This window comes from Streptomyces rubellus, assembly GCF_036323805.1.
Classification (GTDB): Bacteria; Actinomycetota; Actinomycetes; order Streptomycetales; family Streptomycetaceae; genus Streptomyces.
The window spans coordinates 1-47938 of record NZ_JAZDCX010000034.1 but is presented as its reverse complement, the minus strand read 5'-3'; the positions used below and the strand labels follow the sequence as shown (position 1 = coordinate 47938).

The 47938-nt window shown below is 70.8% G+C and carries 36 protein-coding genes and 3 pseudogenes; 22 read left to right on the top strand and 17 right to left on the bottom strand.

Annotated features, from left to right (window positions below; genetic code table 11):
* Positions 1 to 14: 14 nt before the first annotated feature.
* On the bottom strand, positions 15 to 656 hold the full coding sequence (locus V1L54_RS27670) for a TetR/AcrR family transcriptional regulator (RefSeq protein WP_330120888.1): 642 nt from the start codon (positions 654 to 656) through the stop codon (positions 15 to 17).
* Positions 657 to 771: 115 nt separating this feature from the next.
* Between V1L54_RS27670 and V1L54_RS27665 the strand changes: the two genes are divergently transcribed.
* Positions 772 to 1188, top strand: coding sequence for a Dabb family protein (locus V1L54_RS27665; RefSeq protein ID WP_330120887.1), 417 nt, complete (start codon positions 772 to 774; stop codon positions 1186 to 1188).
* Positions 1189 to 1845: 657 nt separating this feature from the next.
* Positions 1846 to 2328, top strand: a complete 483-nt coding sequence (locus V1L54_RS27660) for an IS3 family transposase (protein WP_330120886.1) — start codon at positions 1846 to 1848, stop codon at positions 2326 to 2328.
* Positions 2329 to 2339: 11 nt separating this feature from the next.
* Here the strand turns inward: V1L54_RS27660 and V1L54_RS27655 are convergent, their stop codons facing one another.
* Positions 2340 to 2918: a Type 1 glutamine amidotransferase-like domain-containing protein gene (locus V1L54_RS27655; protein ID WP_330120885.1), complete on the bottom strand. Its 579-nt coding sequence runs from the start codon at positions 2916 to 2918 to the stop codon at positions 2340 to 2342.
* Between the two features lie 572 nt (positions 2919 to 3490).
* On the opposite strand from V1L54_RS27655, the gene V1L54_RS27650 reads away from it, so the two are divergent.
* Together V1L54_RS27650 and V1L54_RS27645 are read left to right on the top strand one after the other, a co-directional pair.
* Positions 3491 to 3814: a peptidase inhibitor family I36 protein gene (locus tag V1L54_RS27650; RefSeq protein WP_330120884.1), complete on the top strand. Its 324-nt coding sequence runs from the start codon at positions 3491 to 3493 to the stop codon at positions 3812 to 3814.
* A 59-nt stretch (positions 3815 to 3873) separates the two neighbouring features.
* Positions 3874 to 4185 carry a transposase gene (locus tag V1L54_RS27645; RefSeq protein ID WP_330120890.1) on the top strand — a complete coding sequence of 104 codons (312 nt, stop codon included), beginning with the start codon at positions 3874 to 3876 and terminating at the stop codon, positions 4183 to 4185.
* Here the strand turns inward: V1L54_RS27645 and V1L54_RS27640 are convergent.
* From V1L54_RS27640 to V1L54_RS27625, 4 genes are all read right to left on the bottom strand, one after another.
* The gene (locus V1L54_RS27640) at positions 4172 to 5014 is read right to left on the bottom strand and encodes an alpha/beta fold hydrolase (protein ID WP_330120883.1); all 843 of its coding nucleotides are present in this window, start codon (positions 5012 to 5014) and stop codon (positions 4172 to 4174) included. The genes V1L54_RS27645 and V1L54_RS27640 overlap by 14 nt on opposite strands.
* A gap of 4 nt (positions 5015 to 5018) precedes the next feature.
* On the bottom strand, positions 5019 to 5636 hold the full coding sequence (locus V1L54_RS27635; protein ID WP_330120882.1) for a dihydrofolate reductase family protein: 618 nt from the start codon (positions 5634 to 5636) through the stop codon (positions 5019 to 5021).
* Between the two features lie 844 nt (positions 5637 to 6480).
* Positions 6481 to 7767: an RNA polymerase sigma factor gene (locus tag V1L54_RS27630; protein ID WP_330120881.1), complete on the bottom strand. Its 1287-nt coding sequence runs from the start codon at positions 7765 to 7767 to the stop codon at positions 6481 to 6483.
* 16 nt (positions 7768 to 7783) lie between these two features.
* Positions 7784 to 8194, bottom strand: a complete 411-nt coding sequence (locus tag V1L54_RS27625; RefSeq protein WP_330120889.1) for a YciI family protein — start codon at positions 8192 to 8194, stop codon at positions 7784 to 7786.
* Positions 8195 to 8517: 323 nt separating this feature from the next.
* Between V1L54_RS27625 and V1L54_RS27620 the strand changes: the two genes are divergently transcribed.
* On the top strand, positions 8518 to 8958 hold the full coding sequence (locus V1L54_RS27620) for a hypothetical protein (protein ID WP_330120880.1): 441 nt from the start codon (positions 8518 to 8520) through the stop codon (positions 8956 to 8958).
* A gap of 198 nt (positions 8959 to 9156) precedes the next feature.
* Here V1L54_RS27620 and V1L54_RS27615 read toward each other — a convergent pair whose 3' ends face one another.
* Positions 9157 to 9510, bottom strand: coding sequence for a hypothetical protein (locus V1L54_RS27615; protein ID WP_330120879.1), 354 nt, complete (start codon positions 9508 to 9510; stop codon positions 9157 to 9159).
* A gap of 642 nt (positions 9511 to 10152) precedes the next feature.
* Here V1L54_RS27615 and V1L54_RS27605 point away from each other — a divergent pair.
* On the top strand, positions 10153 to 10926 hold the full coding sequence (locus V1L54_RS27605) for a hypothetical protein (RefSeq protein WP_330120878.1): 774 nt from the start codon (positions 10153 to 10155) through the stop codon (positions 10924 to 10926).
* A gap of 431 nt (positions 10927 to 11357) precedes the next feature.
* Here the strand turns inward: V1L54_RS27605 and V1L54_RS27600 are convergent, their stop codons facing one another.
* The gene (locus V1L54_RS27600; RefSeq protein ID WP_330120877.1) at positions 11358 to 12368 is read right to left on the bottom strand and encodes a LacI family DNA-binding transcriptional regulator; all 1011 of its coding nucleotides are present in this window, start codon (positions 12366 to 12368) and stop codon (positions 11358 to 11360) included.
* A 368-nt stretch (positions 12369 to 12736) separates the two neighbouring features.
* Between V1L54_RS27600 and V1L54_RS27595 the strand changes: the two genes are divergently transcribed.
* The 4 genes from V1L54_RS27595 to V1L54_RS27580 all read left to right on the top strand — a co-directional run bounded on the left by V1L54_RS27595 (position 12737) and on the right by V1L54_RS27580 (position 18338).
* A complete protein-coding gene (locus tag V1L54_RS27595) occupies positions 12737 to 14053 on the top strand; it encodes an extracellular solute-binding protein (RefSeq protein WP_330120876.1) in 1317 nt (438 codons plus the stop codon).
* Entirely contained in the window at positions 14050 to 14952 is a 903-nt protein-coding gene (locus V1L54_RS27590) for a carbohydrate ABC transporter permease (RefSeq protein WP_330120875.1), read from the top strand. Before V1L54_RS27595 ends, V1L54_RS27590 begins: the two co-directional genes overlap by 4 nt.
* Position 14953: 1 nt before the next feature.
* Positions 14954 to 15850, top strand: coding sequence for a carbohydrate ABC transporter permease (locus tag V1L54_RS27585; RefSeq protein ID WP_330120874.1), 897 nt, complete (start codon positions 14954 to 14956; stop codon positions 15848 to 15850).
* A 115-nt stretch (positions 15851 to 15965) separates the two neighbouring features.
* On the top strand, positions 15966 to 18338 hold the full coding sequence (locus V1L54_RS27580) for a beta-xylosidase/alpha-l-arabinosidase (RefSeq protein ID WP_330120873.1): 2373 nt from the start codon (positions 15966 to 15968) through the stop codon (positions 18336 to 18338).
* A 342-nt stretch (positions 18339 to 18680) separates the two neighbouring features.
* On the opposite strand, the gene V1L54_RS27575 is transcribed toward V1L54_RS27580, so the two are convergent.
* Positions 18681 to 19394 (bottom strand): FadR/GntR family transcriptional regulator, encoded by a 714-nt coding sequence (locus tag V1L54_RS27575; protein ID WP_330120872.1) that lies wholly within the window; start codon positions 19392 to 19394, stop codon positions 18681 to 18683.
* A 132-nt stretch (positions 19395 to 19526) separates the two neighbouring features.
* Here V1L54_RS27575 and V1L54_RS27570 point away from each other — a divergent pair, with 132 nt between their 5' ends.
* The 3 genes from V1L54_RS27570 to V1L54_RS29600 all read left to right on the top strand — a co-directional run bounded on the left by V1L54_RS27570 (position 19527) and on the right by V1L54_RS29600 (position 23182).
* Positions 19527 to 21263: an IlvD/Edd family dehydratase gene (locus V1L54_RS27570; protein ID WP_330120871.1), complete on the top strand. Its 1737-nt coding sequence runs from the start codon at positions 19527 to 19529 to the stop codon at positions 21261 to 21263.
* A gap of 117 nt (positions 21264 to 21380) precedes the next feature.
* Positions 21381 to 22571 carry a fumarylacetoacetate hydrolase family protein gene (locus V1L54_RS27565; protein ID WP_330120870.1) on the top strand — a complete coding sequence of 397 codons (1191 nt, stop codon included), beginning with the start codon at positions 21381 to 21383 and terminating at the stop codon, positions 22569 to 22571.
* Positions 22514 to 23182 carry a DUF6417 family protein gene (locus V1L54_RS29600; protein WP_443076811.1) on the top strand — a complete coding sequence of 223 codons (669 nt, stop codon included), beginning with the start codon at positions 22514 to 22516 and terminating at the stop codon, positions 23180 to 23182. The genes V1L54_RS27565 and V1L54_RS29600 overlap by 58 nt, the downstream gene beginning before the upstream one ends.
* Here V1L54_RS29600 and V1L54_RS27560 read toward each other — a convergent pair.
* Positions 23101 to 24350: pseudogene (locus V1L54_RS27560) on the bottom strand (ISAzo13 family transposase); the annotation flags it as partial. The gene V1L54_RS29600 and the pseudogene V1L54_RS27560 overlap by 82 nt on opposite strands.
* 286 nt (positions 24351 to 24636) lie before the next feature.
* On the opposite strand from V1L54_RS27560, the gene V1L54_RS27555 reads away from it, so the two are divergent.
* Entirely contained in the window at positions 24637 to 25017 is a 381-nt protein-coding gene (locus V1L54_RS27555; RefSeq protein WP_330120869.1) for an Imm21 family immunity protein, read from the top strand.
* On the opposite strand, the pseudogene V1L54_RS27550 reads toward V1L54_RS27555, so the two are convergent.
* Positions 24992 to 25924 (bottom strand): annotated as a pseudogene (locus V1L54_RS27550) (IS256 family transposase); the annotation flags it as partial. The gene V1L54_RS27555 and the pseudogene V1L54_RS27550 sit on opposite strands and share 26 nt — an antisense overlap.
* 654 nt (positions 25925 to 26578) lie before the next feature.
* Between V1L54_RS27550 and rfbA the strand changes: the two are divergent.
* On the top strand, positions 26579 to 27451 hold the full coding sequence (gene rfbA / locus V1L54_RS27545) for a glucose-1-phosphate thymidylyltransferase RfbA (protein ID WP_330120868.1): 873 nt from the start codon (positions 26579 to 26581) through the stop codon (positions 27449 to 27451).
* A gap of 9 nt (positions 27452 to 27460) precedes the next feature.
* Positions 27461 to 28450, top strand: a complete 990-nt coding sequence (rfbB, locus tag V1L54_RS27540) for a dTDP-glucose 4,6-dehydratase (protein WP_330120867.1) — start codon at positions 27461 to 27463, stop codon at positions 28448 to 28450.
* 312 nt (positions 28451 to 28762) lie between these two features.
* On the opposite strand, the gene V1L54_RS27535 is transcribed toward rfbB, so the two are convergent.
* The 3 genes from V1L54_RS27535 to V1L54_RS27525 all read right to left on the bottom strand — a co-directional run bounded on the left by V1L54_RS27535 (position 28763) and on the right by V1L54_RS27525 (position 33827).
* Complete coding sequence (locus V1L54_RS27535) at positions 28763 to 29530, bottom strand: thioesterase II family protein (RefSeq protein WP_330120866.1); 768 nt, start codon at positions 29528 to 29530, stop codon at positions 28763 to 28765.
* A gap of 630 nt (positions 29531 to 30160) precedes the next feature.
* The gene (locus tag V1L54_RS27530; protein ID WP_330120865.1) at positions 30161 to 33025 is read right to left on the bottom strand and encodes a helix-turn-helix transcriptional regulator; all 2865 of its coding nucleotides are present in this window, start codon (positions 33023 to 33025) and stop codon (positions 30161 to 30163) included.
* A gap of 538 nt (positions 33026 to 33563) precedes the next feature.
* A complete protein-coding gene (locus V1L54_RS27525; RefSeq protein WP_330120891.1) occupies positions 33564 to 33827 on the bottom strand; it encodes a hypothetical protein in 264 nt (87 codons plus the stop codon).
* A 281-nt stretch (positions 33828 to 34108) separates the two neighbouring features.
* On the opposite strand from V1L54_RS27525, the gene V1L54_RS27520 reads away from it, so the two are divergent.
* Positions 34109 to 35707: an acyl-CoA carboxylase subunit beta gene (locus tag V1L54_RS27520; protein ID WP_330120864.1), complete on the top strand. Its 1599-nt coding sequence runs from the start codon at positions 34109 to 34111 to the stop codon at positions 35705 to 35707.
* A 329-nt stretch (positions 35708 to 36036) separates the two neighbouring features.
* Here V1L54_RS27520 and V1L54_RS27515 read toward each other — a convergent pair.
* Positions 36037 to 36495, bottom strand: a pseudogene (locus V1L54_RS27515) (transposase); the annotation flags it as partial.
* A 50-nt stretch (positions 36496 to 36545) separates the two neighbouring features.
* Positions 36546 to 38333, bottom strand: a complete 1788-nt coding sequence (locus tag V1L54_RS27510) for a fatty acyl-AMP ligase (protein WP_330120863.1) — start codon at positions 38331 to 38333, stop codon at positions 36546 to 36548.
* Positions 38334 to 39804: 1471 nt separating this feature from the next.
* Here V1L54_RS27510 and V1L54_RS27505 point away from each other — a divergent pair.
* Positions 39805 to 41061 (top strand): activator-dependent family glycosyltransferase, encoded by a 1257-nt coding sequence (locus V1L54_RS27505; RefSeq protein ID WP_330120862.1) that lies wholly within the window; start codon positions 39805 to 39807, stop codon positions 41059 to 41061.
* A gap of 574 nt (positions 41062 to 41635) precedes the next feature.
* A complete protein-coding gene (locus V1L54_RS27500) occupies positions 41636 to 42745 on the top strand; it encodes a DegT/DnrJ/EryC1/StrS family aminotransferase (RefSeq protein ID WP_330120861.1) in 1110 nt (369 codons plus the stop codon).
* Positions 42746 to 42829: 84 nt separating this feature from the next.
* On the opposite strand, the gene V1L54_RS27495 is transcribed toward V1L54_RS27500, so the two are convergent.
* On the bottom strand, positions 42830 to 44026 hold the full coding sequence (locus V1L54_RS27495) for a cytochrome P450 (RefSeq protein ID WP_330120860.1): 1197 nt from the start codon (positions 44024 to 44026) through the stop codon (positions 42830 to 42832).
* 402 nt (positions 44027 to 44428) lie between these two features.
* Here V1L54_RS27495 and V1L54_RS27490 point away from each other — a divergent pair, with 402 nt between their 5' ends.
* The 3 genes from V1L54_RS27490 to V1L54_RS27480 form a co-directional block, all read left to right on the top strand.
* Complete coding sequence (locus V1L54_RS27490) at positions 44429 to 44776, top strand: transposase (RefSeq protein ID WP_330120859.1); 348 nt, start codon at positions 44429 to 44431, stop codon at positions 44774 to 44776.
* Between the two features lie 79 nt (positions 44777 to 44855).
* Positions 44856 to 46100: a cytochrome P450 gene (locus V1L54_RS27485; protein ID WP_330120858.1), complete on the top strand. Its 1245-nt coding sequence runs from the start codon at positions 44856 to 44858 to the stop codon at positions 46098 to 46100.
* A gap of 178 nt (positions 46101 to 46278) precedes the next feature.
* Positions 46279 to 47938: type I polyketide synthase (locus V1L54_RS27480; protein ID WP_330120857.1), on the top strand; the 1660-nt coding region annotated here is incomplete at its 3' end.

The following is a 47938-nucleotide window of genomic DNA, read 5'->3' as shown; positions in this document are numbered from 1 at the left end:
CCAAACGAAACTGCCTAGCGCGGGTTTCTCGGCTTCGGTGAGGAGCCTGCGCGCAGACCGCTCGCGGACCCCGCGGCGCGCCAGCCGAGAAGGATCGTGCTGCACGCTTGTTCGGCGAGCCGTTGCGCCCGCTCGGTCCCCACGGTGCCGAGATATCCAAGTGCGGCCATGCCGTGCAGGGTGCCCCAGAGGATCTCGCAGGCATCCGATTGGTCAGGCAGGGTCACGCCGTGCGCGCGGGACCACAAATCCAGCAGTTCGGTGAGCAGATCGACGGCAGGCGCCGCAGCGCGCCGACGCTCATCCGCGTCGGTCACGGTGCCGTTCATGGCCTGGTAGAGGTGGGGGTGCTCGCCGGCGAAGCGAACGTACTGAGCGGCGACCCGCACTATGCGTCCGTCGATGTCGGACGCCTCGGCGGCCCGCCTCAGCTCGGCCACCATCAGGTCGTAACCGCGTACGACCAGCTCCAGCACGAGCGCGTCCTTGTTGGCGAAGTGCTGGTAGACGATCGGCGCTGTGTACTCCACGTCGGCGGCGATACGCCGGATCGTCAGTGCCGCGGCGCCCTCGGACTCGAGAAGGCGCATGGCGGTCTCGACGATGCTGGCGCGGATGTTCGCCCGCTCGCGAGCGCGTCGTGTACTGCTCGGCATGTCCCGTCACTTCGCTTCGGTGTCGCACCGCACAGTAACGCCCCCCTTGACGGGCGGACCACCACGCCTCTAATCTAACGGCGTTAGAATTTATAACGACGTTAAGGAGCGTGTGATGATCTATCACGTCAATCGCATCAAGATCAAGGCGGATGCTCCATCGGCGCAGGTGGAGGAGGCGCTGGAGAGCCTGCGCAACCAGGGTCGGCAGGTGTCCTCGGTGAAGTCGTTCGTCGTCGGCCGCGACCACGGCGGCGACTTCGACTGGGGCGCCACATACGTCGTCGAGGACCTCGACGGCCTCTGGGAATACCTGACGCATCCCGCGACGCTGAACTCCGACAAGATCGGCCTGCCTGTGGTCGAGCGACTCGACATCTTCGACATCAGTGACGACGAGGATCCCGAGCTGGCCGCGAAGATCGAGGAGCTGCACCGGCGTCGTAACGAACTGAGCCCCGAAACGCACGAGATGCTGGCCGGCGTACCCGCCTATCTTGGCGCGGGCCTCGAGGACGATCCCAAGGGCTGATCACCGGCCGGCTCCGGCGGCTCGCACCCGCTGCCGGGGCCGCCGCCGCAGGTTCGTCGAAGTGGTCCGGCCGCAGCGACGGGCGCCTGGGCCGTGACGCCCAGGGCCGGTCGTCTGGATCGCTGAGCCGTCTTCCTGCTGTCTCTGTGAGGGCGAAGCGGCAGGTCGACGGGGGCGGGCAACGAGACGAGGCCCCGGTCGCTGCGGCGGTGTTCTCCGCGCACCACGCTTCGTTCGAGGAGCCCCGCCTGGTCCCGTAACGCGCCACGGCCGATATCCCGTGTGAGCTGGTTGAGCACGTTTCTCCTGGCTCGGCTACGCACGAAGGTGTGAACGCCGTACACGGCGGAATCGGCGGTCCACCGCCGGGCAGCGGAGCTCATGGGCAAGGTGGTGCCCCAGAAGACGGTTCGAGGCCGTCGCGGTGGTGGCCGGCGAGGGCATGTCCGTCCAGACGGCGACGAGAGTCCTCAACGTCTCCGAGTCCGGTTACTGCGCCTGGCGGTCTCGCCCACCCTCTGCGCGGCCCCTCTGGCACTCGTGGCTGACCGAAGCCAACACCGGCATCCACACCGCCTCACACGGTTCCATGGCATCCGGCGCGTTCACGCCGAACTCAGACTCGGGCATGGCGTCTCCGTCAGTCACGGCACTGTCATGCTCCTCATGCAGCGCGCCGGCCTCAAGGGGCTGCCCGGCGACCGCCGACGACGCCCCGAGCACGACACACCCACAGCCGCCGACCTGGTCGACCGGAAGTTCGCCACGGCCGCCCCGGGCAAGCTCTGGGCCACCGGTGTCACCGAGCACCCCACCCGGGAGGGAAAGGTGTACTGCGCGGTCGTCCTGGGCCTTCACCGAACGGGCCCGGGCCCCGGACCTGGTTCCCCCGATGGGCACGATCGGCGACTGCTACGACAACGCAGTGATCGAATCGTCCGGGGCCGAATGCAGACCGAACTGCTCAACCGCCGTAGGTGGCGCACCCGCCTGGAATCGGCCGACGCGATCTTCGAGTACCTCGAGATCTTCCACAACCGACAACGTCGGCACTCCGCACTCGGCATGTTCACACCGATCGAGTTCGAGCTCAGGGCAGCCCCTCGATCGCCCGGGCTTCAGCAATCCGACTCCGCATAAGCCGTGGCACATCAAAGCCTCCACCAGACCCGGAGCGGTTCGACCGGGTGGCTCCAGGTCCGCCTGCGTCGCGGCCGCGTTGCGTCACCTGGCCCGGGCGCGGGCTCGCCGGGGCAGGGGCGCGGTCGCGGTTTGGGTGACGGCCACTCGACGAAGTACGTTCTGATCCGGGGCGCCATCACCATGCTTCCGGCACTCACTCCCACCCAGACCTTGTCGGGCAGTGACGGCAGCAGGTCGGCCAGCCCGGACTCCCGCATCCAGTGGCACAGGTACGTCGCGTCGCCGCCGTCCACCAACAGCAGGTCGGCCTCCCGGACCCACGGCACCCACCGCTCCGCGCCGATGGTGGGCAGCGCCGTGAGCCCGAGGACGCCGACCGACGCCCAGCCCAGGCCGGACAGGCGCTGCCACACGGGCTCACCGGCGATGAAGCCCCGTACCGACGCCGGTCCGCACATCGGGTGACCCCACTGTGCTGTCGGGACGCAGAGGGCGTGGCACTCGGCGATCGGCTTGCCGAGGAGCTGCACGAGCGCCGAGTGGATGCTCGGGTTGCTGACGCCGCCTGAGGTGAGCAAGAGCTTCAAGTCGCCCAAGTTCGCGCGATGGGTGGATGTGATTGAGGGCCCGGGACCGTGCTGGAACTCATCGTGGTTCGGGCGACTTCTTCGGAATCCCCAACTCGCCGGGCGCGATTGCCCGCTGCCCCCGACCCGTTCCCACCCCGCACAACTCGTGCACCCGGCCGGCGCACGCAGAGCGCGCCTGCCGAGGCCCTACGCCCGGCTCCGCGGGCGGGCCGTTTCCGCTGAGTCAACCTGGGCGATCAGCCCCGTCTGAACGGGCGTTCTGGGTACCGGGGCGGGGCCCGGGCGCCCGCGTCAGGATATCCGGAGTGATTCCTTCCTTTTTTGAGGAGTGACATCTTCTCGGGGTGTTCCTGGGGAACAAGTCCGCAACATCTGGTCAGCGATCAGGTCATCTGCCTATCATGTTAAGGGAGTTACGGAATGGATTCGCTGGGACTCACCTGCTGAGAAGGAGCTGAAGTCAGGTCGTGTTCGAAGAAAAGAACAATTCCACCAGTCCGGCCGTTGCTCGTCCCCGCCGGGCATGGCGCGTGCTCGTCGGTGCCGCGCTAACGGCGCCGCTCGTTCTCATGGCCGGTCCGGCCACCGCCGACTCCTCCGAGGCGAGCGCCGCGGAGTGTCCCCCCGGCGGCTCTCTGTGCCTCTACGAGGGCACGAACTTCACCGGGGAGCAGTTCGCAGTCAGCTCGCTCGGTCCGGGTGGCGTCTGCGTCAGCCTGGTGGACCACGGCTGGGGTGACCGCGCACGCTCGGCGATCAACACCCACAGCGGTCACGCGGCCATGTTCCTCAACGACGACTGCCTCGGCGGCCCCTATCCGGTGCCCGGCAACTCCAGTCTGGCCGACTTCGGTTCCTTCATTCCCAAGAGCGTCTGGGTACCCGCCGACTAGGGTCTGTTGCGAAGGTTGACCTTGCTCGTTGGTGATCGCTTCTTGCGGGGCGTGGGGGTCTGACGAGCGGGCAGTGGGCCCGGCTTGAGCCGTTGCTGCCACGGGGCATCAAGCCGGGCCGTCCGCCGGCGTGGACGCGGCGGCAGTGGGTGGACGGCATACGGTGGCGGTCCCGGACCACGGCCCGGCCTGACGGTCTCGTCCAGGCCGGCGCGGTGTCATACCGGGGCGTGGTTGCCGTGGCTGTCGGGCCGTTTTCGAGGGTTTCGCGGGCGCCGATCGCGGGTGCGTGGCCGGGTCGGGCTTCCGGCGGCCGCTGCCGCGCGGGTGCCGTGCCCGCGCAGCGCACGGCGTCCTCTACCCGAGCGTGAGCATCGCCTCGGCGACCTCGCCGACCGCCGTGTCGGGGATCGCGGTGGCGGCCTCCTCGAGGACGAGCAGCCGCGCCCCGGGGATCTCGCGCGCGATCGCCTCGCCGTTGCCGACGGGGAAGAACCGGTCGCGGCGGCCGTGGACGACGAGCGTGGGCACCTCGATCTCGGGCAGGCGCTCGCGCCAGCGGGGTGTGCAGTCGAGCCGGGAGAACACCAAGCCCATCTGGTTGGCCATCTGGACCGGGGGCGCGGTGCCGGGCGTGCGACCCCATACGCGTGCGGCGGTCGCGCGCGCGGCGACGGGGTCGTCGCCGAGGATCTCCGCGCTGCCGGCGGCGAACTCCGCCACCGCCTCGCGGTCGGTCCAGTCGGGCATCGGGCGCGCGAACAGGCGGCTCATCGTCGCCTGGTCATGGTCGGGGAGGTCGTCGTCGGGCGGGCCGGGCGCGACCGCTCGGGTGCCGACCAGGGTGAGCGCCGAGAACGCGCCCGGATGGTCGAGCGCGGCAACCTGGGCGACCATCCCGCCGACGCCGATCCCTGCGAGGTGCGCGGGCCCCTCGCCGAGCGCGTCGGCAAGGGCCGCCGCGTCGGCGGCGAGGTCGCGCAGTGTGTAGGCGGGCGCCTGCGGGTCCGCTGTGGTCGACTCCCCGCTGTCGCGCAGGTCGTAGCGCACCACGCGGCGCCCGCCGGCGGCGAGGCGCTCGCAGAGCGGGTCGGGCCAGGACAGCAGCGTCGTTCCGCCCGCGAGCAGGACGAGTGGTGCGTCCTGGTCACCGAAGGACTCGATGCCCAAGGTGACCCCGTTGGCGTTGACGGTGGTCATCGGATCACCTCAGGACGTCGTAGGTCAGGTGCGTCGCGGCCGGTGTCGGGGTCACGTTCCGCCGCACCAGCGTGCCCGGCGCCTTGCCGGTGAACAGCGGTGTTCCGGTGCCCAGCACGACGGGCGCGAGGTGCAGCGTCAGCACATCGACCAGCCCGGCCTCGAGAGCCGAGCCGATCGTGGTGCCGCCGCCCATGAGGACGACGTCGAGATCCTTGCCGCTGCCGGAGGCGGCCGCTTCGGCGCGTTCGCGCGCGGCGGCGAGGGCGCCGGGGAGGCCGGTGGTGACGAACGTCCAGTCGAGGTCGGTGAGCCGTACCGCCTTCGGTGGCGAGCTCGTCACGACGACGAAGGCGGGCTTGCCGACTTCGCCGGCGCCGTAGCCGGAGGTGTCGTCCCAGCCGTTCGGCCCGTCGACGACGTCGAACAGCTGGCGGCCCAGGACGACGGCGCCGGAGCGGGCGGTCGCCTCGCGCAGGATCCGGCGGTCTTCGGGGTCGTCGGAGAACGCCCAGGTGTGCAGGGCTTCGCCGCCGGTGCCCAGACCGTTGTCCGGGCCGGGGCCGGGCCCGGTGACGAAGCCGTCCAGGGAGACCGAGATGTCGGCGATGGTGCGTGTCATACCGGGGCAGACCCGTTCCGCCGTCCGAACTCATCGCTCATGAGCGAAGTGTGTGCCGGACGTACCCCCTGTGGCACGGCCCCCGCACGTACCCGATCCGTCGTCGGCACGGCCCCTGCGCAGACGGGCGCAGCGCGGGGCTCGGAACCGTCAGCCGGCAGTTCTCGGGCCTGCAAGCACCGCCAGCGGTCCTCAGCAGGCTCCGGCCAGGAAGGAACGGGCCGGGGTGGACATCGGTGGGCCGCGCCGGCGAACCGCACGCCGAGGCGTCAACGGTTTTCGCCGGTTCCGGCTCGGCGAAGGGCCGCCCGGCTGCCCGTCAAGGGACCGGCCCTCCCGCAGAGGCGCCAGGGGAACGCCGCGGCGCTGCGTGACCTGCTGCTCGCTCCCGCCTGCACTGCCGCCGGCATCGCCCGACTGCTGCGTTCCCGGCCCACCGTCGCCTGACCCGGTCCGGTTCCGCGTGCCCGGCCTGCTAGGCCGGTTCCGGTGGTGCTACGGGCACCCGGACCGGCAGCCCTTCGCCGGTGTCCTGGCCCCCGGAGTAACCGCCCGCACGCCCTGGGACGGCCGGTCCTCGGGGCGCGGGGTACTACCGGCGGGGCTGAAGCCGTGGAGTCCGGGTGCAGGAGGAAGCCCCGCGCAAGGCGGGGGGCGGCTGCGTGGCCGTGCCCGATGTACGGCCGCACCGTCCGCCCGCTCCGATCCTGCCCGGGGCCGGGGTCGGGTGTGGAGCCGAGGCGCCGACCAGGGCCGGCGGCTACTGCGTGGTGTGCGTCTGTGGCAGGGAACGCGAGCCCCGCGCTTTGTGGGGATGCCGGCCGCGTACGCGTCTTCGGGCCGGTCAGCCGAGGGCGGCGAGTTTGTCCTCCAGCACCGACCGTTCGCTTTTGTTGCCGCACCGGCGTACGGCGAGCTTCAGCTCGGTGCGCGCCTCGTCGGTGCGTCCCAGGCGGGCGAGCAACTCCCCGCGGACGCTGGGCAGCAGGTGGGAGTTCGACAGCGCCTTGGCGGCCTTCAGCCCGTCCACGATGGGCAGGGCCGCGGCCGGCCCCTGCGCCATGCAGACCGCCACCGCCCGGTTGAGGTCGACCACCGGTGAGGGCGCGAGCCGGCCGAGCGCCTCGTAGAGGAGCACGACGCGCCCCCAGTCCGTCGCCTCGACCGACGGGGCGACGGCGTGGCACTCGGCGATCGCCGCCTGCAGGCCGTAGGCGCCCAGGCCCCGGCCGACCCGCTCGGCGCGGGCCAGGGCGGCTCGCCCGCGGCGGATCGCGGCGCGGTCCCAGCGGCGGCGGTCCTGGTGCTCCAGCAGCACCGGCCGGCCGTCCGGCCCGGTGCGGGCGGGGAAACGCGCCGCGGTCAGCTCCAGCAGCCCCAGCAGGCCGTGGACCTCGGGCTCGCCCGGCATCAGCCGGCTGAGCACCCGCGCCAGGCGCTGCGCCTCGCCGGCGAGGTCGAACCGGATCAGCTCCTCACCCGAGCCGGCCGAGGATCCCTCGGTGAAGATCAGGTAGAGCACGCTGAGCACCGAGCCGAGCCGCTCGGCCCGCTCCCGGGCCGGCGGCACCCCGAACGGCACCCGGGCCGCCTTGAGGGTCTTCTTCGCCCGGGTGATCCGTGCCTGCACGGTGGCGGTCGGGACGAGCAGCACCTTGGCGATCTCGTCGCTGGTCAGGCCGCCGACCACCCGCAGGGTGAGTGCCACCTGCGCCTCCCGTGACAGTACGGGGTGGCAGGAGACGAACATCAACGCGAGCACGTCGTCGTCGATCCTGTCCGGATCCCACAGCACCTCCTCGGCGTCCCGGACCGGATCGGCCGGCACCCTTCCCGAGACGACGCCGCCCTCACCCAGGCCGTGGGCGAGGGCGGCGTACTTCTCGTCACGGGCGGAGCGCCGGCGGAAGGCGTCGATCGCGCGGCGCCGGCCGACGGTGAGCAGCCACCCCGCCCGGTCCCGCGGCACGCCGTCCCGCGGCCAGGTCACCAGGGCCTCGGCCAGTGCCTCCTGGGCGCAGTCCTCGGCCAGCGCGAAGTCGCCGGTGTACCGGGCGAGGGCGCCGACGATCCGCGCGGACTCGATCCGCCAGACGGCGGCGACGGCCTCACGGCCGCTGTGATCGGTCATCTTCTGCCGACTCCGCTCAGAGCTGGCCGGTGGCCTCGCGCCATGCCCGTTCCTTCTGCACCCACTCGTTGTCCTGGGGGAACTCGTCGATCGTGGTGACCCGGCGGATCTCGGTCTTGAAACCCGGGCCGGTCATCGGTGACCGCTTGGCCCACTCCACGGCCTCCTCCTTCGAGGCCACGTTGAGGATGTAGAACCCGCCGAACAGCTCCTTGGTCTCGCCGTAGGGGCCGTCGGTGACCACCGGCGGTTCCGCGGAGTGGTCGACGACCACGCCCTCGGCGGCGTCGTCGAGTCCCTCGGCGGCGACCAGCACGCCGGCCCGGATCATCTCGTCGTTGTACCTGCCGATGGTCTCGAGCATCTCGGTGAAGTCGGTGTCCGCCATCCCCGCGAAGGCCTCGTCGGTGGCACGCATGATCAGCATGTACTTCACGGCTCTGTCTCCCTGGGTGATCCGGGTCCCTGTCTCGGACCCTCTCACTCCCAGGTCGAACGGGGCATGCCATGGATCGACACGGCCGCCGATTTTTTTCCGGGCACCGTGCGCCGCGGGCACCCCTGCCCGAAGTGGTGGCCTGTCCTGCCCGCTGCCTCCACTCCCGTGCCCCTTCGGCTGTGCCGCTCCCGTCGGATCCACCGACGACCTCCGCCCGCCCGGCAGTCTCACGAGTCCTCCCGCCCCGTTCCGCTCGCGGCCGCACGGGCCCGGCAGGTTCCAGCGCCGGCCCCGGCGCAGGACGGCGGCGTGTGGAATCCTTCCCGCACCGCCGGGCCACCGGCCACCCCGTCGGGGAGCACTGCTGGGCCGCCGCGCTCCTGCCGGTGCTGCTGTGGGTGCACAGCGAGGCCTACCCCTACGCCACGGCCCACGCCGAGGCCCGTGACAACGCCCGCGCCCACGCGCTCGCCGACGGCTTCTCCGCCGAGGACGCCGAGGAGTACGGCCGCCGGTACGCGCGCCTGAGCACCGGCGCGAACGCCGACGCCTTCGCCCAGGCCAACGCGCGCGCCACCACGGCGGCCCTGGCCCGTGCGTTCGCCGCCGGCTGTCCCCGTGCCTGCGCCCGCACCTTCCCCGGCGCGCCGCGGGCCGGCGCGGGCGGGAACGGGGACCGCCGGGCGGCCCGCACGGTGCTGGCGGAGGGATTCGCCGACGCCCTGGCGGCCGAGCGGGACCGGCCCGCGTGACACACCCGCAGGCCTGCGCCCCGCGCACGGCGGACCCGCCGCCGGGGCGGGGCCGCGCCACCGGCGGCCCCCAGCGGACTACCGGCGGCCGGCCGCGGCTTCCCGGACGTCCGCGGCGGGCGGGGGGCACCGTGCCGGTGGGCCGGCGCCGCCCCCTCGTCACCGTGTGCGTCGCGAACGGCCGGCCGCCGTCAGCGGTTACCTGACGTGGAAACCGTAGACGTGGTAGGTGTCGGCGCCGGTGAAGGGGGCCGACGTGTGGGGCGGGAGCACTTCGACGTCCCATCCGAAGTTCGTCCTCCAGAAGACGACCACCTCGTGGGCGCCCGAGGAGAAAGAGGTGACGCCGCCCTGTTCGAGCGGGACGTTGCCGGGTCCGGTCCAGCACCGGGCGTGCTCCGTGCCGTTCTCCAGGTACGTCACCCTCACGGAATCCGTGCCGGCGGCGCAGTCGATCTCGTCGGTGGCGAAGGCGGGGGCTGCCGGGAGCGCGGCGCTCACCGCGACGGCCGCCATGGCGCTCAGCGCCAGTTTCTTGGGTCGGCTCTTCATAGTGCTGCGGTTCCTTCCCGATCAGAGCTCCGGTGGGACGAAGCTTTGACTGAATCTTCAACCATCAACCAGCTTTATTTCAACGTTTCAATGAAATCTCCTCGCGAGCCGGCCGGCGGCGGTGTCCGCGGGCGCCCCGGCCCGGAACCCCGGGCATCCTGGAAGAACAGGGCGCTCCGGACAGGTGGGGGAGGAGCGCACCGGACCCGTCGGAAGGGTGTGTGTGGTGAGGAGTGCCCTGCGGTTCCGGGGGTGGATCGACGCTGCCGGGACCTCGTCCGGGACGAGGTCGGTCCTGGAGTGCTGGCCGCGGTCGCCGTTCGGTCCGTTCGGTGACGTGATGCTGGAGCGGGCCGGCGGACAGCGACCGTTGCTGGCCCCGGCGAGCGGATCGCGGACTTCGTCGCCGCCGTCTACCGCTTCGACCGGGTGCGGGTCGGGTTCGGCTCCGCCCCCGTCCCCCCGCCCTGGTGCGGGTGATCACCACGGTGGGGGTGCCGGGAGGGTGGTACGGGCGGTGAGACGGCCGGGCCCCTCCCCGCCCCGTACGGTGGACACCGGCCGCTCCGGCGGCGCACCGCACAGCGGCGGCCCGGGGGGAGTCCTCGGAGTCCGGGGAGTTCGGGAGAAGGGGCGGCGGAAGTGACCGAGCAGCCGGAGAACGCCGCGGCGCTCACCCCCGCCCAGCGGCGCGAGATCCTGGCATCCGACCCGGAGACGGGCGAGCTGGCGGGCCACCCGGCCGTCCGTGCGGCCCTGGTGGCCAGAGGGCTGGCCGTACGGCACGGCCGGGTGGGCGCGCACTACCTGACCGAGGCGGGCCGCCGGGTGCGCGGGCTGCTGGAGGAGCAGTCGCGCGAAGCGGCGGAGGATGCTCCGGGGCAGGAGGCGGACCGCGGGGAGCGGGCCGTCGGCCGGGCGGCGCGCCCGTCCGCGTTCACCGCGGCGACGGGGGACGAGGTGGACCAGGCACCCGGGGAAGAGGACGCGGCGGCGCGGGCCGCCGCCGTCGCACGGGCCTGGGCGGGGGTGGAGGAGATCCGGCGCGTGACCGGGTCCGGCGGCACCGACTCCCTGCGGACACCCGCCGGCTGGGAGCGGACCGGGATGGTCCGGGCCGTCTCCCTGGCGCTGGAGGCGGCCGGGATGCCGCCCTCCGCGGTGGACGGCGACGGCCGCCGGGTGCGGGCCGGATACCGGGTGGCCGTCTCCGGCGAGCCGGGCACGGTCCGGGTGGAGTGGTGCGGTCCCGTCGCCTCCGGTGCCCGCCAGGAGGCCGGGCCGCGACTGGAACGGTGCGCCTCCCTCCTGGCCGCGCGGGGCTGGGAGGCACTGCTGTACCGGGGGCCGCGCGGCACGCGCTTCCTGCTGGTCTCCCCCCTCGGCCCGCCGCCCGCCGCACGGTCCCGGCCCTGACCCGCCGCTGTCGCCGCCCCGCGGTACGGCGGTGCCGTTCCCGCCCGGGCACCCCGCGGTACCGCCCGGATCGGTCCAGGCACAGGATGAACGGCAGATCTCCGCCGGTGACGTCGTTTCCGGCGCGGCGGCCGGCCGCGAGGACTCCGGGGCCGTGGTCCCACCGGCGGTACCGGGGGCGGGAGAACCTGATGCGGCCGAGGTACCGGCCGGTCCGGGCGCGGATTCCGTGAACCGTCTCACGCAGGGCCCGGCCGGACCCGGTGAGGGCGTGTTCCGGCGCGCGGCGGCACGGCCGAACGCATCATCGGCGTCGGCATACCACAGAGCGCGCCGGCGGCCGGCTCCCGCTGCCTCAAGCTGCGCGACCGGGCCACGTTCGGGTTCGCCGTGGCACCCTCCCCAGGCCCCGCCGTGCCCGACTCCCCGGCTCACCCTCCCGGCGGCGCCGTCGAGGCGCGCACCACGAGTTCGGTGGCGAGTTCGATGTGGTGGGACTCGGCCTTCTCGCCGTTGGCCAGTCGCAGGGCGGTGCGCAGGGCGGCCGCGCCCATCTCCCGTAGTGGCTGGCGCACAGTGGTCAGTGGTGGTGAGGCCATCTGAGCGAGGTGCGTGTCGTCGAAACCGACCACGCTCAGGTCCTCGGGGACGCGCAGGCCCCGTGCGCGGGCGGCCTCGATGACACCGAGGGCGATCTCGTCGTTGCCCGTGAAGACCGCCGTCGGCGGCTCTTCCAGGTCCAGCAGCGCCGCGGTGCCGAGCAAGCCGGTCTCGTACGTGAATTCCCCGGGCCGGACGTAGGCGTCGGGCACCGGCGCTCCTTCCGCCTCCATGGCGGCGCGGTAGCCGTGCATGCGTGCCTGGTTGCACACGGCCATGCCCGGTCCGCCGAGGTAGGCGATCCGGCGGTGGCCGAGAGAGAGCAGGTGCCGGGTCGCGGCCAGGCCGCCGGCGAAGTTGGTCGCCCCGACGCTGTTGACCCGGCTGTCCGGCAGGTGCAGCGGGTCCAGCACGACCAGCGGCAGCCCGGCCCGGGCCAGTTCCCTCAGGTGCGTGGCGGTGTACACGCTGGTGACCGCGATGACGGCGCGGCGCCCGGCCGAGGCCAGGTCCCGGGCCCAGTGCGGGGCGCGGCAGACCTTGCTGATCACCACCGAGGCCCCGGCTTCGGCGGCGGAGTCCATGATGCCTTCCAGTGTCTCGGCCACGTACGACTTGAGGCTGCCCTGGAACTGCACCTCGATCGTCGGGCTCCCCACCGCCTCGGTGTGGCGGAACACGGGCGCGAGGTAGTCGTGCTGCTGCAGCAGTTCCTGCACCCGGGCGCGGGTGCGCGGCGCCACCTCACCGCGACCGTTGACCACTTTGGAAACGGTCGCCACGGAGACCCCGGCCGCCTGGGCGATGTCCGCCAGAGTGGTGCGCCTGCCGTTCGGTGGCATCGGTTCCTCCCCACAGTACGTCCACCGGTGTGGTGAGCCGCCGGTCATGGCCGCCAACGCAGGTGGAACCGGCCAACCCTACGACAACCCTGGCCCGCGCCACCTCCACGTCTTTCTGTCCTTGGCTCGGCATCCGAAAAGTTTCTGCTCTGCCAAGAACTTTCGATACCCGCGCCCGCCCAAGATTACGCAGGTGATCGCCTTGCAGCTATGTGCGCGCACATGTCTTGACAGCGCATCAGACCGAAACCTAGCGTGCACGCACACGCTCCACGAGCAAGCCCGGACGGGCCAAGTCTCGAAACATTTCGAAATGTTTTCACCACGACTCACGAGTAGCCCGAGGCTCTCGAGTGCGGAGAACGAACATGGAGACATCCCTTTCTCGACGTACCCTCCTCGGCATGGCCGCCGCTGTGCCGCTCTCCGCGGCGCTGTCGGCCTGCGGCTCCTCCAGTCCCGGCCAGGGCGGCGGTGGAGCCACGTACTGGTACCTCAGCGGCCAGCCGCAGGAAGGCGTCAGGGCCGGCGCGGTGGACGCGTTCAACAAGGCCAACCCCGAGACGCAGATCAAGGACACCACCTTCCAGAACGACGCGTACAAGACGAAGATCAAGACCGCCCTCGGCGCCGGTCAGGCGCCCACCATCATCTGGGGCTGGGGCGGCGGGACGCTGCGCTCCTACGTGGAGGCGGACCAGGTCGAGGACCTCACCTCGTGGTTCGACGAGCACTCCGAGGTCAAGGACCGGCTGCTCCCGGCCTCGTTCGGCGCGGCGACCGTCGACGGCAGGATCTACGCGATGCCGTGCGAGAACGTGCAGCCGATCGTCCTCTTCTACAACAGGGAGGTCTTCGACCGTGTCGGAGTGGAGCCGCCGGAGTCCTGGGACGACATCATGGCGTTGGTGCCCAGGTTCAACGCGGAGGGCATAGCGCCGTTCTCCCTCGGTGGGCAGTCCCGGTGGACGAACATGATGTGGCTGGAGTTCCTGTTCGACCGCATCGGCGGTCCCGAGGTGTTCCAGGCCGTCATCGAGGGAGAGAAGGACGCCTGGTCCCACCCGGACGCCATCACCGCGCTGACCAGGGTGCAGGACCTGGTCAAGGCCGACGGCTTCATCAAGGGCTTCTCCTCGGTCACCGCGGACTCCAACGCCGACCAGGCACTGCTGTACACCGGCAGGGCCGCCATGATGCTGCACGGCGCCTGGTCGTACGGCATCCAGAAGGCCGAGGGCGGCGACTTCGTCTCCAGCGGCAAGCTGGGCTTCATGAACTTCCCGCCCGTCGAGGGCGGCAAGGGCGATCCGGGGAACGGCGTCGGCAACCCCGCGCAGTACCTGTCCGTCTCCTCCAGGGCCAGTGCCGAGGAGAAGAAGATCGCCAAGGACTTCTTCGCGACCGGTGTCCTCCAGGACGACGAGGTGAAGAAGTGGATCGACAACGGGTCGGTTCCCGTCCGGCTGGGCACGGAGAAGCTGCTGGCCGCCTCTGACAGCGCCGACTTCCTCCAGCTCACCTACGGCATCGCCAGCAACGCCAAGACGTTCGTGCAGTCCTGGGACCAGGCGCTCAGCCCAACGGCCGCCGAGACGCTGCTGGACAACATCGCCAAGCTGTTCCAGCTGTCCATCTCACCGAAGCAGTTCGCCACCAACCTCAACGCGGTCATCGGCAAATGAGCGCGCTCACCAGCCATCCGCCGCGCCGCGAACCGCGCAGCATCCTGCCGTGGCTGGCGATGCCGGCGCTGGTGGTCTTCGTCTGCTTCGCCGTGATCCCGCTCATCGGCGTCTTCGTGCTGAGCTTCACCACGTGGAACGGGATCGGCAGCATCCACGCGTCGGGGCTGACCAGCTGGCGTGCGGTGCTCACCGATCCCGGGTTGCCGCACGCCCTGTGGATCACGTTCCTCGTGATGGCCGTGTCCTGGGCCGTCCAGACTCCGCTGAGCATTCTGCTCGGCACGTTCCTGGCCGGCCGCCAGCGCTACCGCGCGGTGCTGGGCGTGGTGTACTTCGTCCCGCTGCTGCTCAGCTCCGCGGCGATCGCGATCGCGTACAAGGCCCTGCTGGACCCCAATTTCGGGCTCGGTGCCGGGCTGGACATCGAGGTGCTCCGCCAGGACTGGCTGGGGCGGCCGTGGCTGGCGTTCGGGGTCGTCATCTTCGTCGTCTCCTGGCAGTTCGTCCCGTTCCACTCACTCATCTACCAAGGCGGCGTCCAGCAGATCCCGAAGTCCCTGTACGAGGCCGCGCAGCTGGACGGCGCCGGAAGGATCCGGCAGTTCTTCAGCATCACGCTGCCGCAGCTGAAGTACACCGTCATCACCTCGTCCACGCTGATGGTGGTCGGGTCGCTGACCTTCTTCGATCTCATCTTCGTCCTGACCGAGGGCGGCCCCGGGGACGCCACCCGGGTCCTCGCGCTGGACATGTACAAACGGGGCTTCCAGGCCAACCTGATGGGACCGGCCAGCGCCATCGCCGTCATCCTCGTCCTGGTGGGCCTCGCCCTCGCCCTGCTGCTGCGCCGGCTCGGGGGACGGGACGCCGGTGACAGCCAACTCGAGGGGGCCTGACGTGACCACCACGCTGACCAAGCCGCAACAGCCCGGGAAGGTCACCCACCGCGAGTGGCAGCACCACTCCCGTCCGGCGGTCCGCCGGCGCAACTGGGCCGGCGGGCTGGCCGGATGGCTCTGGCTCGTCGTCGTCGCCGTACCCCTGTACTGGACCCTCATCACCAGCCTCAAGGCCCAGAACCGCTACTACGCGAGCAACCCACTGGTGCCTCCGAGCAACCCCACACTGGACAACTACCAGCTGGTCATCGAGTCCGACTTCGCCCGCTACTTCGTGAACACCGTCGTGGTCACCGCCGGCGCCGTGGTACCGGCGGTCGTGTTCTCCTTCATGGCCGCCTACGCGATCGTGCGCGGCTGGCGCATGCGGGCCCTGCGCAGGATGAACGGGCTGTTCCTCATGGGCCTGGCCATACCGCTGCAGGCGACGGTGATCCCGCTCAACCTGATCACCATCAGACTGCACCTGTACGACAGCCTGCTGGCGCTGATCCTCCCGTCGATCGCCTTCGCGATCCCGCTGTCCGTGCTGGTGCTGGCCAACTTCATCCGCGACGTGCCCAAGGAGCTGTTCGACTCGATGCGGGTCGACGGCGCCACCGAATGGACGACACTGTGGCGGCTGGCGGCACCGCTGACCCGGCCGGCCATCCTCACCGTGACCATCTTCAACGCACTGACCATCTGGAACGGATTCCTGCTGCCACTGGTCCTCACCCAGAGCCCCGAGCGCCGGACCCTGCCGCTCGCGCTGTGGACCTTCCAGGGCCAGTACGGAGTCAACGTCCCCGCCATTCTCGCCGCCGTCGTCCTCACCACCCTGCCCGTCCTGGTCCTGTACGCGTTCGGCCGCCGTCAGCTGCTCAGCGGTCTGACCGCCGGGTTCAGCCGGTGACCGTCGTTTCGGGACCGCGCCGACCCCAGGCCTGAAACGGCTTCCTGTTCCCGCTCGTCTACCTGTTCACCCGTCGCCCCCGGCCTGGCCCAGGGGCCATGGGTGTGGGAGGAAAGTGACCGCCAACGTGGCCGTAGAGCCCACCCCCGAAATCCCCCTCTGGAACGACCGTGCCCTTCCCGTCACCACGAGAGTCGACGCCCTGATCGACGCGATGACCCTTCAGGAGAAGACCGCCCAGCTGTACGGAGTGTGGGTGGGCGCCTCCGACGAGGGCGGCGAAGTGGCCCCGCACCAGCACGACATGGAGGAGGCCGTCGATCTCGGGGCGCTGCTGCCCAGCGGACTGGGGCAGCTGACCCGCCCCTTCGGCACCGTCCCCGTCGACCCCGCCGTGGGCGCACTCTCCCTGGCGCGCACCCAGGCGCGCATCGCCGCGGCGAACCGCTTCGGCATTCCCGCCGTCGCGCACGACGAGTGCCTGGCCGGCTTCGCCGCCTGGGGCGCCACCGCCTACCCCGTCCCGCTGTCCTGGGGCGCCGCCTTCGACCCGGACGCGGTGCGCCGCATGGCCGCCGCCATCGGACGCGACATGCGCTCCGTCGGCGTCCACCAGGGTCTCGCGCCCGTCCTCGACGTCGTCCGCGACGCCCGATGGGGCCGCGTGGAGGAGACCATCGGCGAGGACCCGTACCTCGTCGGCACCATCGGCACCGCCTACGTGCAAGGCCTTCAGTCCGCCGGCATCGTCGCCACCCTCAAGCACTTCGCCGGCTACTCCGCCTCCCGCGCCGGACGCAACCTCGCCCCCGCTCCCATGGGGACCCGCGAGCGGGCCGATGTCCTGCTGCCCCCGTTCGAGATGGCCGTCCGCGAGGGCGGTCCCCACTCCGTGATGCACGCCTACACCGACACCGACGGCATACCCGCCGCCGCCGACGGGCAACTGCTGACCGGGCTGCTCCGCGACACCTGGGGTTTCGAGGGCACCGTCGTCGCCGACTACTTCGGCATCGCCTTCCTGAAGACCCTGCACGGCGTCGCGGCCGACTGGGCCGACGCCGCCGGCACCGCACTCGCGGCGGGCGTCGACGTCGAACTGCCCAACGTCAAGACCTTCGGCGCCCCTCTCGTGCAGGCCGTCACCGAGGGCCGCGTACCGGAGGAGCTCATCGACCGCGCCCTGCGCCACGTCCTGCTCCAGAAGGCGATGCTCGGCCTGCTCGACCCCGACTGGAGCGCCGTACCGGCCGCGCTCGACGGCGCCGACCTCGACGACCCGGAAGCCCTGCGCGGCAGGATCGACCTGGACCCGCCCGGGAACCGCCGACTGGCACGCGAGATCGCCGAGAAGGCGGTCGTCCTGCTCACCAACGACGGCACCCTGCCACTTGTCCGGCCGCGCCGCATCGCCCTGCTCGGTCCCAACGCGACCGAGCCGACCGCGGTGCTGGGCTGCTACTCCTTCCCCCAGCACATCGGCGTCCGCCACCCCGGGACCCCGCTCGGCATCGAGCTGCCCACGCTGCGCGACACCCTCGCCGCCGAGTTCCCCGACGCCGAGATCACGGTCGCCCGCGGCACCGGAATCGACGACGGAGACCTGTTGGGCATCCGCGAGGCCGCCCAGGCGGCGAGCGAGGCCGACATCGCCGTGGTGGCGCTCGGCGACCGCGCCGGGCTCTTCGGGCAGGGCACCAGCGGCGAGGGATGCGACGCCGAGACGCTGGTCCTGCCCGGTGCGCAGCAGCAACTGCTCGACACCCTGCTCGACACGGGTACCCCTGTGATCACCGTGCTGCTCGCGGGACGGCCGTACGCCCTGGGCCGGGCCGCGGACGAGTCCGCCGCGATCGTGCAGTCCTTCTTCCCGGGCGAGGAGGGCACGCACGCGATCGCCGGAGTGCTCAGCGGCCGTGTCAATCCCTCCGGACGTCTCCCGGTCAGCGTGCCGCGCTCGCCGGGCTCCCAGCCGGCCACGTACCTCGGCGCGCGGCTCGCGCACGCCAGCGCGGTGTCCAACATCGACCCGACCCCGGCGTTCGCCTTCGGCCACGGCCTGTCCTACACGCGCTTCGACTGGACCGACCTGACCGTGGCCGCCCAGGAGGCTCCGACAGACGGGGAGTTCACCCTCGCCTTCACCGTCCGCAACACCGGCGAACGGCCCGGGGCCGAGGTCGTCCAGCTCTACCTGCACGACCCCGTCGCCTCCGTCGTCCAGCCGGTGCAGCGCCTCGTCGGCTACACCCGGCTCGACCTGGAGCCGGGCGAGGCACGCCGCGTCCGTGTCACGGTCCCGGCCGACCTCGCGTGCTTCACCGGACGCGACGGCCGGCGCGTCGTCGAACCGGGCGAGCTGGAAGTGCGGTTGGCGGCTTCCAGCGCGGATCCGCGCCTGACGGCCAGGGTCACACTGACCGGGACCGAGCGCCACGTGGACCACACGCGGCGCCTGCACGCCACGTTCGAGCAGGACGCCGGCTAGAGGACTGCTGAAGATCCTGGGTTCCGGCCCCGCCGCGTCAGCGGCGGGGCCGGACTCGTGTGGTGGTTCAGTTCGAACGGCTCGGCCATCCGGACGCCGAGAGGACCCGGCAGAGGCTCCAGCGCCCGGCACCACAGCACCAGCATGGCGGGAGCGCTCCCGCGCACTCCGGCCGTCGGAGCATGGGAAACGAGGAGCACGCCGGCCACCGGCGCGCCGGCCCGGCGAGGCGGCGCCGCGTTCGACGACCGGCGGCCCGGTCCGCGGACTGCTCCCGCGCGGGATCCGCGTCAACGCGGTCAGCCCCGGCCCGGACGCTCCGGGAATGAGGGCGGTGACCGTTCAGCCGGGGGCCCGCGGCAGCCCCGGCGACTCGGCGATCTCCTGTTCGGCCGCTTCGATGACCGACAGCACGGCCGACGTCGCTGCTGTGGGATCACCGGCCGCAACGGCCTCCACGATGGCGCGGTGCGCCGGCAGTGAGGCCTCGACGGCGCCGGGGGTCTGGGTGCTGACGTGGAAGCTGTGTTCCAGCGCGATGTCGACCGCGCGGCCCAGGGAGCCGAGCAGGCGGTTGCCGCTCGCGTCCAGCAGAGCGCGGTGGAAGGCGATGTCGGCCTCGACGTAGCCGCCGCGCCCGGGCCTCACCGCCGCGGCCTCCATGGCCGCCAGGGCGTCGTACAGGGCGCGCACGTCATCGGGCCGGGCCCGGCCGGCGGCGAGCCGGGCGGCCTCCGGCTCGACGATCCGGCGCAGTTCGCCCGTGTCGCGCAGCAAGGCCGCGGGATCCCCGGCCTGTTGCCAGCGCAGCACGTCGCGGTCCAGGTGGTTCCAGTGCTCCGGGGCCAGCACGCGCGTACCCGTACGCGGGCGTACCTCCAGCATCCCCTTGGCCGCCAGGGCCTTGACCGCCTCCCGCAGCGCGCCGCGGCTGACGCCGAGCTCGGTGGCGAGCGCGTCCTCGACCGGCAGCGGCCGCCCCGGCTCCCAGGCACCGCAGGCGATCCGCCGCCCCAGTTCGTCGACCACGCGCTGATGCATGGTCCGGAAAGCCATCACGATCTTCGTTCACCCCCTGGACGCCATTCATTGAATCATTTAATGATTGTCCCACGCTACGGGACGGCGCGCCGGTCGGCACACGTGCCACCGGAGCAGACGACACCACGAGCCACAGGAGCGGGCGACATGACGGACGCTGAGACGACGGGCCGCCGCAGCCAGGCGTGGTTCGGCGCGGAAGGCCGCAGCGGGATGCTGTACCGCTCCTGGATGCGCAACCAGGGCTTCGGCCACGAGGTGTTCGACGGGCGCCCCGTCATCGGCATCGCGACCAGCGCCTCCGAACTCGCCCCGTGCAACGCCCATCTGACCCGTGTCGCCGAAGCCGTCAAGCGCGGTGTGTGGCAGGCGGGCGGCTTCCCGCTCCAGTTCCCGACCATGGCCACCGGCGAGACGCTGATGCGCCCCACCGCCATGCTCTACCGCAACCTCATGGCCATGGAGGTCGAGGAGCTGATCCGGGCCAACCCGCTCGACGGCGTCGTCCTGCTCTCCGGCTGCGACAAGACGACGCCCGCCATGCTCATGGGCGCCGCCAGCGTCGACCTGCCCGCGGTCATGGTCACCGGCGGGCCGATGCTCAACGGCAAGTACCGCGGTCAGGACGTGGGGTCCGGCACCCACGTGTGGAAGTTCGAGGAAGACCTCAAGACCGGGCGGATGACGCAGGAGGAGTGCTTCTTCGCCGAAGGCTGCATGGCCCGTTCCAACGGCCACTGCATGACGATGGGCACCGCCTCGACCATGGCGTGCATGGCCGAGGCACTGGGCATGCAGCTCCCCGGCTCGGCGGCCTGGCCCGCCGTCGACTCCCGGCGGATGGAGACCGCGCAGGCGGCGGGACAGCGCATCGTGCGGATGGTGGAGGAGGAGCTGCGCCCCTCGCGGATCCTGACCCGGGAAGCCTTCGAGAACGCCATCCGGGTCAACGCGGCGATCGGCGGCTCCACCAACGCGATCATCCATCTCACCGCGCTCGCCGGACGTGTCGGCGTCGGCCTGGGCCTGGAGGACTTCGACGAACTGGCCCGCGTGGTGCCGACCCTGGTCAATCTGATGCCCAGCGGCAGGTACCTGATGGAGGACTTCTGCTACGCGGGCGGGCTGCCCGCCGTCATGGCCGAGCTGCTCCGGGGCCGACTGCTCCACGGCGATCAGATCACCGTCACCGGCCGCGGCGTCGCCGAGAACGTCGCGGAGGCCGAGCGCGTCAACCCGGACGTCATCACCGGCCTGGACGCCCCCTTCCAGCCGGCCGGGACCGGTACCGCCGTGCTGCGCGGCAACCTGTGTCCCGACGGAGCGGTGATCAAGCAGTCGGCCGCGTCACCGCACCTGCTCACCCACCGCGGTCCCGCACGGGTCTTCGACTCCCCCGAGGCGTACCACGCGGTCGCCGACGACCCGGAACTCGACGTCGACGAGGACACCGTCATCGTCATCCGCAACGCCGGTCCCAAGGGCTACCCCGGCATGCCCGAGGTCGCCAACGTGCCGCTGCCCGCCAAGCTGCTCAAGGCGGGCGTGACGGACATGGTGCGTGTCTGCGACGGCCGGATGAGCGGCACCGGGTACGGGACCGTGGTGCTGCACGTGGCCCCCGAGGCGGCCGTCGGCGGCCCCCTCGCCCTGGTGCGTGACGGCGACCCGATCGTCCTCGACGTCCCGAACCGCACCCTGCGCCTGGACGTGACCGACGCCGAACTCCGGCGGCGCCGGGAGCTGTGGCAGGCGTCCGCGCCGCGGTACACCAGCGGCTACACCTGGCTCTACACCCAGCACGTCGGACAGGCCGACGAGGGAGCCGACTTCGGCTTCCTGCGCGGCAGCCGCGGCCACGAAGTCCCCCGCGACTCCCACTGACCCCGCCCCCGGCGCCCCGAGCACCCGCACCGGTCCCGAACGCCCCGCGCCCAACACCCGAACGCCCGCACCCGACACCCCACCCCGACCCCGTCCGCGACCCCGGGAGACCACAGCGTGGAACCGGCACCACTCCGCCCCCGCCCCGCCCTCACGCCCGGTTCCGTCCTGCCGGACGACGCCGACCGGGCCGCCCTCGTCGCACGCGTCCACGACCCGGAGTGGGACGGGCCGTGTGTGGCCGCGGTGCGCGGCGAGCAGGTGGTCGACCTGACCGCCCTCGCGCCCACCGTCTCCGGCCTGCTGGAACGCGACGACGCGGTCACGGTGGTCCGCGAGGCCGGCGGTGGCCGGGTCTGGCCCCTGGCCGAACTGCTGGAGGCGACCGCGGCCGGCCGCCGCGACGTCCCGCGCCTGCTCGCCCCCATCGATCTCCAGGTGATCAAGGCGGCGGGCGTCACCTTCGCCCGGAGTCTGCTGGAGCGCGTCATCGAGGAGCGCGCGGGCGGCGATCCGGCGCGCGCCGCCCAGGTGCGCGAGCGCGTCCGGCAGGCGGTGGGAGGCGCCCTTGCGGGCCTGCGGCCCGGGTCGCCGGAGGCCGGCAAGGTCAAGGAGCTGTTGGTCTCCGAGGGGCTGTGGTCGCAGTACCTGGAGGTCGGGATCGGGCCGGATGCGGAGGTGTTCACCAAGGCCCCGGTCCTGTCCGCGGTCGGCACCGGAGCCGACATCGGAGTGCTCGCCGCCTCGGTGTGGAACAACCCCGAGCCCGAGGCAGTCCTCGTCGTCGACTCGGGCGGCCGGGTACGCGGTGCCACCCTCGGCAACGACGTCAACCTCCGGGACGTCGAGGGACGCAGCGCCCTGCTGCTCTCCCGCGCCAAGGACAACAACGCCTCCTGCGCGATCGGGCCGTTCGTACGCCTGCTCGACGACGGCTTCGGCCTCGACGCCGTACGCGGGCTCGGCATCGACCTGCGGGTCGACGGCGCGGACGGCTACGTGCTCCAGGGCAGCAGCTCGATGCGCGAGATCAGCCGCGACGTGCTGGACCTGGTGGCCGCGACGCACGGCGCGCACCACCAGTACCCGGACGGCTTCGTGCTGTTCACCGGCACCCTGTTCGCCCCCACCGAGGACCGGCACACACCCGGCGCGGGCTTCACCCACGAGCACGGCGACGTCGTACGGATCTCCAGCCCGCCGCTCGGTGCCCTGGTCAACACCGTCGTCCCCAGCGAGCAGGCCGCGCCGTGGTCCTTCGGCGTGCGGGCCCTGATGCACAACCTGGCCCGGCGCGGCGTGCTGTGACCCCCTCCGGGCGCTCGACGACCCCGAGCACCGCGGTGGCCGCGCCCCGGCGGGCCCGCCGGCCCGCACGTCTCAGCCGCGGCTCGCGCAGCGCCGCCCGCCCGGGGCACGAGCCGCCCGCTCACCCCCGATGGACTGGACGCGCCGGCCCGGCACCACGCCCGCACCGGCGCGACGCCGCCGTGCCCGGCCTGGACCGCGAGGCCGCCGATTCGGCCTGCCACGAGATCGCCCTGCAGCCACGCGAGAAGCTCCTGCTGCGCCGCTACACCCACCTCCTCCCCAACCTCCAGGCCGCTCCGGCGGCGGCCGGAACGCTGTGGGAGGCGCTGATCGAAACCCACCACGATCCCGCCGCCAACCGGTGGCGCCTCCAGCTCGACGACGCAGGGCTGGCCGGGCTGGCGCACGCGGTGCACCTGGAGGCCCTGGCCGGACAGGTCGCACCCCGCAACCGCCTGCACCGCGCTCATGACCTCACCCACCCCCACCCGTCCCCGCCACCACCTTTGTTGGTGAGGAACGCGGTGACGTCAGCAGGTGTGCGGAATCTGGTGGTCGAGGGTGGGATGGTGTGGCCGTGCCCGGCCAGGAGGGGCTGGATTTGGTGAACGGCCCTGGTGAGGGTGCTGCCGTTGACTCCGAAGAGCTGGGCGAGGAGGTCTCGGGTGCCGAGTTCGCGCAGGTAGAGCACGGTGGCCAGGACTCTGTCGTCGGTGGTCAGCTTGTCCTTGGCTCCAGCATCCCGGGCACGGATGCGCCCGCCTCCTCGCTGCTGGAGTCGTCCTTGCTCACGTGACTCGTCCAGTTTCGGGGCCAGGTGGTCGACGAGTTCGTCCAGCGACGCTTCGGGCATGCCGGTCAGCTCCGGGTTGCGCAGAGACCCGGTGCAGAGCTGCGGAGACGGACCGGTGACTGACCGCGGGCTCTTGGCTGCGCTGGTGGTGTCGCGAGGTTGAGGGTGGAGGGTGTGGTTCCAGTCGCCGTGGAAGCGGTGCCGGTGCATGGGCAGGGCGTCGATGTCGCTGTCGGTGACCTTGATGCCGGTGTCGTAGGTGCCCGGGTCGGGTTCGGCGTGGACTGTCAGCCCGGTGCGGGTGGTGGTCGCCGCGATGCTGTTCACGACGTCGTCGTGGCTGGTCAGGGGGTGGCCGGGCCAGTTCATGGAGATGTGGGAGAACAGCCGGTGCTCGATCTTGTTCCATTTCGAGGTGCCCGGTGGCATGGGGCAGACCGTGATGTCCAGGCCTGTCCCGGCGGCCAGGGCTGCGAGTTCGGTCTTCCAGGCGCGGGTGCGGTAGCCGCCTGATCCGCCCGCGTCCGCGGTGATCAGCAGACGGGTGGCGGCCGGATAGTCGTGCCGGCCCCGGGCCTGCCACCAGCGGCGGATGGAGGCGACGGCGAACGGCGGTCCGCGTTCTTGTAGTCGCCGACGAGTTCCTTCTTCTTGGTGTCCACGCTGATCACCGGCTGGCCGGCCCCCATGTGCCCTCTGGCCTGCTCGTTGATGCAGCGGAACCGGGCGTCACGGTCCGGGTGCTGCCTGCCCTCAAGGGTCTTGGCGCCGGCCCGCAGGCTGAAGCCCTCCTCACGCAGCAGGCCGGCGACCGTGTCCGCGCTCACCCGGTGCCCCTGACGGGTGAGCGCGGCCGCGAGGCTCCTGGTCGACTTCACTGTCCAGCGCAGCGTCGACATCGGATCGCCCCGCTCATCAGGCTCCACCAGTGCCAACAGCGCGGGCTGAAGACCCGGATCAAGGTCCGCGGCCTTCTTTCCTCCCGAAACGAGGCCCGTCGTAGCGCATGATCGGGCGCGGTCTCCGGTACCGGGCCGCCGAGACCCGGCATCAGGGCGAGGGCTGCTTCCGGGTACCGCAGGCGCCAGGTGCCGGTGACTTCGAACCTTCCCGGGGCCCGGCGCCTGCGGTGCTGACTCAGGTCCCAGCCCAGGCCGTGGCCGGGTGGGTCATGCAGGATCTCATCAGCTGTCACGTTCATCTCGCAGCTGGTGTCACCGCCCAGTCTCTCCATCAGCCGGAGCGTGAACACCGAAATGCGAGGCAGGCATGACATCGAAGTGCGAGTTAGCAAGGCGGGGGCCGGAGCTGCCGCTGACAGGACCGTCCGGGCAGGCGACTCATGAGGGCGACCACCCGACTGAGACCCCCGCACGCCGCACGCTACCGGGGCCGGTATGGGTGGCGTCGATGGGTGGTCCGCTGATCGTGGTTCCGCTCTCGGCGCTGCAGCAGTGGGGCGGCTGCACCGAGGCCGGGATGATCCTTGGCGGCGACACCCCGGACGACCACGACCGCGCCTGCGCGGTGGACAACCTCGCCGCGGTGATCGACATAGGTCCTTCCGGCGCACGGGCGCTGGGAGTAATTGTCAAGAATTGCGGATCGGCGGGGTTGTTCGGGCCGCGGTGGCCTCGGGGCGTTCGATGAGGTGACCGTTCTCGAAGCGGGCTTCGGCGCGGACCAGGGCGACGAGCTTGGGTGCGGTGATCGCGCGCCAGCGGGCCTGGGCGGACTTCGGCAGTGCGTCGGTCACGTTGCGGGTTTTGTGAATCCAGCACCTTTGGTGTCTGGCCTGCGGAAACACCTCCGCGAGGGCCCGCCACAGGCCCATCGCGGCGTCGCCGACCACGAGCTCGGGGTCGTGCATCCCGCGCCGGCGGCAGTCACGCAGCAGGTCCGCCCACGACTCCGTCGATTCCCGCAGACCCTCGGCGAGCGCGATCAGCTCCTTGGTGCCGTCCAGCCGCACGCCCATGAGGACCAGGACGCAGGAGCGCACCTGGCCGGGACGGATCTTGGGGTGGACCCCGTCGGCCCAGACGTAGACGTAGTCGGATCCGGACAGGTCGCGGGCCTGGAAGGCGGCGTGGTCGTCCTGCCGCTGTTTCGTCAGCCGGGTCACCGTTGCCGGGGAGAGTCCGGCCGCCGAGCCCAGGAACTGCTCCCTCGCCGGCACGAAGTCGCCGGACGACAATCCGTGCAGGTAGAGCAGGGGCAGGGACTCGCTGGTCTCCGGGGACTTCCGGCACCACGGCGCCAGGATCTTCGACGAGAACCGCTTGCGCTCACCCGTCTCGGTGTCGACGCGCTTGCCGTTCACCCGGGGGCTCGTACCTGGACCGGGCCGGCAGCCGTGGTCACGGTCCGCTCGCGGTGATGGCCGTTGCGGACCACCAGGCGGCGGCCCGTCCCGCTCTTCGGCCAACTCAACCATGCACTGGTTGACTTCGGTCTCCAGAGCGGCGGCGAGCATCCGCCTCGCGCCCTCGCGGACGATCTCGTCCATCAGGGAGCCGGTCTCGGTGATTCCGTCCTCGTTGACTACGTTCAGCACGGGCGTGCCTTCCCGCCCCGCGGTGCAACGCGGCCCTGCTCGATGACCTTGAGTCGATCACTCGGGGAGGTACGCCCTCCGCGTTCCGCGAGGCACCCCTCCCGAGGCCGATCCGCAAGTCCTGAGCATTGCTCGATGGTCCCTCGGAGGTGACACCTGCCAAGAGGGGCCCTCGATCGTTCGGAGGAGGTGGGTGGTTTGTGTGAGGGCTGTGTTGGTGGGGTGCTGGGGTAGTGCCCCCTGCTTCTGGTGAGTGTGCTGGGCGTGGGGCGAGGAGTTCGTGTTGTGGTGCCCGGTGGTGCTGGGTCACCTTGCCGCGGAGGCCGTCCTTGTGCTCGTCTCGGGTCGGATTGCCGGGTGTGCGGGGGAGTGGTTCGCAGTTGGAAAGTTTGGTGGGTGCCGCGTCGGCAGGCATGGCGTGGTGATCCTCGGGTCTTCGCTGGTCTTCGATGGGGGGAACAACGGGACGGTGGGCTTCTGGGGTTTCGTGCCCGGGGTGAGCGTGTTTTGTGGAAGCTGGTGGTTTCGTCGTGACGGTGGACGGCGTCCTGTGCCGGGCGATAGTCTCGATTCCTGACTTCGGCATGTTCTCGGTTGAGTGGCGGTTCGCCCGATCCATCCCGGGTTCATCATCGGAAACGGGGGTTAATCGACGTGAAAGGTATCGTTCTGGCCGGGGGGAGTGGGACGCGGCTTTATCCGCTGACTCATGCCGTGTCCAAGCACTTACTGCCTGTCTACAACAAGCCGATGATCTACTACCCGCTCTCGGTCCTCATGCTCGGCGGCGTCAAGGACATTCTGGTGATATCGACTCCGTCGCATGTCGGTCTTTTCCGGGGGTTATTGGGTGACGGGAGTCGGCTTGGTCTCTCCATTGAATATGCTGAGCAGTCGCAGGCCAACGGTATCGCGGAGGCTTTCGTCATCGGTGAGAAATTCATCGGGGATGATTCGGTGGCGCTCATTCTGGGTGACAACATTTTTCACGGCCCCGGTCTTTCGGGTCTGCTGGGTGATCAGTGCAAGAATGTCGACGGATGTGTGCTGTTCGGCTACGCGGTGAAGGACCCGGAACGCTACGGGGTCGGGGAGATTGACGGCCGGGGTGAGCTGGTGTCACTGGAGGAGAAGCCGGTGAAACCCAGGTCGAACCTGGCGATCACCGGGCTCTATCTCTACGACAACGGTGTGGTGGACATCGCGCGGAAGGTCCGGCCGTCCGCGCGTGGCGAGCTGGAGATCACCGATGTCAACCGGGTGTATCTCCGGCAGGGAAGGGCCAGAATGGTCGATCTGGGTCGCGGATTCGCCTGGCTCGACACCGGAACACACGATTCCCTGCTCCAGGCCGGGCAGTACATACAGGTTCTGGAAGAGCGTCAGGGTGTACGGATCGCCTGCCTGGAGGAGATCGCTTTCCGTATGGGATTCATCGACTCCGCCGCCTGCTACGAACTGGGCGGGCAGCTGGGGAACACGGACTACGGTGCCTATCTCATGGCCATCGCGAGTGCGGATCACTGAGGGGGCGGCATGCGCATCGTGGTGACCGGCGGCGCCGGGTTCATCGGTTCCCATTTCGTCCGGCAGGCTGTGACCGGCGCGTACACCGACGGTAGCGCACCGGAGGTGGTGGTGCTGGACAAGCTCACCTACGCCGGCAACAGGGCCAACCTGGCTCAGGTTCAGGACGATCCGCGCCTGACCTTCGTACACGGCGATATCTGTGACCGCGCACTGGTCGCGGAGATACTCCAGGGCGGTGACCTGGTCGTGCATTTCGCCGCGGAATCACATGTGGACCGCTCGATCAGCGGGTCCGAGGATTTCATCCGGACCAATGTGCTCGGTACCCAGGTACTGCTGGATGCCTCAACGCGTGCCGAGGTGCGAAAGTTCGTCCACGTCTCGACGGACGAGGTCTACGGCTCGATCGATGAGGGGTCGTGGAGCGAAGAGCAGCCGCTGGAGCCGAACTCTCCCTATTCGGCTTCCAAGGCGTCTTCCGATCTTCTGGTACGGGCTTTCCATCGCACGCACGGACTGCCGGTGTGTATTACCCGGTGTTCCAACAACTACGGGCCGTACCAGAACCCCGAGAAGATGATTCCGTTGTTCGTGACGCAGCTGCTGGACGGGCGGAAGGTGCCGCTGTACGGGGACGGCGGTAATGTGCGGGACTGGTTGCATGTGGACGACCACTGCCGGGCCGTCGCGCTGGTGGCGGAAAAGGGAGAAGCGGGCGAGGTCTACAACATCGGCGGCGGTACCGAGTTGACGAACCGTGAACTTACCGGGCGGCTACTGCGTATGGTCGGCGCGGATTGGGTCATGGTGGAGAACGTGGCGGATCGGAAGGGCCACGATCGTCGGTACTCGGTCGACATCACGAAGATTTACACGGAACTCGGTTATCGCCCGCGGGTCTCTTTTGATGAGGGACTGGCGGAGACCGTCGAATGGTACAAAAAGCAGCGCGATTGGTGGGAGCCACTGAAGAGGGCCGGGAACCCGGTCCGGTAGACGCAAGGGACGGGCGGCCACTGCTTCAGGCGATTCGTTCAGCCGCCCGGTGTGCTAGACGAGGCGGATAGGCAATGAGGGGGATCACGCCGCGGTGGCACGCCCGCATTCCGGTCGGCTGGGAATTCGTTTGGAACACCCGTGTGGTGACCGGCTAAACACGAAGCGGTTCTGCTTTGTCGGTCAGGACGACGGTGCGTGACTCGAGAGTCGGCACACATTGAGCAGAATTCGCCGCCGCGGACGGCTGCGGCAAAGCCCGCGTTCGCCCGTGCTTGCTTAGGGAAAGCTTCCCGTAGGAGTGTCCGTGCGCTAGCGTCCGGCGGTGGCGGCGGGTACCAGCCATGCGGCGATCTCCTCGGTGACCGCCGGAGCGTGGGCGTTGAGGTAGAAGTGGCCGCCCGGGTAGACGGTCATCTCGAACCGTCCCGTGGTGTGGTCGGCCCATGTGCGGACCTCGTCGGTGGTGGCCTTGGGGTCGGCGTCCCCTGTCAGGGCGTAGAGGGGCGTCGACAGCGGCGGGCCGGGCTCGTAACGGTAGGTCTCAGCGGCCTTGTAGTCGGCGCGGATCGACGGCAGGACCATGCGCCTGATCTCGTCGTCTTCGAGCAGTTGGGACTGGGTGCCGTCGAGTCGCCTGATCTCTTCCAGCAGGCCCTCGTCGTTGCGCAGATGAACCCGCTCGTCCCGGGGCGCGCTCGGCGCCCGCCGCCCGGACGCGATGAGCGCGGCGGGCCGGGTGCCCCGTGCTTCCATACGCAGGGCCACCTCGAAGGCGACGGTGGCGCCCAGGCTGTGTCCGAACAGCGCCAGCGGCTTGTCCTGCCACGGGCCGAGGACCTCGACGATCTGGTCGGCCAGGTCCTGCACCGTCTCCAGGCACGGTTCGTTCCTGCGGTCCTGCCTGCCCGGGTACTGCACGGCCAGGGTTTCGACGCGCGGAGCGAGACGTTGCGAGACCGGGTAGAAGTAGCTCGCGGAGCCACCCGCGTGCGGCAGGCAGAGCAGCCGGACCAGTGCCTGGGGTGCAGGATGGAAGCGGCGCACCCACAGGTCGCCCGCGTCGCTGCTCGTCGCCATCGCGTTCGTCGTCCCTTCAAACCAAACCGGTGTTGTCCGCCCCCGGGTGGGAGACGCCCCCGACGTTCGCCGCCTGCGCCGCCAGCGGCGCGCGGCCGCACATCGGCCCAGGCCCAGACGATCGCAGCGCCACCAGCCGCCGACAACCCCTAACGATCGCGGACGACCGCCCGGCCCGGGCAACCGCCCAGCCACCACCCGCACAACCCCGGTTGAGCGGGCCGGTGCGGTGCGAGCGAGAAGGGGGGCATTGTGAGCGATCACCGGGCGGCTCATCGGTGACGAGACCACCGAGCGCCATCCGGACTCCAGGTGTTCGCCGGCCTTTGAGGTCCTTTGCGCCCCGTCGGCCGAAAGGGCGGCAAGCCGGCCGGTGACCTCCTGCCTCGCACGTGCCGTGGCCGGGGTGGGCACCGGCCCCCGTGCATCCGTTTCTTAGGGGGACGCCCCGGGGCGAGTAGGGGTTAGTCGCGGGACCGTGGCCGGTGCCCGTCGTGGGCAGCCCTGCCCTCCTCTCTCGGAAGGACCCGGGCGGGCGGCGTCAACCGCTGCGTACAGTACGGCGGTTGGCGCATGCCCGGCCAAGACCGCGCGGTGCGCGGCCCCGACCGGGCGCCTGGCCCGGCCGACCTACGCCATCGGCTCGGCGAGAGCCATGAGCCGGTTGGGCAGGTCCGTGCGGCTCTTGACGTCCAGCTTCCGGTACACCCGGGTGAGGTGCTGCTCTACCGTGCTCACCGTGATGTAGAGCTCGTTGGAGATCTGCCGGTTGGTACGCCCCCGGGCCGCTAGGACCGCGACCCGGCGTTCGGCCTCGCTCAGCAGGCTGTCCTGGTCCCGGGCCTCGAAGCCGTCCGGGGGCGAACTGGCCGTCGCCGTCGTACCGCTGGGCGCAGCCCGCCGCTCCATCCGCTGCGGCAGTGCCGAAGCCCTGCCCGATCTCTGTGCCAGCCGGTTGGCGCGATGGACGAACAGCCGGGTCTGGGTGGGGTCACCGGCCTGCGGGAGCGCCTGACCTGTGTCGGACAGGGCCCGGGCCAGCTCCTGCTGGTCGCTGCACGACTGCAACACGGACACCGCTTTGGACAGCAGCTTGCGCCGGTGATCCGGTGCGGCCGTGGAAGCCAGCAGCCGCAGCGCCCGGCCCCGGGTGCGGTCGTCCAGCCCGCGGGAGACCTGCAGCTGCTCCTGCAGCAGCAGCGCGGGGTGTGTCCTGTTGCCGAGGCTGAGCTGTACTCGGGCCAGCTCCAGGCGCCACGGAACCAGTCCGGCCACGTCGATGCCCCAGGAACGGACCAACTCGCCGCACCGGTGCAGATCGGCGGAGGCCGCCTGGTGCTGCCCCATGGCCAGATGGTGCCGGCCCCGGGCGATCAGGTAGTGCGCGCCCACCGGAGTGCGGAAGACGCCGGCCGGTACCGGCTGCGACAGCCAGCGTTCGGCCTCGAACAGCCGGCCGCTCTCGGTCGTGCAGGTGATCAGGGTGCCCAGCGGACCACCGACGGCCACGCCCCACGCCGGCGCGGGCAGATCCTCCAGCGCCAGCCGCGCGCCCCGCTCCGCCGCGTCCAGATCTCCCAGGCGCAACGTCGCTTCCGCGTGGATCGCCCGTACGACGCCCCGCCAGGCCGGTGTGTGCTGGACGCCCGGCCGGGCGAGGAGCCGTTCGCCCCACTCCGCGACCCGGTCGGAGCGGCCGGCACAGAGCAGCGCCAGGAGGGGAGCGGTCAGCAGGCCCAGGGAGCCATTGTCCAGATGGTGCCGCTCCAGCAGCTGCTCCGCGGCGGCCACGGTGTCCACACCGCCCGTCGGCATCAGCGCGTTGCCGAGGATCGACACGGCCTGCAGCTGGGGACTGGCAGAGTGCGGCGCCGTCGCCGCCCGCGTCCAGGAGCTCGGGTCCTCCCGTACCGTGTCCAGGTAGTCCGGATGGGACAGCGCGATCAGCAAGCGGGTCAGTCGCAGTTCGTTCGACGCGGGGCCATGGTCGTCCGCGCCACAGCCGCTGATCGCCTCGGCCGCCTCCTCCGCCTGTCCTTGCCACAGCAGGTACGGCACCGCGGACAGGGCCGTGGAATGAGACGACTCGTCGGTCCGCGCCGCTTCCACCAGCTGACTCACCTGGCCGGTCACGGCCAGGGGATTGACCTGCCAGCGGGCGGTGATCAGCATCGCCATCAGCGAGTTGCGCCGGTCCTTGTCGGTTTCGGCCCGGCCGCCCAGGTGTAGACAGGCGGCGGCGTGGTCGGGGCGGCCGGAGGACAGCGCGTGCGCCGCGGCGTCCCTGAGGACGGGCACCACCCAGGCGCTGTCCGTCCACGCGGAGGCCACCAGATGCTCGGCGACCACGCTGGCCTCCGCACCGTTGTCGTGCAGCACCTCGGCGGCCCGCTGGTGCAGCCGCCGCCGTTCCTCGGCCGGCATGTCGCAACGCACCGCATGCAGGATCCGTGGATGGCGCAGCTGGCCGGCGTGGACGAGACCGGCGCTCTGAAGGACGCGGACGGCGGGCGCGGTGGAGTCGGGCAGGACGTCGAGGAGTTGACCGAGCAGTTCCTGCGATGCCGGGCGGTTCAGCACCGCGAGCGCCTGAGCCACCCGGCGTACGCCCGGCTCGTGACGGTAGAAGCAGTCGCGTACGGCCCGGTCGAAGGTGTCGTCGGCCCTCGCTCCGGTCGCGGGGGCGCTGTCCGTCTCGCGGTTGGCCTGTTCGTCGACCAGCGCCTGGGTCAGCAGCGGATTGCCGCCGGTCACCCGCAGGATCCGCCTGGCCTCCTCGCGTACGTCCTGTGCCCCGGCCGCGTTGCCGCCCACGTCGCGGGCCCCCGCCTCGTCGCCGATCAGCCGGGAGACGGAGTCGGCGGTCAGCAGCGGCAGGGTGACGCGGGTGAAGCGGGGCAGGCTGCGCAGCTCCGCGTGGAACAGCGGATGCGCCGGACGCAGTGTTGTCGCCTCCGAGAGCAGCACCATGATGCGTGCGTTCCTCAGTCTGCGGGTGACGTACAGCAGACAGTGCAGCGAGGCGGCGTCCGTGTGCTGGAGGTCGTCAACCGCCAGTACCAGGGGCCCTCGGTTGGCCAGTGTCAGGAACGTGTCGAAGGCGGTCCGCAGCAGCGGCGCCCAGAGTCCGTCCGCTGTCAGGGCCTCTGTTAGGACCTCGGCCGCCGCGTCGCTTCTGGCCTCCGCCGTGGGTACCGACAGCGCGACCTCGCGTATCAGCTCCTCGACCTGCCGGAGCCCTTCCGGTTTGAGCCGCGCGCTGTGCAGAAGCTGTCCGAGCACTCCGAAGTGGAGTCCCTGCTCGGCCCGTGACCCGGCGGCGCTCAGCACCTGCCCGCCGGCGGTGGCAGCCCACTCCCCGAAGGTCTCCAGTACCTGGGTCTTACCGCTTCCCACAGCGCCGGTGACCAGCACTACCTGTCCGTGTCCGTGCTTCTCGCAGGCATGAAAAGCCCAATGTAAGTGGGCCAGTTGTTCGTCTCGATGGACCAGCATGACTGGCGTCTGCCTCCCCGTTAGCAGTTCCGAACGGGATCGCCAAGCACTGGCCAGCACAGCTTCCGTACCGCCTCCGTTCACACGTCTGTGAACGCGTGCAGGGGTGACCCCTAGGCCACGTGTGCGGTGGCCCTCCGAATTGTTTCGAACCGCACTTGCCCTCGGCAAGAACAAGTGTTTGAGAATATTCCACAAAAACCAGCCACGCCACAACGGGATTGCGCCTCACAATTGGAATTTAACCTTTGCACGGTTTGACTTTTTTTTAGGTTCGGCGATGCTCTCGGGGTTTTTGGTCGTTTTGTCGACGTCGTGGCGGGTCGCGGGACAGCGGATTTCGGCTCCAACTGGTCCCTCTGGCCGAGTGTTGATGGTTGCGGCGCCGGGCCGGGCGGTGCAGGTGCGGGCGGAGGTCGTGAACCCCCTGGCCGGGCGCGGGCAGGGGTGAGCCGGGTGGGTCCGGCCGGCTCACCCCAGGGGCGGCGGAGGCCGGCGGCGGCTTCGCGGCCGAGTCTCAGCCGGGTGCGGGCGGCGATCACGAGCCACGCCCACCGGCCGCCCTGCCGGGGCTGTGTCCAGGCGGCAGGGACGGACCCCGCATCACCCGGTCCGAGCGCATCCGCCCCGACACCCCCACCGGCAGGCCGTCGAGGAGGTCGGTGACGACCCGACGGACCTGACGGGCGGTGACCTCGGCGACATCGCCGCCAGGGCCGACGCGGACCGCGTCCAGCAGCCGGCACCAGGAGGCTCCGCCGGTCTCCGAAGCGACGACCGACGCCGATCCCACCCGGGGCACGGGCATCGATGGTCCCGGGCGCCCGCACCGGCCGGATGATCGCCGCGCACCTCGGCGACCCTGCGCACCGCACGGCGGCGGGAGTCAAGTGGGCCACGGGAAGGCCGTGCCATGACCCGATCCCTTCATGACACCGAGCCTCCACTCGAGCCGGGACGCTTCGCCGAACGTGCTCGGAAAGACGCCTCTAGGGGCGCGGGCGGCCGATTAGGGGTGATGCCGGTGGCCTGATTCCAGGAGGATCGGGGGCAGGGCCGTCGTGTTTGGAAGGTAGGGCTGGTATGTCGCTCCAGGAGCCTGTCTCACCGGTCGAGGAGTCGCCCACGTCCACGGCGGACCGCATCGCCGACCTCGCCGCCCGGCACGAGGAGGCCGTCGTCCTCGCCGAGAAGAAGGCCGCGGACCGGCAGCACATCAAAGGGAAGCTCACCGCCCGCGAGCGCATCGACCTGTTGCTCGACCCCGGTTCCTTCGTCGAACTCGACGAGTTCGTGCGCCACCGGACCGTCGAAGCAGGCATTCCACGCCCCTACGGCGACGGGGTGGTGACCGGCCACGGCACCGTCGACGGACGCCAGGTGTGCGTCTTCTCCCACGACTTCACCACCCTCGGCGGCAGTATGGGCGAGGCCTTCGGCAACAAGGTCGTGAAGATCTACGACTTCGCCATGAGTATCGGCTGCCCCGTCATCGGCATCAACGACTCCGGAGGCGCCCGCATCCAGGAAGGCGTGATGTCCATTGCCTACTACACCGAACTAGGCGTCCGCAACGTTCATTCCTCCGGTGTGATCCCGCAGATCTCGCTCATCATGGGCCCCTGCGCGGGCGGTTCGGTCTACTCGCCGGCCATCACCGATTTCACGGTCATGGTCAAGGACATCTCCTACATGTTCGTCACCGGTCCCGAGGTCGTCTCCGCCATCACGGGCGAACAGGTGACCGCCGAGCAACTCGGCGGCCCCGCCGTCCACGCCGAGGTCTCCGGCAACGCGCACTACCTCGGCGACGACGAGCAGGACGCCATCTCCTGGGTGCAGGCCCTCCTCGGCTACCTGCCGTCCAACAACCTGGACATCCCCCCGGTCTACCACCACGCCTGCGATCCCGGCATCACCGAAGAAGACCTGGCCCTCGACACCGTCGTTCCCGACAGCGAGCAGCAGGTCTACGACATGGCCGACGTCATCACCGCAGTCCTCGACGACGGCGACTACCTCGAGATCCACCCGGACTTCGCCCGCAACATCATCTGCGCGCTCGGCCGCGTCGAGGGGCACTCGGTGGCCGTCGTCGCCAACCAGCCCAGCCACCTCGCCGGCGTGCTGGACATCGACGCCTCCGAGAAAGCCGCCCGCTTCATCCGCTTCTGCGATGCCTTCAACATTCCCGTCCTCACCTTCATGGACGTTCCCGGCTACCTGCCTGGCGTCGGGCAGGAGCACCAGGGCATCATCCGTCGCGGCATCAAACTCTTCTACGCCTACGCCGAGTCCACCGTCCCCAAGATCACCGTCATCACCCGAAAGGCCTACGGCGGCGGGTATGCGGTGATGGGATCCCGACAGATCGGCGCCGACCGCGTGATGGCCTGGCCCACCGCCGAGATCGCCGTGATGGGCGCCAGAAGCGCCGTGCCCTTCCTGTACCGCCGCGAACTGGCCGCCGCCCCGCCCGAGGGCCGCGCGGCACTCAAGGACCACCTCATCGATGACTACCGTCGCAGATTCGGCAACCCCTACGAGGCCGCTGCGCACGGCTACGTCGACATGGTCATTCCGCCCTCCCGCACCCGCATCGAGGTCGCCAAGGCGCTGGCGAGCCTGCGGAACAAGCGGCACACCCGCCCGGAACGCAAACACGGAAACATTCCGTTGTGACGCCGTTCGCCGTGCCGGCCACTCCCGTTCCCGTCGGGCCACCTGTTCATCCCGCATACCGTCAGCCGTGACGGAGGGCACCGCACCACGAGGTCTCCCCGAGGCTGCTATGTCGTGTCAAGCCGCTTGAGGAAGCTCTTCCACGTTCGGCTGGCTCCTTCGTTCGAGGATTTTGAAGAGCTGACGGCAGACGGTGCGCTTGAGGCATCGCTGTGCGTCGCGGGGGCTTTTGCCCTCGCTGACGCGGCGGGCGACGTGCGTCTTTGTGGCGGGATCCAGACGCATCCTGATCAGGGTGATTGTGTGCATTGCTCGGTTTAGAGCGTGTCCTATGTGGTGAGGCGGATCAGTCGCTTGTATGCAGAGGAGGGCTGCGGCCAGGCCGGGGAAGGCCAGGTAGTTGCGGAGATGGCGCTCGTAGCGGGGTGAGAGGCGACGGTAGCCGGTGAGCCAGGCCACCATGCGCTCGATCACCCGGCGGTGGCGTCCTAACCGTTCGCTGGACTCGACGCTCTTGCGGGCGATCCGTGCTGCGATGCGTTTGCCGCGGAGCCATCGGCGCAGGTCGGGGTTGTCGTAGGCCTTGTCGGCGTGGAGCTTGCCGAAGGTGTAGTCGCGACCTCGGTCGGGGTCGTGTCTCGTGTGGAGGCCGGCCGACATGGGCCTCAACCCCTGGCTGTCGTGGGTGTTGCCAGTTGAGACGCCGACTAAGCAAACGCCTTGTGCCGCGCCCCTCGGCGGGCGCGGCCGTCAGGTGTCCACCGCCCGGCGGGCGATGGGTGCCGATGCCCAGGACGGGGGAGTGCCCGGGCCCGCCCGGCGCGCGCCGGGCTGCTGATCACCGGCCCGGCGACGGAGTGGCGAGGTCAGTCAGTTCGCCCTCTTCGTACAGCCTGCGGCAGGCACGGCGTTGCACTTTGCCGCTGGAGGTCTTCGGTATCGCGCCCCTGCGGACGAGGAGGACGGTGTCGACCGTCAGGTGGTGGTGGTCGTGGACCGCGCGGACGACCCGTTCACGCAGGCTCTCTGTGCCGTGGGCGCGCACCGTCCGGCCGTCGGCCTCGACGACGACCACGAGGCGTTCCTTCTCGTCGCGTTCGACGGCGAACGCGACGGCGCAGTTGGGGTGCAGGCCGTCCGCGGACTTCTCCGCGGACAGTTCGACGTCCTGGGGGTAGTAGTTGCGGCCCTGGTGGATGATCAGGTCCTTGAAGCGGCCGGCGACGTGCAGTTCACCGGCGTGCAGGAAGCCCAGGTCACCGGTGCGCAGGTAGGCACGCCCGTCCTCGGGGCGTCCGTCGGCGTCCGTCATCCGTGCGCGGAAGGTCTCCGCGCTCGCTTCCGGACGCCCCTTGTACTCCGCCGCCACGCACGGTCCGTTGACCCAGATCTCGCCGATGACGTCCGGCGGGCAGCCGCGCGACGTGCCGGGATCGACGATCCGCACCTCGGTGCCCGGGACGGTGCGGCCGCTGCTGGTGACCGGGACGGCGCCGGGTGTCTGCGCATCGACGATCTCCGCGCGGCCCTCCCTCAGCGCCGTCGCGGACAGCCACACGGCCGTCGGTTCGCGGTCCTGGTCGCTGCCGGTGACCTTGAGGGTGTTCTCGGCGAGACCATAGCCCGGGCACATGGCTTCGGGCCGGAAGCCATGCGGGGCGAACGCCTCGGTGAAGTCCCTGATCGCAGCCCAGCGCACGGGTTCGGCGCCGTTGGCCGCCACACGCCACGAGGAGAGGTCACCGACCCCGCCGGCCTTCCCCTCCGCCGCGACCCGCGCGCACATCTCGTAGGCGAAGCTGGGTGCCGCGGAGTGGGTGCCGCGGAACCGGGCGATCGCCTCCAGCCAGCGGGCGGGCCGGCGGATGAAGGCGGCGGGTGCCATCAGATACGAGGGGATACCGGCCCACAGCGGCATGACGACGCCGAACAGCATGCCCATGTCGTGGAAGAGGGGCAGCCAGCTGACCACGGTGCCATCGGGCGCGCACGGCCACAGGGCATCCGTCTCGGCGACGTTGGCGAGGAAGTTGGCGTGGGTGACGACGACACCTTTGGGGTCGCCGGTGGAGCCCGACGTGTACTGGAGCAGGGCCACGTCATCCAGACCGGGGGCGGGACCCGGCACGACCGACCCCAGCACGTCGCCGCCTGCCGCGGCGGGTTCGGCCGTGTCGAGGACCGTGAGGCCCAGAAGGTCCTCCAGGTCCCCGAACCGGTCCTCCAGCTCGCGCCTGACCGAGGTCTCGGTGAGCACGGCCGTGGCGCCGGCGTCCTGCGCGATGCGGCGGATGCGCTCCACGTCCTTGAGGTGGCGCGGCGCCTGGACGGGCGCCGCAGCCACCTTGGACGCCATGCACCCCAGGAGCGTACGGACGAACTCCAGCCCCGACGGATACATGAGCACGGCGCTCTGCCCGCTCATGCCCCGGGCGGCGAACCACCGGGCCCTAACGTCCACCGCGGCGGCGAGCTCCCCGTAAGTGAGGGGCTCCCGGGGGTCCTCACCGTTGTGCAGGAAGACGTAGGCGGTGTCGTCGGGCTGCCGCTCACCGCGCAGGCGCAGCAGTTCGGGCAGTGTCGGTGTCTCGTGGCCCGAGCGGACGTCATCGAGAACAGTGGCCATGGGTCAGGTCTCCTTGGTGTCCTTGTGCCGAAAGCCGCCGGACGTGCCGGAGTTGCTTGAGGTTCCCCTGCCGCCCGGATCGCGACACGGCCGCGCAGCAGCACGGCCGGACGAGCCCGGCCGGAAAGGGGGGAACGGGATGACGGCCGGCCTCGCGGTGGTGTGCGGATTCACGGACGCGGCCCGCACGCTCCGCGCCCAGGCCGACGGGAGTGATCGGCGTGCGGGAGGGCAGAGCCCGCCGCCGGCGGCGAACCCGGGTGCGGTGCGGAAGAGGCGGTGCCCGCGGTCGTCCTGGTGTGCTCCGGTCTGGGCCCTGGCCTGTCCGGTGGCGGGCCGGTCCTGGGCCGCGCCGGCGTCTTCGGGGGCACCCCGGGAGAACCCGGGCAGCCATTCCTGTTTCGGCACGGAGCTGCCCAACCCGACTTTCGGCCACGCCGAGGAATCCGGGATCGAAGTCCGCCGGGCCCTCGGCGCGCACACGTTCGTCCGGGCCCGCCGCGCCGGTTTCCGGGAAAATCCCGCGATGAGCGATTCCGGCGCCGGTGAAATGATCGGCCGTACCTCGTCTTGCGACGACAAAGTCCCCCCTCACCGGCGATTGCGCATCGCTTCCGCCCAGGATTCTCCGGTCAGCCAGTGCACTTCAACGTGAGCGCGAATGATAGAAGACATCGACGGCGTGGAGTTCCGTCACCCGGGCCCACGCCAAGAACAGCCGGGACGCCGACACGGCAGCGTCCTGCGGCAGAAGAATGCCATAAGCATACGTCCACCGCCTCTCCGTCCCTTTCGTGATCACCCCTATGTTGAATTGCGCAGCCCCTACAAGGAGTCGAAAAGGATGATTCGCCCGCCTGTCGACAGGACGTGATAGCTGCCGAGGACGCACGCCGGCTGCCACCCGCTGCACGGCAGCGGCCGCGGCGCACCGGGCAGTGCGGGGTGCAACCGGACCGGCGTCCGGGACCGCAGGAGCCGGCCGGCGGTCAGGACCGGGGCGACGGCCCTCAAGTCGATGGCCGGTCACACACCCCGGAGAACGTGAACGAGGCCACCGTCGGGCTGGACTTTGCGGGCGGGGCCGGGGAGCAGGGCGGTTTCAAAACATATCGGGCAGCCAGCCGTTCGCGATCACACCGGCGCCCCTCCGGGAGAATCGAGGTGAACACCAGGTCAGAAAGCCGGAATACGAGGCACGGCCCGGCGTCTTCCACGAAACGGCGAAAACAGCAGTCCCTTTTCCTACCCGAAAGTAGCTTCGGTGGTGGCCCAGCCGACGGGCGGCGGGGAGGCCACGGCCCGGGCGGCCATGGCGCGAGCGAGGTCAGACACTGGGGTGGCCCCGGTCAGGTGTAGGGGAGGTAGGGGTTGTTCCCTGCTCACAGCAGTCCATAGGTTCTCAGCGTGAACCGAGCATAAGGAACGAGTCCGAACTGTTTCCGTCGGCGGGCCCGCCTGGAGGACGACAATGCGCATACTCTTCGTCGCGCACGCGGAGAAGACGCACTTTTTCAGCACGGTGCCGCTGGCCTGGGCCCTGCGCACAGCAGGCCACGAGGTCCGGATCGCCACCCAGCCGGACATGGCGCAGGCCGTCACCGAGGCGGGGCTCACGGCGGTTCCGCTGGGGTCCGACCACCGGTGGAAGCAGGTCATGGAGGCCAACCAGGACGAAGGCTGGCCGGCCCGGGTCGCCGAGGCCGTGACACATTCCGCGGACCTGGGGCACGACGAACTCCTGCGGTTCTTCGACGAGACGACCACGCGGTACTTCCGCACCATCAACAACGACGAGTTCCTCGACGCGCTGGTCGGCTACTCCCGGTGGTGGAAGCCCGATCTGATCGTGTGGGAGCAGTTCACCTGGGCCGGCGCCGTCGCCGCCCAGGTCACCGGCGCCGCACACGCCCGCATGCTGTGGGGAGCGGACGTCGTCACCCGCTCCCGCAACGACTTCCTGGCCCGCCTCGCCGAGCGCCCCGAGGACCAGCGGGTGGATCCGCTGAGGGACTGGCTCACCGAGTCCCTCGCCCGGCACGGCGCCGCGTACGACGAGACCGTGGCCAACGGGCAGTGGACGATCGACCCCAACCCGCCCAGCCACCGGATCGACAACGGTCTGCCCGTGGTCAGTGTGCGCTATGTGCCCTACAACGGGCAGGCCGAGCTCGACGAGTGGCTGGCTGCCGAGCCCGCCAAACCCCGCGTCGCCGTGACCGCCGGTATCTCGGTCCGCAGCTACTTCGGATTCGACATGTTCGGCATCAGCGCCCTGCAGGCGTTCGCCGGGCTGGACATCGAGCTGATCGCCACGCTGCGGCCGGGCCCCGGAGAGTCGGTGGACGCGGCACCGCAGAACGCCACCGTCGTGGACTTCGTGCCCATGCACGCCCTGCTGCCCACTTGCTCGGCCGTCATCCACATCGGCGGCGCGGGCGTGCAGTCCACCGCCGCCTACTACGGCGTCCCCCAGATGATCCTGCCAGGTCTCTGGGACACCCTGGTCCGCGGCGATCTCCTGGAGCAGTCCGGCGCGGGCCTCTCGGTGCCGGTCGATCAGATCACCCCCGAGCGGGTCCGTGACAGCCTGGTCCGGCTGCTGGAGGATCCGGCGTTTCGCGAGGGAGCCGCCGCACTCCGCAAGGACGTACTCGCTGCGCCCTCACCCAACGAGGTCGTCCCGGTCCTCGAGGACCTCACCGCCCGCCACAAGACCACCGGCTGAGGAGGCCGCAGCCCTGTGCGGCCCGGAGTCCGCCGAGGCGGGCTTCGCCGTCGCCCACCTCTCTCCCCGTCTCCGGCACCGGCGGCCGCCGCGTCCACGTCCGCGGCGGCCCCGGTCGCTTCCGCCGCCCACCGGCCCCGGTTCCCGCACCGCCCCTCCGGCCGGCGCGACCCCCAGCCGGATCACCGAGGACTGCACCCGCCCAGACGGAGACCTACGACCGCCTTCACCCGCGGCACGCCCCCGCGTCCCCGACGCGGTGCTCGCCGTCGCGCAGGACAACGCCCGCCCCACCGCCGCGCACCCGAAGGAGAGCGGACGCTTCCTGCACCCCAGCACCCGGTACACGGTCTTCGAGACCGATACCGATCACCCGTAGGCCGGTCCCGGGCGCCTCTGGCCGGCGCCCCGCCGGACGGGCGCCCCGCTGCACCACAGCCACCACATCAACATCCAGGTCCGTTGCCTCCTCACCTGTCCGCACAGCCTGGCCGGCGGACGCCCGGCCAAGGACGGCGATCCTCACCAACCCTGAGGCGGACGGCCAGACCGACCCGGAAGGAAGAGAACGGTCATGACCACGCGCGTATGGGACTACCTCGCCGAGTACGAGGCGGAGCGTGAGGACATCCTCGACGCTGTCGACCAGGTGTTCCGCTCCGGACAACTGATACTCGGACCCTCCGTCAGCGGCTTCGAGGAGGAGTTCGCCGCCTACCACGGGCTGGCGCACGGCGTCGGCGTCGACAACGGCACCAACGCCCTCGTCCTCGCGCTGCGCGCCCTGGGCGTGGGACCGGGCGACGAGGTGATCACCGTTTCCAATACCGCCGCGCCCACCGTCATCGCCATCGACCAGGTCGGAGCCACTCCCGTCTTCGTCGATGTGCGCGAGAGCGACTACCTGATGGACACCGCCCAGGTCGAGGCCGCGGTCACCCCGCGCACCCGCTGCCTGCTGCCCGTCCACCTCTACGGTCAGTGCGCCGACCTCCCCTCGTTGGAGGAACTCGCCACCCGGCACGACCTGGTGATCCTTGAGGACTGCGCCCAGTCGCACGGTGCCCGGCAGAACGGCCGGCTGGCCGGCACCACCGGCAGGGCCGCCGCGTTCTCCTTCTACCCGACGAAAGTCCTCGGCGCCTACGGCGACGCAGGAGCGGTGGTCACCGACGACGCCGGCACCGACGCCGCGCTGCGCAGGCTCCGCTACTACGGCATGGAGCAGCAACGCTGCGTCGTCCGGACTCCTGGCCACAACTCCCGCCTCGACGAGGTGCACGCGGAGATCCTGCGCCGCAAGCTGCGGCGGCTCGACGGATACATCGAGGCCCGCCGCCGGATCGCGGCCCGCTACGCCCAGGGGCTGGCCGACACCGACCTGGCCCTGCCCGCGGTGACACCCGGCAACGACCACGTCTACTACCTCTACGTGGCACGGCACCCCCGGCGCGACGCGATCATCGAGGCCCTCCAGCCCCACGGCATCCACCTCAGCGTCAGTTACCGCCGGCCGGTGCACACCATGGACGGTTTCGCCCACCTGGAGCAGGCGGGGGGCCCGCTGCCGGTCACCGAGGCGCTGGCGGACGAGATCTTCTCCCTGCCGATGTACCCGTCGCTCTCCGAGGAACAGCAGGACAAGGTGATCGCGGCCCTGCACGAGGTGCTGCGCACCGTCTGACCCGGGCGCCGCCGGTGCGGACCGGAGGGCTCTGCGCGCCCACATCCCGCTGAGCGGGCGGGAGATGGGCGCGGAGCTGGGCGCTCAGCGGGAGAGCCGCAGAGGGAGCTCCAGCAGCCCGTGCAGGTTGAAGTGACTGTTGATCGGGAGGTCCTCGCGAAGCAGCTCGATCTTCGAATACCGCTCCAGCAGCTTCGAGAACACGGTGGCCGCCTCCAGGCGCCCCAGCACTGCGCCCAGGCAGAAGTGCGGGCCGGCGCTGAACGCCAGCGTTTTCGGCTCGGTGCGGGCCAGATCCAGGCGGTCGGGGTCGGGATAGCGTTCGGGGTCGCGGCCGGCGGCGTCCAGGAACCCGATCACATGGGAACCTGGCGGGATGACCTTGCCGCCGAACTCCATCTCCGCGGTGGCGATCCGGCTGGACAGGGTCACCGGCGGGTCGAACCGGGACAGTTCGTCCACGGCCGTCGCCATCAGCCCTGGGTCCGCCCGTAGCGCTTCCAGCGCCTCGGGCTGCCGCAGCAGGGCCAGCATGCCGTTGCCGATCAGGTTGACCGTCGTCTCGTGACCCGCGTTGAAGATGAGCAGGATGTTGGCGACGACCTCCTCCTCGGTGAGCTGCTCGTTGTCCTCCGCCGTCATCAGCACCGACAGCAGGTCGCTGTCCGGATCGGCGTCGCGTCGGGAGGCCATCAGCTCCAGTAGGTACGCGCGGAACTCCGGCTCCGCCTTGTTCATGGCGATGCGTCTGCGGGGCGTCACATCGGGGTCCAGGATGTACCCCACCTTGTCGGTCCAGTCACGGCACCGTGCGCGGTCCTCGACGGGTATCCCCAGCAGCTCCCCGACCACCGCGACGGGCATCGGCAGTGCCAGGTCCCGGATCAGGTCGCCCTCGCCCTCGCCCATGCTGTCGAGCAGACCGTCGACGATCTCCCCGATACGTGGCCGCAGACGGTCGATGTAGCGCGGCGTGAACACCCGCGCGATCAGCTTCCGCAGCCGGCGGTGCTCGGCCCCGTCCTGCAGCAGCAGCCACTTGCTGACGCTGCGCATGGCCGGGCAGGTCGGCCCGCCCCGGCTCATCGCCCAGCCCGGGTCCTTGGGGAAGGCGCTGGAGGAGTGCGGAGAGCGCAGCAGCGCTTCAACGTCGTCGTACCGGGTGAGCAGCCAGTAACCCGGTGCGATCTCGTGCACCGGATCGGCCTCGCGCAGCCGCTTGTAGTAGGCGAACCTGTCGGCGGCAAGGGCGGGATCGTTCGGGTCGTAGAGAACGCTCATGCCGTCCATTCCTCTACGTCGGTGGTTGCCGTGTCTGCGGGGCGGGAGGTCCGCGTGCCTGGTCTCTTCTCAGAGCCCATGGCCGACGCGGACACAGACATCGGCTCCAGAGCGGTCATGCCGCCACCCTCCGCACAGCCGATGTCTGCCCCACAGGTTATGGGGGCTGCCGAGAGGCGGAGAACCCCTAGAGTTGTTCATCCAGGTCCCGGCGGCCAATCTCGTGGGACAACTCAACCGGGCGCAACCACGCTGCCGGGCACGGGAGTTGGTGCTCGGATGGTCGCCGGACCCGCCGTGCGGGAACTGCCGGACGCCCACCGATTACCCGGGGGGCGCGCCCCCCGATGGCTTGCAGCACCAGCTGCCGAGGGCCCAGGCCGGAGGACGACGCGGTAGGCGATGACATCCCGCGGCTCCGTCGTCGAGCAACCGCACGACGGGGAAGCGGTGTTGGCGGTGGACGAGACCAGCGACCTGACGACGGGTGTGCCCACGGTGGGCGTACAGCGCCAGTACGCCGACACCGCCGGACGCACCGAGAACAGTCAGCCCGCCGTCCACCTCGCCTGCTCCACCGGGGCGCCGCGCGGCGGTCGGCCGGGAACCGTGCGTTCCGAGTCCCTGGACCCAGGATGCGGCCCGCTGCCGGGCAGGCCGTCCCGCCATGTGAGAGCGCGAGGCTCACCACGCCCCGAGGCGCCGCCGGGCCCTCTCCCGCCGGTCACACCCACGCCGCACGCCGGTTAGGGGTTGAGGCTAGGGGGGCGTCCCCTCGTAGTGTGACGGCCGGTGCAGACGGGCTGCTCGAACGCGCGGGGGTGAGGGCATGTCGGAGCTCGAGGCGGAGCGCAGGGCGCACTACCAGGCGACCGTGGTGCAGGGAGCCCTGCGCACCGCGGCCGCGGGCGGCGACCCGTACGCCTCGATCCTGCTGGTTCCGGACGATCCCTATCCGCTCTACGAGCAGGTACGCGAGCGGGGGACACTCCACCGCAGCGCGGTCGGTGTCTGGACGACTACCAGCCACCGCGTCGCGAACCAGATCCTGAGGGACCGGCGCTTCGGTGTCCGTACCCCAGAGGGGGAGAAACCTCCCGAGTTCATGCCGTTCGACAACTCGATGCTCGGACTGGACCCGCCCGACCACACCCGGCTGCGCAAGCTCGCCACACCCTCGCTGAACCCGCGCCGGCTCGCCCACTGGCAGCCGCACGTCGAGCGGTTCACCCACGAGCTGATCGACGAGATGCTGGCGGGCCGCGGTCAGGTCAACTTCATGCGGGCCTTCGCCCAGCAACTCCCGCTGCGGGTGATCGGCGATCTGGTCGGCATCCCGCCCCACCACCGGCAGTTGTTCTTCCGGCTCAGCCGCCGCATGGCCTACCTGCTCGACGGCGTGGCCACCGTCCCGGCCGCGCGGGGAGTGGTGGCGGCCATCGCGGAGATGACGGTGATGTTCCAGGAGATCATCGCCGAGCGGCGGGCCGACCCGCGCGAGGACTTGATCAGCGATCTGCTCCCGGCGGTCGAGGACGGCCGGATGACCATGGACGAGATGGTCCCGCTGTGCATGTTCCTGCCGCTGGCCGGTACCGAGACCACCGTCAACCTGATCGGCAACGGGCTGCTGGCCCTCCTCGAACACCCCGAGCAGTGGGACATGCTGGTCGCCGACCCGTCGCTGGCAGCCGCCGTCGTACGCGAGACCCTGCGCTACGACCCCTCCGTGCAGCAGTACCGCCGGATCGCGCACACCGACCTCCAGCTGGAGGGCGAGTCGATCGCCGCGGGCGAGGAAGTGGCGATCTGCGCGGGCGGGGCCAACCGGGACCCGGAGGTCTATCCCGATCCCGGAAGGTTCGACATCTCACGGGACCCGGGACCGGAGAACCTGGCCTTCTCGGCGGGCATCCACTTCTGCCTCGGCGCCGCGCTGGCCCGTATGGAGGCGGAGACCGCGCTGGCCGCCCTCGCCGCCCGGCTGCCCGGGATCCGCCGGGCCGGGCCGGTGCGCAGACGCGGCTCCTTCATCGTCCGCGGAATGCTCCAGTTCCCCGTCGACCTGCGCTGAGTACCGGCAGCGGCCGAGGCGCGGTCACGCGAGATAAGGGGCGGCCTCGCCCCATAGGGGTTGTCCGCCTTCGCGAGGCGTCCATAGCGTGCGGACGCGGATGTGCTGGATACGGCACCCGCGGCATGGCGGCTCCGGGTGGACCGTGGCCGAGCGGGAGCCTGGGAGGCACTGGCAGATGGCAGAGGACGAGACGCTCCGGGACTACCTCAAGCTGGTCACGATCGATCTGAGCAGGACGAAGCAGAAGCTGCGCGACCGGGAGGCCGCCGACCAGGAGCCGATCGCGATCATCGGCATGAGCTGCCGCTACCCGGGCGACGTCCACACGCCCGAGGACCTGTGGCGGCTGGTGGCCGGGGAACAGGACGCGATCTCCGGATTCCCCGAGGACCGGGGCTGGGACCTGGCCCGGCTCTTCGACGGCGACCCGGACAATGAGGGACACAGCTCTGCCCGCCAGGGCGGATTCGTCCACGACGCCACCGAGTTCGACGCCGGCTTCTTCGGCGTCTCCCCCCGCGAGGCGCTGGCGATGGACCCCCAGCAGCGACTGCTGCTCCGGGCGGCCTGGGAGGCGTTCGAGCACGCCGGCATCGACCCCCAGTCGGTCCGTGGCACCCGCACCGGAGTGTTCGCAGGCGGCAACGACCAGGGCTATCTGCGGCTGCTGGCGAACGAACCGAGTTCCGTGGGCCACCAGCTGACCGGCGGTGCGACCGCCGTGATCTCCGGCCGGGTCGCCTACACCCTCGGTCTGGAAGGGCCCGCGGTGACCTTGGACACGGCGTGCTCGTCATCCCTGGTCGCCCTGCACCTGGCCTGCCGGTCGCTGCGCAGCGGTGAGAGCACTCTCGCGCTGGCCGGTGGCGTCACGGTCATGGCCACACCCGGCGTCTTCACCGAGTTCACCAGGCAGCGCGGGCTGGCCGCCGACGGCCGCTGCAAGTCCTTCTCGGCGGACGCCGACGGCACAGGCTGGTCCGAAGGCGTCGGCGTCCTGCTGGTCGAGCGGCTGTCCGACGCCGTGCGCAACGGCCACGAGGTGCTCGCGGTGGTACGCGGCAGCGCGGTCAACCAGGACGGCGCGTCCAACGGGCTCACCGCCCCCAACGGCCCGTCCCAGCAACGCGTCATCCTCCAGGCGCTCGCCGACGCCCGCCTCTCCGCGTCCGACGTGGACGTGGTCGAGGCACACGGTACGGGCACGAGACTGGGTGACCCGATCGAGGCGCAGGCACTGCTCGCCGCCTACGGCCAGGACCGGCCCGAGGGGCGCCCGCTGCTGCTCGGCTCGGTCAAGTCCAACATCGGGCACGCGCAGGCCGCGGCGGGTGTCGCCGGCGTCATCAAGATGGTGCAGGCGCTGCGTCACGAGCAGCTGCCCCGGACACTGCACGTGGACGAGCCGTCCACACAGGTGGACTGGTCCGCAGGCGCGGTGGAACTGCTGACCGAGGGACGGTCCTGGCCCCGGGGGGAGAGGCCGCGCCGGGCGGGTGTGTCGTCGTTCGGGGTGAGCGGCACCAACGGCCACATCATCATCGAGGAGGCACCCGACACGGGTGCCGATCAGGAGGCGACCGAGGCCGGGGCGGGTACCGAGGCCGGATGGTCGGCGTGGCCGCTGTCCGGCCGCTCCGCCGATGCGCTGCGCCGCCAGGCCGGGCGGCTGCTGCCGGTGGCTGCCCAGGCGCACCCGGCCGATGTCAGTCTCTCGTTGGCGACGGGGCGTGCGGCGCTGGAGCACCGGGCGGTGGTGCTCGGTGACAGCCGGGAGGAACTGCTGGCCGGGCTGCGAGCACTGGCCGAGGGCGAGGACGTGCCGTCGGTGGTGC

Bases quoted from the DNA above. Each gene is read 5' to 3' on its own strand.
- V1L54_RS27535 (WP_330120866.1), bottom strand. From the start codon at position 29,530: ATGGCGACGAGCAGCGACGCGGGCGACCTGTGGGTGCGCCGCTTCCAT.
- V1L54_RS27660 (WP_330120886.1), top strand. From the start codon at position 1,846: ATGCTCCTCATGCAGCGCGCCGGCCTCAAGGGGCTGCCCGGCGACCGC.
- V1L54_RS27640 (WP_330120883.1), bottom strand. From the start codon at position 5,014: ATGACCACCGTCAACGCCAACGGGGTCACCTTGGGCATCGAGTCCTTC.
- V1L54_RS27500 (WP_330120861.1), top strand. From the start codon at position 41,636: ATGACCACGCGCGTATGGGACTACCTCGCCGAGTACGAGGCGGAGCGT.
- V1L54_RS27625 (WP_330120889.1), bottom strand. From the start codon at position 8,194: ATGCTGATCATGCGTGCCACCGACGAGGCCTTCGCGGGGATGGCGGAC.
- V1L54_RS27490 (WP_330120859.1), top strand. From the start codon at position 44,429: ATGACATCCCGCGGCTCCGTCGTCGAGCAACCGCACGACGGGGAAGCG.
- V1L54_RS27510 (WP_330120863.1), bottom strand. From the start codon at position 38,333: ATGGCCACTGTTCTCGATGACGTCCGCTCGGGCCACGAGACACCGACA.
- V1L54_RS27570 (WP_330120871.1), top strand. From the start codon at position 19,527: ATGACGGACGCTGAGACGACGGGCCGCCGCAGCCAGGCGTGGTTCGGC.
- V1L54_RS27555 (WP_330120869.1), top strand. From the start codon at position 24,637: ATGACATCGAAGTGCGAGTTAGCAAGGCGGGGGCCGGAGCTGCCGCTG.
- rfbB (WP_330120867.1), top strand. From the start codon at position 27,461: ATGCGCATCGTGGTGACCGGCGGCGCCGGGTTCATCGGTTCCCATTTC.
- V1L54_RS27485 (WP_330120858.1), top strand. From the start codon at position 44,856: ATGTCGGAGCTCGAGGCGGAGCGCAGGGCGCACTACCAGGCGACCGTG.
- V1L54_RS27495 (WP_330120860.1), bottom strand. From the start codon at position 44,026: ATGAGCGTTCTCTACGACCCGAACGATCCCGCCCTTGCCGCCGACAGG.
- V1L54_RS27650 (WP_330120884.1), top strand. From the start codon at position 3,491: ATGGCCGGTCCGGCCACCGCCGACTCCTCCGAGGCGAGCGCCGCGGAG.
- V1L54_RS27505 (WP_330120862.1), top strand. From the start codon at position 39,805: ATGCGCATACTCTTCGTCGCGCACGCGGAGAAGACGCACTTTTTCAGC.
- V1L54_RS27670 (WP_330120888.1), bottom strand. From the start codon at position 656: ATGCCGAGCAGTACACGACGCGCTCGCGAGCGGGCGAACATCCGCGCC.
- V1L54_RS27630 (WP_330120881.1), bottom strand. From the start codon at position 7,767: ATGACCGATCACAGCGGCCGTGAGGCCGTCGCCGCCGTCTGGCGGATC.
- V1L54_RS27595 (WP_330120876.1), top strand. From the start codon at position 12,737: ATGGAGACATCCCTTTCTCGACGTACCCTCCTCGGCATGGCCGCCGCT.
- V1L54_RS27665 (WP_330120887.1), top strand. From the start codon at position 772: ATGATCTATCACGTCAATCGCATCAAGATCAAGGCGGATGCTCCATCG.
- V1L54_RS27615 (WP_330120879.1), bottom strand. From the start codon at position 9,510: ATGAAGAGCCGACCCAAGAAACTGGCGCTGAGCGCCATGGCGGCCGTC.
- V1L54_RS27530 (WP_330120865.1), bottom strand. From the start codon at position 33,025: ATGCTGGTCCATCGAGACGAACAACTGGCCCACTTACATTGGGCTTTT.
- V1L54_RS27590 (WP_330120875.1), top strand. From the start codon at position 14,050: ATGAGCGCGCTCACCAGCCATCCGCCGCGCCGCGAACCGCGCAGCATC.
- V1L54_RS27635 (WP_330120882.1), bottom strand. From the start codon at position 5,636: ATGACACGCACCATCGCCGACATCTCGGTCTCCCTGGACGGCTTCGTC.
- V1L54_RS27600 (WP_330120877.1), bottom strand. From the start codon at position 12,368: ATGCCACCGAACGGCAGGCGCACCACTCTGGCGGACATCGCCCAGGCG.
- V1L54_RS27575 (WP_330120872.1), bottom strand. From the start codon at position 19,394: ATGGCTTTCCGGACCATGCATCAGCGCGTGGTCGACGAACTGGGGCGG.
- V1L54_RS27520 (WP_330120864.1), top strand. From the start codon at position 34,109: ATGTCGCTCCAGGAGCCTGTCTCACCGGTCGAGGAGTCGCCCACGTCC.